This window comes from Metapseudomonas resinovorans (assembly GCF_002003485.1).
Lineage (GTDB): Bacteria > Pseudomonadota > Gammaproteobacteria > Pseudomonadales > Pseudomonadaceae > Metapseudomonas > Metapseudomonas resinovorans_D.
This window is the reverse complement of record NZ_BDMA01000034.1, coordinates 110353-167025: the sequence shown is the minus strand read 5'-3', so window position 1 is coordinate 167025 and position 56673 is coordinate 110353. Positions and strand designations below refer to the sequence as shown.

Here is a 56673-nt window from a genome sequence, read left to right as displayed (position 1 = left end):
ATGCCACGGCCGAGCTGCAGGACGTTGTCCTTGGCGCTGCGCTTGATCAGGTCGAGTACGTCATTCCACTGCGACACATCCACCGGCCGTTGCGGCGCCCGGCTCATCGCCGGCAGCGCGGGTGTCTGCCGACGCGGCGGCACGAAGTAGCCGGACTTCGGCCTGGGTTCGGCCAGGCCACCGTCCTCGAGAATCCGGTAGGCCTGCTGCACCGTGCTCAGACTCACGCCGTGCTCCAGGCTCAGGGCGCGTACCGACGGCAGGCGGTCGCCGGGGCGGTAATAGCCCTGTTCGATGCGTTCACCGAGGGTTTCGGCCAGCTTGATGTAGAGCTTCATGACAGTCTCCCGAATCGGCGTGAACACACAGCAGAACCATTACAGATGGATGCTGACCTGAGGATTCAGATAGGAAACCACGCAATCTGTATGAAGAAAATATACAGATCGTGAATCTGTATTGAGAATTTGCCGACGGCCATCATGTTCCCACCCCGATCCACCACAGGGCATGAGGAACGCAATGATGAACGGCCTGAGCGATGTACGACTGACTCTCCACGCACGGGAACTGGAACAGGAGCAGCGCACGCCTGTATCCCCCGCCCCCACGCAGTCGGGCAACTTCTGGGACCGTTTCTGGATGCGCCTGCAAACGCGCCGCAAGCTGCTGGAGCTGGATGACCACGCCCTGCGGGACATCGGACTGACCCGCGAACAAGCGCTGGAAGAGGCCCTCAAACCCTTCTGGAAAGTCTGAACGCCGGAGCGGACACGCGCTCGACCGAGTAAGTCCAAGCAACCGTCAGGGCCAGGGCTTCCAGTCGCGAGAAGGCTTGTTCAACGGTACTTGCAGGCCCTGGAAGCCGGGTTGTGCCTGGAGCTTGCGCAAACCTTCGGCGAGTCGCTTGTCCACGTACTTGCCACGGGGGTTGTCCGGCACCAGCCAGCGCACCGGATAGAGACCGAAGTCCTGGGCACGCAGTTGTTCACGCAGGCCCAGGCGATCGACTTCGTGTTCGGTCTCGTTCACAGCGAAGACGTAACCGTCGATGCGCCCGCGTACCAGCTTCTGCAGGCTGCCCTCGATGCTGTTGCCGGACAGCGCCGGAAAACCCAGCCAGGGCGCATGGGCACGATCTGTCTCGACCTGGTAAGGAAACGCCAGGCTGCGCAGGGCGGGGGTCACGACCGGCGCGGCGAGCTGTTCCTGCAGTTCATCGACGCGCCAGCTTTGCCCCAGCAGGGGCTGCAGCTGTGCCTGTTGCCCGGCATCGAGACCACTGGCGGCCAATCGCTCGGCGCTGAGCATATGGGCCGGGTCGAGCAGTTGGGCCACGTTCAGGCTGTTGGCACGCCGGGTGAACAGGCCGAAGCGCACCTCCCAGAGCAGACCAGAGCCGTAGCGCAATCCGGCCGGCAGGCGCGGCAAGTTACCGAGAAAGGGCACCTGGAATTCGCACTCACCGTTCTGCAGCAGGTGAAAGGTGCGGGCGAACGGGATGATCTGCAGGTCGAAGTCGATGTCCGGGAGTTGCTGGTCAATGGCGCGGACCAGGTCCAGCAGGGGGCCGGTGCCATCCGCCTCGGCCAATCCGGGCACTTCGGCCACCGCCACCCGCCATTGCTCGGCGGCCGCGACGGTGCTGGCCCAGCACAGGCACAAACTGAGGCACAGCAACGAGAGTCGGCGCATGGATCACCCCGGCGGAGCGGTACGCCTGAGTATAGGTGCGCCCTCTAGCGCAGCAGGCTGGCCATGCGCTGGATCGCATCCTGATGGGCGGACACCAGGGCCAGGCCGCCGCCGGCGTCCAGGGCATTCAGCGGAGGCGCCAGCTTGCGATAGGCGGCTAACTGTTCGATGGCTGGCAAGCGCGCCTGTCGGCCTTCATCGCGCAAGGCATGGAAGAGTCCCAGGTTGACCAGATCAACCAGCCCGAGCCGGTCGCCCGTGTCGACGTCCCACTGCCTGGCGCTGCGCACGACGTCGATGTAGCTCTGATCCACGGCCCATTTCTTCAGCACGATTACACTCAGGGACTGGCCGTATTCCTGGCAAAGACGCGTGTAGACCTCCGGACTCGGGACCTGGCTGGCGTCCTTGAAAGCGGAGAGCACCGCCAGGTCGCCGACATCGCAAAGCAGGCTGGCCAGCATTGCATGGTCCGGCGAGGTGAAGCCCAGGGGGCGGGCAAGTACCGCGCTGATCGCCGCATGGCGCGTGAGGCGTCCCCAGACGCCGATGAACAGCTGCTTGTGGGCGGCGCTGTGGAGGGTGAAGAGACTTTTCAGGCTGTGGATCAGGGTGATGCGGTCCACCTCCTGCAAGCCAAGCAGGCGGATCACGTCCTCCAGCGTCCGCGGTGGCGTGCTGGAACGGAACATGATGCTGGAGGCATGCTTCATCAGCAGTGCGCTGAGCGCCGGGTCCTTGCTGATGACCTGCTTCAACCGGGCGACGGAGACGTTCGGATCGGCCAGGGCGCGGCGGATGTCCAGGGTGATCATCGGCAGGCTGGGCAGTTGTTCTTCGCCATTCATCAGCTGCGTGACCACCTTGCGGTAGATCGAGTAATCCGACTCTGCTGCGTTCAACACGGTTCTCCCCTTTTTTTGTGGCCGCAGTGTAGCCACACGCCTTCCCGGCGCCCATGGGAAACCGCCTGCAATCGGACAGATTGTTCAGGGGAGCGGCACGCCGTAAGGCTTGGCGAGTTTCTTCAGCCGACCATCGGCGCGCATCTTCTTCAGCACGCGACCGATATCGTCACGCAGTTGCCGGTGGGAGTCGCCCCTCGGCAGGGCAAAGTAGCCGACCTGGGTATCGATCACCGGCGTGAGTTTGCGCACCTGAGCGTCGATACCCAGCTCGTCGATGCGCGGACGGGAATCCCGTTCGTTGCTGGCGACGAGATCGACCCGGCCCGCCATCAGCAGCCTGAACGCCAGTTCGACCGAGGGCGTTACGTGCTGGTCGAGCTGGCCGCGCATGGCCTCGAAGCGCTCACCATAGATCCAGCCGTGAATGATGGCGATGCGTTTTCCCTTCAGGCTTGTCAGGGTGCCGTCCCAGGTCACCGGCGAGTCACTGCGCGCGTAGAACACCACGCTGTCGCGATAGAAACCGGGTTCGGCGAACTGGAAGCGCAACTCCCGCGCGGCCGTGCGGTAAGGGCCGATCAGCACATCGGCGCGCCCCTCTTCCACGAGCTTCTGGGCGCGGGCCCAAGGGTAGCTTTCGAAGCGCACCTGATCGCCCAGGTCCTTGGCGATCGCGCGCATCACATCGATGCCCAAGCCGCTGGGGACTCCTTTGGCATCGAGAACATAGAGACCGGGGAATTCAGTACCGACCGCGAGCAATTCGCGGCCATTGGCGAAGGGGACCAGGCCCAGCACCCAGAGAATGACGCAGAGGGTGCGAAAACTCGGACGCATGTCCGCGGGCCTCGGTCTGCTGCTACTTCAGAGCCTAGCAGCCGGCGTTGCGCTCAGCCCGGCAGTTCACTCCAGGTGAGGTACACGCGCAGGTCGAACTCCAGCTGATGGTAGCCAGGCAGCATGTGCTCGCAGAGTTGGTAGAAGGCCTTCGTGTGATCGCGCTCTTTCAGGTGCGCCAGTTCGTGGACCAGGATCATCTGCAGGAACTCCGGGGCCGCTTCCTTGAACAGCGAGGCGACGCGGATTTCCTTCTTCGCCTTGAGCTTGCCGCCCTGCACCCGCGAAATCGCGGTGTTCAGGCCAAGGGCCTTGTGCACCACATCGAGCTTGTTGTCGTAGAGCACCTTGTCTGGCGCCGGGGCGTTGCGCAGGTGCTCCTGCTTCAGGGTCATGGCGTAGCTGTACAGCGCCTTGTCGCTCTGCACTTCGTGGCGGCCCGGATAGCGGCGCTCCAGGTACTCAGCGAGGCGGCCGGCGGCCATCATCTGCGCCACCTGTTCCTGGAGGTGCGCTGGGTAGCCACGGAGGTACTTGAGACTGGTCATGACAAGGCAGGTGGGAATGGAAGGCGCGACAGTCTACCCGAGCACAGCGTTCGGCGAGCGCCTTCCAGACAAGTCGACCGCACCTCGAAAAGTTCCCTGGCGCTTTGCGACGCAGTTCAATTTTCGAGCAAATTCCCTCTCGAGTGAGCCACGCGCATCGCTGATAGCACCGAGCCAGAGCCTTTCAAAAAACCGGCGCGGCTGATGGGAAAATTTCCTTATCCATCAAGGGCGGTCATTTCCGGCCGCTTTCGGCCACCCCCATAAAGGCAATATCGCAATACTGGCCAATCCCGATTTAGACATAATTTTGACGCCAATATGCCGACAATCGGTAACTGACAACCCGCCAGCGCCTTCGTATAAAGCGCTCGCGAGACGGCCAAACGCCTTCGGACGAAACGGCAGGCAACTGCCACCAGCAACCTTCACTTTTGGTTCGAGCGACTTTGGCCGGAACGCCGTCCTGCACCTGTGCGACGTGGATTCGCAGCGCCCGACCGGAAGTTCCTTTCGAGAACTCCGTCATGATCGACCTTTCCACCTGGAACCTGACCCTGCCCGTAGGTGTGCCCGCCGTCACCATCGATACGCCCCTGCTGGTGGGTGGCTACCGCGACTATTACTTCCAGAACGACAGCACCACCGTCCGCTTCTGGGTGCCGGTCAATGGCACCACCACCGCCAATGCGACCTACCCACGCAGCGAGTTGCGCGAAACCTATGCCGACGGCAAGCTGCGCAACTGGACCTACCCCAGCGCCGACAACCTGCTCAGCGCCAACCTCGCCGTCAGCCAGGTGCCCTCCACCGGCAAGCTGGTAATCGGCCAGATCCATGCCCATGGCAGCACCAGCCCACTGCTCAAGCTGGAGTATCAGTTCAAGACCAAGACGCAGACCGCGAACATCGTCGCGAAGGTGCGCAACTCGCCGACCGAGGAAACCAGCACGGTGATCCCGCTGCTCAGCGGCATCCCCCTGAACCAGCGCTTCAGCTATGTGATCGACCTGTCGCCGAATGGCCTGCTCAGCGTCATGGTGAATGGCAGCCTGTGGAGCCAGCAGCTCTCCACGGCGTGGGCGCCGAAGCCGCTGTATTTCAAGGCAGGGGTGTATGCGCAGGACAACGAGGGGTATGAGACGGAAGCGGGCGCGGCGACCTTTTACAGCTTGAAGATCGAGCATCGGGCGCCCTAAGCCCTCACCCCCGACCCCTCTTCCTGATGGAGAGGGGTGACTCGCGCCTGAAGCTTTGGCGCCTGCCGGCACGTTCGGAGTGGTTTCGGGGGAAGGCGCTCAATCGTGGCACGGTTGAGTTCCCCTCGCCCTTCAGGGAGAGGGGCTAGGGGAGAGGGTGGCGGACTCAAGGCACCGAGCCAGAACCTTCGCATCCGTCAAAACGCAGGGATCACCCGCCAGATAGCTGCGATACACCCTCAGCAGGTCCCCCTCGCTGATCCGGCAATTGCCCGCCGGGCACTGGCTGGCGAACTCGAAGCGCCCGGTGGGCGGGTCGGCCAGGCGGATTTTCAGCGACGGCCAGCCCGCCGGCTTGGCCGCCGAGGGCGTGAACAGCCAGGCACCCTTGCGCTGCACCAGGGCGTCGCCGGCTTCTGCGTAGTCGAAGACGAACATCAGGGTGCGCGAGGTCTTGGTGGTGCAGTCAGTGCGATCCAGGCACTGCTGCGGATCGCTGGATACCGGCTCGGGCGGCGGCACGGGGGCCACTGGTGGTTGGCCGGCACATCCTGCGAGCAGCAGGGTAAAGCCCATCATCAGGGGCAGTCTCATCGGAAACTCCTGTTGCCGGATACGAAAGAGCCCCGCAGTGCGGGGCTCCTCGTGAAACGCTAAGGGATCAGTTGACCTTGGCGGCCAGCTCGCCCTTGGCGTAGCGCGCGAACATGCCTTCCAGGGAGATCGGCTTGATCTTGGAGGCGTTGCCGGCGGTGCCGAAGGCTTCGTAACGGGCGATGCAGATGTCACGCATGGCTTCGACGGTCTTGGCGAAGTATTTGCGCGGGTCGAACTCGGCCGGGTTCTTGGCCAGGAAGCTGCGGATGGCACCGGTGGAAGCCAGGCGCAGGTCGGTGTCGATGTTCACCTTGCGCACGCCGTACTTGATGCCTTCGACAATTTCCTCGACCGGCACGCCGTAGGTTTCCTTAATGTCGCCGCCGAACTCGTTGATGATCGCCAGCCAGTCCTGCGGAACGGAGGAAGAACCGTGCATCACCAGGTGGGTGTTGGGGATGCGCTTGTGGATTTCCTTGATGCGATCGATGGCGAGGATGTCACCGGTCGGCGGCTTGGTGAACTTGTAGGCGCCGTGACTGGTGCCGATGGCGATGGCCAGGGCGTCCACCTGGGTCTTCTTGACGAAGTCGGCGGCTTCTTCCGGATCGGTCAGCATCTGGCTGTGGTCCAGGATGCCTTCGGCGCCAACGCCGTCTTCCTCACCGGCCTGGCCGGTTTCCAGGGAGCCCAGGCAGCCCAGCTCACCTTCCACGGACACGCCGCAGGCGTGGGCGAAGGCAACGGTCTGCTGGGTGACGCGGACGTTGTAGTCGTAATCGGACGGGGTCTTGCCGTCTTCGCGCAGGGAGCCGTCCATCATCACGGAGGAGAAGCCCAGCTGGATGGAGCGCTGGCAGACGTCGGGGCTGGTGCCGTGGTCCTGGTGCATGCACACCGGGATGTGCGGGAATTCTTCGATAGCAGCCAGGATCAGGTGGCGCAGGAAGGGCGCGCCAGCATATTTGCGAGCACCCGCGGAGGCCTGCACGATCACCGGGGAATCGGTCTTGTCGGCCGCTTCCATGATGGCGCGCATCTGTTCCAGGTTGTTGACGTTGAAAGCCGGTACGCCGTAGCCGAATTCGGCGGCGTGATCCAGCATCTGGCGCATGCTGATGAGTGCCATGGTGTTTCAGTCTCCCGATTGGGTGGGCTGTCAAATTACAAAGCCTGCCGCAGGGGCAGGCCGGGTTCAAGGTCCCGGGGAGGAGCGGTCATGCGCCCGCCCCCGGGGAAAATCAATCTTTTCCAGAGCCTGTTCACACTCTAGCGAGCTAGAGAAGAACAAGGCGAAAATGGCTGAGGAAGCGGAGTTTACGAGCTGTAAATGAGCATTCCGAAGCCATTTTCAACGCAGTTATTCCGACGCGCAGCAGAGCGTGAACCGGCTCTCAAGGCGCCTTGCAGCCACGACCAATCAGATCATCGGTCGCCGCCCAGTAAACCAGGCCTTCATCACCCTTGGTGTGGAAGGCGAGGTTGCCGTCGGTGTAGAGCGCGCCGGAGCCCGAGGGTTCCCGCTTGAGGCGGTGGACGATATCGCCGCCGCCCAGGCGCAAGTCGACGCTCTCCTGGCTCGCATCGCTGAAACGCCAGAGCACTTCGGTCTGGCTGTCGCACACCCAGCGGGTCCAGTCATCGCTGGGGACCTGCTGGCCGGCGCAACCGGCCAAGAGCGCGCAGCCGGCGAGGGCGAACCATCCTTTCATCCACGTCTCCTTGGGGGATGGCTCCGGCCATCCGCGCACCGCTCCGTCATGGGCAGTGCTGTTGTCCTTCGTTACTCGCAGTGGGGTCGCCACTGGCCTGAGCCTCCACCCGTTGGTCATCCTGATTGCTCGGGACTATCACCTGGGGCGGGCTCATCACTTCACAGGTGCTGGACGGTTTGCCACCGGCACAACCCCAGAGTCCAGCACACAGAATCAGCAGAATCGCAGCGTAGCGCATGGCAGGCACTCCTCTTTGCAATCCCCTATCAAGGGACCACGGGGGCCTGCCATGGTTTAGGCCTTTTACTTGGCGCGTTGCTCCAGCACCTCCACGGCCGGCAGCACTTTACCTTCGACGAACTCGAGGAAAGCACCACCACCGGTGGAGATGTAGGAGATCTGTTCGTTCACGCCGTACTTGTCGATTGCTGCCAGGGTGTCGCCACCACCAGCGATGGAGAAGGCAGGGCTTTCGGCGATGGCCTGGGCCAGGACCTTGGTGCCGTTGCCGAACTGGTCGAATTCGAACACGCCTACCGGACCGTTCCAGAGGATGGTCTTCGAGGACTTCAGCAGCTCGGCGAACTGGGCAGCGGTCTGCGGGCCAATGTCCAGGATCATGTCGTCGTCGGCCACGTCGGCGATTGCCTTGACGGTAGCAGCGGCGCTTTCAGCGAATTCCTTGGCGACGACCACGTCCACCGGCAGCGGCACGCTGACTTTGGCGGCGATGGCCTTGGCGGTGTCGACCAGGTCGGCTTCGTACAGGGATTTGCCCACCTTGTAGCCGGCAGCGGCGAGGAAGGTGTTGGCGATGCCGCCACCGACGATCAGCTGGTCGCAGATCTGCGACAGCGAGTTCAGCACGTCGAGCTTGGTGGAAACCTTGGAGCCGGCAACGATGGCGGCCATCGGGCGGGCCGGGTTGCCCAGGGCCTTGCCCAGGGCGTCCAGCTCGGCAGCCAGCAGTGGGCCAGCAGCAGCGACCTTGGCGAACTTGGCCACGCCGTGGGTCGAGCCCTCAGCGCGGTGGGCGGTACCGAAGGCGTCCATCACGAAGACGTCGCACAGGGCGGCGTACTGCTGGGCCAGCTCATCGGCGTTCTTTTTCTCGCCCTTGTTGAAACGCACGTTCTCGAACAGCACGACCTGGCCGGGGGCAACGTCGACGCCGCCCAGGTAGTCAGCCACCAGCGGCACTTCGCGGCCCAGGGCCTTGCTCAGGTAGTCGGCCACCGGCTTGAGGCTGTTCTCTTCGGAGAACTCGCCTTCGGTGGGACGGCCCAGGTGGGAGCAGACCATTACCGCCGCGCCTTTCTCCAGTGCCAGCTTGATGGTCGGCAGGGAAGCGAGGATGCGCGCATCGCTCTTCACGACGCCGTCCTTCACCGGCACGTTGAGATCCTCACGGATCAGCACGCGCTTACCCTGGAGGTCGAGGTCGATCATTTTCAACACGGTCATGGGGTCAGTCCTTCACGGGGGCTGGTTGTTAACGAGAGGCAGCGGAAACCCGCAGATAGTGGTCTGCGGTGTCGAGCATACGGTTGGCGAAGCCCCATTCGTTGTCGAACCAGGCCAGCAGGTTGACCAGGCGCGGGCCGGACACGCGGGTCTGGCTGCCGTCGACGATGGCTGAATGGGGATCGTGGTTGAAATCGCAGCTGGCGTGGGGCAGCTCGGTGTAGGCCAGAAGCCCCTTCAGCGGACCGCTTTCGGCGGCCTCGCGAAGCACGCGGTTGATCTCGTCGGCCGAGGTGTCACGGGCGGTCTGCAGGGTGATATCCAGGCAGGACACGTTCACCGTCGGCACGCGGATCGCCTTGGCCTGGATGCGCCCAGTCAGTTCTGGCAGCAGGCGCTCGATACCACGGGCGAGGCCGGTGGACACCGGGATCACCGACTGGAACGCAGAGCGGGTGCGGCGCAGGTCTTCGTGGTGGTAGGCATCGATCACGGGCTGGTCGTTCATCGCCGAGTGGATGGTGGTAATGGAGACGTACTCCAGACCCACGGACTCGTTGAGAAGTTTCAGCAGCGGCACACCGCAGTTGGTGGTGCAGGATGCGTTGGACACCAGTTTCTCGGTGCCGGTCAGGCTGTCCTGGTTGACGCCAAAGACGATGGTGGCGTCGATGTCCGATTCGGTCGACATCGGCTGGGACAGCAGCACACGTGGCGCGCCGGCAGCCAGGAAACGCTCGGCTTGCTGGCGGTGGGTGTACTGGCCAGAGCACTCCAGCACCAGGTCCACGCCCAGGGCGGCCCAGTCGATGCCCTCCGGCTCGGCGTGGCGCAGCACCTTCACGCAGTCGCCGTTGATGTGCAGGCAATCGCCATCCACCCGCACTTCGCCAGGGAAGCGGCCGTGGGTGGAGTCGAAGCGGGTCAGGTATTCGATGCTGGCCTGGTCGGCCAGGTCGTTCAGCGCGACGATCTCGAAGCTCGCCCCGCCACTGCGCTCATGGAGCGCGCGCAGCACGCAACGGCCAATGCGGCCGTAGCCGTTGAGGGCGACTTTGAAGGGGCGGTTGCTTGGCATGGTGCGCTCGCAGGGCCGGGAAGGAAGAAGAAAACCCGTTGGAGCGAGCTTGCTCGCGAAACAAACGCTTCGCGAGCAAGCTCGCTCCTACCAACGGATCAGACGTCCAGCAGTTCTTCGGCGGTGCCGACGATGTTGTCGACGGTGAAGCCGAAGTGCTCGAACAGAGCGGCGGCCGGCGCCGACTCACCGAAGGTGGTCATGCCGATCACGCGGCCTTCCAGGCCGACGTACTTGTACCAGAAGTCCGCGTGGGCAGCTTCGATGGCGATACGCGCGCCAACCTGCACCGGCAGCACGGCCTGCTTGTAGGCGGCTTCCTGCTGATCGAACAGGCTGGTGGACGGCATCGACACCACACGCACCTTGCGGCCGGCGGCGGTCAGCGCGTCGAAAGCCTGCACAGCCAGGCCCACTTCGGAACCGGTGGCAATCAGAATCAGCTCGGGCTCGCCGTCGCTGTCCTTCAGCACGTAGCCACCACGGGCGATGTTCGCCACCTGGACGGCATCACGAGCCTGGTGGGGCAGGTTCTGGCGGGAGAAGATCAGCGCGCTCGGGCCGTCGTTGCGCTCGACGGAAGCCTTCCAGGCCACGGCGGATTCCACCGCGTCGGCCGGACGCCAGGTGTTCAGGTTCGGGGTGCAGCGCAGGCTGGCCAGTTGCTCCACCGGCTGGTGGGTCGGGCCGTCTTCGCCCAGACCGATCGAGTCGTGGGTGTAGACGAAGAGCACGCGCTTCTTCATCAGCGCGGCCATGCGCACGGCGTTGCAGGCGTATTCCATGAACACCAGGAAGGTGGCGCCGTAGGGAATGAAGCCGCCGTGCAGGGCGATGCCGTTCATGATGGCGCTCATGCCGAACTCGCGCACGCCGTAGAACAGGTAGTTGCCGGAAGCGTCCTCGGCGGACACACCCTTGCAGCCCTTCCACAGGGTCAGGTTGGAGCCGGCCAGGTCAGCCGAGCCGCCGAGGAATTCCGGCAGCAGCGGGCCGAAGGCGTTCAGGGCGTTCTGGCTGGCCTTGCGGCTGGCGATGGTTTCGCCCTTGGCGGCGACTTCCGCGATGTAGGCATCGGCCTTGGCGGAGAAGTCAGTCGGCAGCTGGCCCTTGATGCGGCGCTGGAACTCAGCGGCCAGTTCCGGATGGGCGGCGGCGTAGGCGGCGAAACGCTCGTTCCACTCGGCCTCGCGGGAGGCGCCGGCGGCCTTGGCGTCCCACTCGGCGTAGATGTCGGCCGGGACTTCGAAGGGCGCGTGGTTCCAACCCAGGGCGGCGCGGGTCAGGGCGATCTCGTCGTTGCCCAGCGGGGCGCCGTGGCACTCTTCCTTGCCTTGCTTGTTCGGCGAACCGAAGCCGATCACGGTCTTGCAGCAGATCAGGGTCGGACGGTCGCTGGATTTGCGCGCGGTCTCGATGGCGGTCTTGATCTCGTCGGCGTCATGGCCGTCGACGTTGCGGATCACCTGCCAGCCGTAGGCTTCGAAGCGCTTCGGCGTGTCATCGGTGAACCAGCCGTGGACTTCGCCGTCGATGGAGATGCCGTTGTCATCGTAGAAGGCGACCAGCTTGCCCAGGCCGAGGGTGCCGGCCAGCGCGCAGACTTCGTGGGAAATGCCTTCCATCATGCAGCCATCACCGAGGAACACGTAGGTGTTGTGATCGACGATGTTGTGGCCTTCACGGTTGAACTGGGCCGCCAGGGTCTTTTCGGCGATGGCGAAGCCAACGGCGTTGGCGATGCCCTGGCCCAGCGGACCAGTGGTGGTCTCGATGCCGGCGGTGTAGCCGTATTCCGGGTGGCCCGGGGTGCGGCTGCCGAGCTGACGGAAGTTCTTCAGGTCTTCAATGTTGAGGTCGTAGCCGGTCAGGTGCAGCAGCGAGTAGTTCAGCATCGAGCCGTGGCCGTTGGACAGCACGAAGCGGTCGCGGTTGGGCCATTCGGGGTTGTTCGGGTTGTGCTGCAGGTAATCCCGCCAGAGCACTTCGGCGATATCGGCCATTCCCATGGGGGCGCCGGGGTGGCCGCTGTTGGCTTTCTGCACAGCATCCATGCTCAGGGCACGAATGGCATTGGCACGCTCACGACGGCTGGGCATCGCTTATCTCCTGCAGGTCTGAATAGACGGCTAATCGAAAAAAGGCCGCTATTTTCGCCCAGCCGGCAGGTCGCGGGCAATCACAGATGGTCGCAGTTTCACCGGTCGACCGCGCGAAGGGCCCGGCCAACCGCCGATCAGCCAATATCAAAACTTTTTGATATTGGCATTGCGACCCCGGGGGTCGGGGGCTAGACTGCCCTCCCTATGAGCCTGCGCGTACCCCAGATCCGCCATGACGACAGCGACGAACTGGCTGCCCTGTGCAAGGCCGGCGGCGATCCGCTGCGTCTGAACGTGCTGCGGGTGCTGGCCAACGACTCGTTCGGCGTGTTGGAACTGGCGCAGATCTTCGCCACCGGCCAATCAGGCATGAGTCACCACCTCAAGGTGCTGTCCCAGGCAGGCCTGGTGGCCACCCGGCGCGAAGGCAATGCGATCTTCTACCGCCGCGCCCTGGCGCAGAACGAGCGGTTCGGCGGCATGTTGCACACGGCCCTGCTGGCTGAAGTGGACGAGCTTGATCTGCCGGCCGATATCGCTGGGCGCATTGCCGAAGTGCATGCCCAGCGTGAAGCGGTCAGCCGCGATTACTTCGCCCGTGCGGCGGAAAAATTCCAGGAGCAGCAAGACCTCATCGCAGGATTGCCGCAATACCGTGACAGCGTGCTGGCACTGCTCGACGCGCTGAGCTTCGAGTCCGCGGCCACTGCATTGGAGGTCGGACCCGGCGATGGGGGCTTCCTGCCGGACCTGGCACGACGCTTCAGCCAGGTCACGGCGCTGGACAACAGTCCGGCCATGCTGGAACTGGCGCGCATGCGCTGTAACGAAGAAGGCCTCGGCAACGTCGACCTGCGACTGACCGATGCCCTGAATGACGAGCAGGCGGCCGCCGACTGCGTGGTGCTGAACATGGTCCTGCACCATTTCGCGGCGCCGGCCGATGCGATGAAACAATTGGCCCAGCGCGTACTGCCAGGCGGCGCGCTGCTGGTGACCGAGTTGTGCAGCCACAACCAGAGTTGGGCCAGGGAGGCCTGCGGCGATCTATGGTTGGGCTTCGAACAGGACGACCTGGCCCGTTGGGCCAATGCCGCGGGGCTCACGCCCGGCGAGAGCCTCTACATTGGCTTGCGAAACGGCTTTCAGATTCAGGTAAGGCACTTCGCCAAACCGGATTCACGAAGCGAACTCACCCACCGGTAACGAATAGGAAAACCGATAGATGAGCGAATACTCCCTGTTTACCTCCGAATCCGTGTCCGAAGGCCATCCGGACAAGATTGCCGACCAGATTTCCGATGCCGTCCTCGACGCCATCATCGCCCAGGACAAGCACGCCCGCGTTGCCTGCGAAACCCTGGTCAAGACCGGCGTAGCGATCATCGCCGGTGAAGTCACCACCTCCGCCTGGGTCGACCTGGAAGAGCTGGTGCGCAAGGTCATCATCGACATCGGCTACGACAGCTCCGACGTCGGCTTCGACGGCGCCACCTGCGGCATCCTGAACATCATTGGCAAGCAGTCCCCGGACATCAACCAGGGTGTTGACCGCTCCAAGCCGGAAGACCAGGGCGCCGGTGACCAGGGCCTGATGTTCGGCTACGCCAGCAACGAAACCGACGTGCTGATGCCGGCCCCGATCTGCTTCTCCCACCGTCTGGTGGAGCGCCAGGCCGAAGCCCGCAAGTCCGGCCTGCTGCCGTGGCTGCGCCCGGACGCCAAGAGCCAGGTCACCTGCCGCTACGAAGGCGGCAAGGTCGTCGGCATCGACGCCATCGTGCTGTCCACCCAGCACAACCCCGACGTGAAGTACTCCGACCTGCGCGAAGGCGTGATGGAGCTGATCGTCAAGCACGTGCTGCCGGCCGAGCTGCTGCACAAGGACACCCAGTTCCACATCAACCCGACCGGCAACTTCGTGATCGGCGGCCCGGTGGGCGACTGCGGCCTGACCGGTCGCAAGATCATCGTCGACTCCTACGGCGGCATGGCCCGTCACGGTGGCGGCGCGTTCTCCGGCAAGGACCCGTCCAAGGTTGACCGTTCCGCTGCCTACGCCGGCCGCTACGTTGCCAAGAACATCGTCGCCGCAGGCCTGGCCGAGCGTTGCGAGATCCAGGTGTCCTACGCCATCGGCGTGGCCCTGCCGACCTCCATCTCGATCAACACCTTCGGCACCGGCAAGATCAGCGACGACAAGATCGTCCAACTGGTCCGCGAGCACTTCGACCTGCGTCCGTACGCGATCACCAAGATGCTCGACCTGCTGCACCCGATGTACCAGCCGACTGCGGCCTATGGCCACTTCGGTCGCAACCCCTACGAGATGAGCTACGGCGAAGACACCTTCACCGCGTTCACCTGGGAAAAGACCGACAAGGCCGAAGCCCTGCGCATTGCCGCCGGCATCTAAGCCCTGACCGATCTGCAGAAAGCCCCGCCTCGTGCGGGGCTTTTTGTTGGGTCATCGCCACGATTCAGAATCCCCACAAGTTGCTACGCCCGAACGGACACGTGATTCAGCGCCCGCTGACAAGCGCCACTCCTAGACTGGCCGCCTCCCCTGTGAGCATGGAGGCTCGCCGTGAAAACCTGGACATCCCTTCTCGCCCTACTCCCCGGCCTCGCCCTGGCCGATGCCTGCCCTGATTGGCAAAGCGTCCGCGCCCAAGCCGAACTCGCATCCCTCGCAAGCCGGATCGCCGATTGGGATTTCGCCTACCACAGCGAGGGTCGCTCGCCGGTGGAGGATGAGCTCTACGACCAGGCCCGCGCCCGCCTTGCGCGCTTGAGCGAGTGCTTTCCCGGCGCGACCTCGCCGGTGAGTCATCCCCTCGCGGGTAGTTCCGGCAAGACTCGCCACCCGGTCGCCCAGACGGGCCTCGACAAGTTGCGAGACATCGACGACCTGCGCCGCTGGATGGGCCAACGACGCAATCTCTGGGTCCAGCCCAAGGTGGATGGAGTCGCCGTTACCTTGAGTTATCGCAAAGGGCGCCTGGTTCGGGCCATAAGCCGCGGCGATGGCAGCCAGGGACAGGACTGGACGCACCAGGCCCGGCGCATTGCCGCCATTCCCGAAAGGCTGACCGACACTGGCGACGCCGTGCTGCAGGGCGAGCTGTACTGGCGGCTGGACGGTCATGTGCAGGCGGAACGAGGCGGCCAGGGCGCACGCGGCAAAGTGGCCGGGCTGCTGAATCGACGCACGCTGACCGAGCACGATGCCGGCGGTATCGGTCTCTTCGTCTGGGACTGGCCGGATGGCCCGGCGCAGATGGAAATGCGCCTGCAAGGCCTCAAGGCCATGGGCTTCGCCGATGCCGAAGCGCTGACCCGCCCCGTCACACATGCAGAAGACATCGCCGCCTGGCGCGAACGCTGGTACCGCTCGCCACTGCCGTTCGCCAGCGACGGCATCGTCATTCGCCAGGGCACGCGGCCTGCGGCACAGCGCTGGAAGCCGGAACCGCCGAGCTGGGCCGTGGCTTGGAAATACCCGTTCGCCATGGCCCTGGCGGACGTGCGCTCAGTGGAATTCAAGGTAGGGCGGACCGGCCGGGTCACGCCACTGCTGAACCTGTCGCCGGTGGAACTGGATGGCCGGAGTATCCAGCGCGTCGGCCTCGGCTCGCTCAAGCGCTGGCGCGAACTGGACATCCGTCCCGGCGACCAGGTCGCCATCGCGCTGGCCGGGCTCACCATCCCACGGCTGGAATCCGTGGTACTGCGCGCCAGCGAACGTCCGCAGATGGAAGCGCCACAGCCGGGCCGTTATCACGCACTCAGCTGCTTTCGCCCGGAACCCGGTTGCCGCGAGCAATTCCTCTCGCGCCTGGAGTGGCTCGGCGGTCCCAAGGGCCTAGGGCTCGCCGGGCTAGGACGCGGCACCTGGGCGCGCCTGGAACTGGATGGACTGCTGGGCTGGCTTGATCTGGATGCTGCCGCCCTTGAGGCCCGGCCGGGCATCGGCACGATGCGCGCGGCCGCCTTGGTGGAGACCTTCGGGCAAGCGAGGGGGCGGCCTTTCAGGCAGTGGCTGAGCGCACTGGGGTTGCCGGCCATGGGCGCCTGGAAACCGGAAGGGGACTGGACGGCGCTGGCAGTCAGGACGCCTGCGCAATGGCAGGAACTGGCAGGCGTCGGGCCGGGCAAGGCCAGGCAACTGGCGGCCTTCTTCCAGGAAACCGAAGTGCTAGCGCTGGCGGAACGTCTTGGTGCGGCCGGGGTGGATGGGTTTTCCGCACCTCAATAGGCGCGGAATTCCTTGTGGCAGGCCTCGCAGCTGTCTTCCACCTTCTGTACCAGCGGCGCGACGCCTTGGGCGGTGACCGGACGAGCCTGGGCGGCGCTGGCGAGTTGGCCGGTGCTGGCCTCGAGTTCGCGTACCAGCTCCTTGAAGCGCTCCTGCCGCTGCCAGACTTCGTCACGGGCGGCGCTGTCGGCGTCACCTTCCTGAACTTGCGGGAAATGCTGCCAGGGCTCGCGGGACAGTTGGTCGAGCTTGGTCGCTCCCGTGGCGAAACGCTGCTCGTCGAAGCTGATGCGACCGCGCAACATGCCACCGAGGTCTTCGCTGGTACGCAGCATTTCCTTGAAGATCGCCTGGCGCTTGCCCAGCGGCGAATTGGGGTCCACACCGCCACAGGCAGCAAGACTCAGACAGGCGGCGGCAAGGATCAGAAGCTTCTTGGCATTCATCGACAGAATCACGGGTAAGGCTGAAGGCGGGCGACAGTATCCCCACCTGTCCGGCAAATACCAAGCCTGGCGACAGTTTGTCGCAGATCATGGAATTGCAGCTCCGCGCCGCACCAGCGCGCTTTTCCAGCCACAATCAGATCTTTCGCAATCAAGGAGAAAACCGATGAAGCGACGTCTTTCCCTTCCGTTCGTCCTGGTCGCCGGTGCCCTGCTGACCCAGCCCCTCCTCGCTGCCGAAACGGGTTGCGCGGCCAAGCGTCAGGCCATCGAACAACGTATCGAAGTCGCCAAGGCCCAGGGCAATGCCGCCCAGCAGGCCGGGCTGGAAAAGGCCCTGGCGGAGGTGAAGGCCAACTGCACCGAAGCCGGACTGCGCCAGGAGCGAGAGGCGAAGGTTGCCGGATACGAGGCCGAAGTCCGCCAGCGCGAAGCTGACCTGCGTGAAGCCCAGGCCAAGGGCGATTCGGAAAAGATCGCCAAACGCCAGGCCAAGCTGGAAGAGGCGCGGGCCGAATTGTCCGCAGCGCAGAAGGCGCTGGAAAACTGACCACCCCAATCAGACGAAACCATGTGAGGCCCCTGCCCCGCCCCGTCGCCTGTGCCCTGGCCGGGCCTGGCTCGGTGGCGCGGCCTACTCCTTGAACTGGTCCTTGATATAGGTGATTTCCCGTTTGCCATGGGGCGCCGGCAGGCCATCTTCGCCAATGTTGACGAAAACCATCTTGTCGATGGTCAGGATGCTCTTGCGGGTGATCTTGTTACGCACTTCGCAGCACATGGTGAGCGAGGTACGGCCGAACTCGGTGGCGGTGATGCCCAGTTCGATGATGTCGCTCTGGCGTGCCGAACTGACGAAATTGATCTCTGAAATGAATTTGGTGACCACGCGCTGGCTGCCGAGCTGGATGATGGCGTAGATGGCCGCTTCCTCATCGATCCACTTCAACAGGCTGCCGCCGAACAGCGTGCCGTTGGGGTTGAGGTCTTCGGGCTTGATCCATTTGCGCGTATGAAAGTTCATGCGGCGTCCTCCTTGTGTGAGATGCGATGAATCATGGACGCCCGGCTACGGCTTGTCGCGACAAGGCTTTCAATGGACACGATAGGTGCGCGGCCGGGCGACGGAAAACCTTGGGCTTGCCCATCGACGTCGCTATAATCCGCAAGTTTCAAACGGCCGGCACAGTCTGGTCGTTCCCGCCACCCATCCGAGGGGCGCTGCAGCAAGTGGTACCTGTTTCGACTCAGGTTCCGCCTGTCAGGCTCGGAAGGGGCGTTTTCAAAACGCATCAACGGCGCCCATTCGCACACTACGAATGGAGACTCACGCATGAGCGCTGTCATGACGCCTGCCGATTTCAACGACTACAAGGTCGCCGACATTTCCCTGGCCGCCTGGGGCCGCCGCGAGCTGATCATCGCCGAATCCGAAATGCCGGCCCTGATGGGCCTGCGTCGCAAGTACGCCGGCCAGCAACCGCTGAAAGGCGCGAAGATCCTCGGTTGCATCCACATGACCATCCAGACTGGCGTGCTGATCGAAACCCTGACTGCCCTGGGCGCCGAAGTGCGCTGGTCGTCCTGCAACATCTTCTCTACCCAGGACCAGGCCGCCGCCGCCATCGCCGCCGCCGGCATCCCGGTGTTCGCCTGGAAAGGCGAGACCGAGCAGGAGTACGAGTGGTGCATCGAGCAGACCATCCTCAAGGACGGCCAGCCGTGGGACGCCAACATGGTGCTGGACGACGGCGGTGACCTGACCGAGATCCTGCACAAGAAATACCCGCAGATGCTCGAGCGCATCCACGGCGTCACCGAAGAAACCACCACCGGTGTGCACCGTCTGCTCGACATGCTCAAGGCCGGCACCCTGAAAGTCCCGGCGATCAACGTCAACGACGCTGTGACCAAGAGCAAGAACGACAACAAGTACGGCTGCCGCCACAGCCTGAATGACGCCATCAAGCGCGGCACCGACCACCTGCTGTCGGGCAAGCAGGCCCTGGTGATCGGCTACGGCGACGTGGGCAAGGGCTCCGCCCAGTCCCTGCGCCAGGAAGGCATGATCGTGAAGGTCTCCGAAGTCGACCCGATCTGCGCCATGCAGGCCTGCATGGACGGCTTCGAGCTGGTCTCCCCCTACAAGAACGGCATCAACGACGGCACCGAAGCCAGCGTCGACGCCGCGCTACTGGGCAAGATCGACCTGATCGTCACCACCACCGGCAACGTCAACGTCTGCGACGCCGGCATGCTCAAGGCCCTGAAGAAGCGCGCCGTGGTCTGCAACATCGGCCACTTCGACAACGAGATCGACACCGCCTTCATGCGCAAGACCTGGGCCTGGGAAGAAGTGAAGCCGCAGGTGCACAAGATTCACCGCACCGGTGCTGGCGCCTTCGATCCGGCCAACGACGACTACCTGATCCTGCTGGCCGAAGGCCGCCTGGTGAACCTGGGCAACGCCACCGGCCACCCGAGCCGCATCATGGACGGCTCCTTCGCCAACCAGGTGCTGGCGCAGATCTTCCTGTTCGAGCAGAAGTTCGCTGACCTCTCCGCCGAGAAGAAAGCCGAGCGCCTGACCGTGGAAGTACTGCCGAAGAAACTGGACGAAGAAGTGGCCCTGGAAATGGTCAAGGGCTTCGGCGGCGTGGTCACCCAGCTGACCAAGCAGCAGGCCGACTACATCGGCGTGACCGTGGAAGGCCCGTTCAAGCCGGACACCTACCGCTACTGATGGTCCGGGTGGACGGGCGCGTCCCGTTCACCCCCGTTTTCAGCCTGGCGGAGGGCGCGCCCTCCGTCTCTTGCTCCCGAGCCTGGAAAGACCCATGTCCCAAGAACGCCGTTACAGCTTCGAGTTCTTCCCCGCCAAGACCGAAGCCGGGCACGAAAAACTGATGGCCACCGCCCGCACCCTGGCCAGCTACCAGCCGGATTTCTTCTCCTGCACCTATGGTGCCGGCGGCTCCACCCGAGACCGTACCCTGCAGACCGTGCTGCAGCTGGATGGCGAGGTGAAGGTGCCCACCGCGCCGCACCTGTCCTGCGTCGGTGACAGCAAGGCCGAACTGCGCGCCCTGCTGGCCCACTACAAGGACGCCGGCATCCAGCGCATCGTCGCCCTGCGCGGCGACCTGCCGTCGGGCATGGGCATGGCCAGCGGCGAGTTGCGTTTCGCCAACGAACTCGTCGAGTTCATCCGCGCGGAAACCGGTGACCACTTCCATGTCGAAGTCGCCGCCTACCCGGAAGTTCATCCCCAGGCCCGCAGCTACGAGGCCGACCTCGCCAACTTCGTGCGCAAGGTCAAGGCCGGCGCCAGCAGCGCGATCACCCAGTACTTCTTCAACGCCGACAGCTACTTCTACTTCGTCGAGCGCGCACGCAAGCTGGGTGTGGATATCCCGATCGTGCCGGGCATCATGCCGATCACCAACTACAGCAAGCTGGCGCGATTCTCCGACGCCTGCGGCGCAGAAATCCCGCGCTGGATCCGCAAGCAACTGGAGGCCTATGCCGATGACGTGCAGAGCATCCAGGCCTTCGGCGAGCAGGTGATCACCGAGATGTGCGAACAGCTCCTCCAGGGCGGCGCCCCCGGCCTGCACTTCTACACCCTGAACCAGGCCGAACCGAGCCTGGCAATCTGGAAGAACCTCAACCTTCCGCGTTGAGTTCGCCGTAGAAGACGAAAAGGCCGGGCATTGTCCCGGCCTTTTTCTTTTCCGCATCCGGATGGCCGCGTAGGAAGTGCAAGTGCCGGCAGAGGCGACGGCGGTCACACCTTCGGTGCTTTGACCTTCGGCTTACTACCCATTGCGCGTGCGGCCACGTAATCTGGCCACATGCCACTATTCAACATTGTTCTCTTCGCCCTGCTCGCGTGCCTGAGTTCAGTCGTCCAGGCCGAGCCCCTGCGCATCGTCAGCGAGCCCTGGGCCCCCTACATTTACGAAGAGAACGGCCAGTTGCGTGGCCTGGACTACGAAGCCAGCTCCATCGTTTTCCAACGGATGGGCATCGAGGTCCAGTGGAGTCTGATGCCCTGGAAGCGCTGCCTGGTGGAGCTGGAAAGCGGGCAGGCCGACGCGGTGCTGGACATTTTCCACAAGCAGGAGCGCGAGTCGCAGATGGCCTTCCCCGCGGAGCCGCTGTCGGAAGTGGAATTCGTACTCTTCTATGCGCGGCAACGGCCCTATCCATTCCAGCGCCTGGCCGATCTGCGGGGCTTGAAGATCGGCGTCTCGCCCGGCTATTGGTACGCCGACCAGGCCTTTCGCACCTCGCCACTGTTCATCCGCGAGCCAGCGCCCACCCACGAGGCCAACCTCGGCAAGCTGGTGCGTGACCGCGTCGACCTCGTGGTCAACGATCGCCGCGCCGGCCAGTTCCTGGTTCGCCAGATGGGACTGCAGGCGCAGATCGCCAACCATCAACGCGTGATCGGCCGCGACCGCCTGTACCTCGCTTTTCGCCGTCAAGCACAGCTGGAAAGCCTCGCTGCGCCTTTCGGCGAAGCGCTCAAGCGCTTCAAGCAGGAGCCGGCATACGCGCAACTGGTGGCCCGTTATCGCGAACCGGATCGTGAAATCTCCAGCAACCGTTGAGCGCCGTGAGGGCTGTACATTCGCGAGGAGCTGTTATACTCGGCGCTCCGTCAGGCATACGCCCGGATGCTGAGCCACCCTCAAGCCAGCAGGACCGGTCGGGATCGCGAGCCATCGCTGCGATTCGAGCCAGACAAGATCGCCCTTTCGGGCCAGCCCCTAGAACTACACAGGATTTCCCATGTCCTTTGCTTCCCTCGGTCTCTCCGAGGCATTGGTCGGCGCTGTCGAAGCCGCCGGCTACGCCCAGCCCACTCCCGTGCAACAGCGGGCGATTCCCGCCGTGTTGCAAGGCCGCGACCTGATGGTTGCTGCTCAGACTGGCACAGGCAAGACTGCCGGTTTCGCGCTGCCGATCCTCGAGCGCCTGTTCCCCAACGGACACCCTGACAAGTCCCAGCGACATGGCCCGCGCCAAACGCGCGTGCTGGTCCTGACCCCGACCCGCGAACTCGCGGCCCAGGTGCATGACAGCTTCAAGCTCTACGCCCGTGACCTCCACCTGGTGAGCACCTGCATCTTCGGCGGCGTCGGCATGAACCCGCAGATCCAGGCCGTTTCCAAAGGCGTGGACCTCCTGGTGGCCTGCCCCGGACGCCTGCTCGACCTGGTTGGCCAGGGCGCCATCGACCTCTCCCATGTAGAGATCCTGGTGCTCGACGAAGCCGACCGGATGCTCGACATGGGCTTCATCCACGATGTGAAGAAGGTCCTCGCCAAGCTCCCCCCCAAGCGCCAGAACCTGTTGTTCTCGGCGACCTTCTCGAAAGACATCGTCGACCTCGCCAACAAGCTGCTGCACGATCCCGAACGCATTGAAGTGACCCCGCCGAACACCACGGTGGAGCGCATCGAGCAGCGCGTGTTCCACCTGCCGGCGAGCCACAAGCGTGCCCTGCTGGCGCACCTGATCACCGTCGGTGCCTGGGAACAGGTGCTGGTCTTCACCCGCACCAAGCACGGCGCCAACCGCCTGGCCGAGTACCTGGCCAAGCACGGCCTGCCCGCTGCAGCGATCCACGGCAACAAGAGCCAGAACGCGCGCACCAAGGCCCTGGCCGACTTCAAGGCCAACGACGTGCGCATCCTGGTGGCGACCGACATCGCCGCCCGTGGCCTGGACATCGACCAGTTGCCCCATGTGGTCAACTTCGAATTGCCCAACGTCGAGGAAGACTACGTACACCGCATCGGCCGTACCGGCCGCGCCGGTCGTAGTGGTGAAGCCATCTCCCTGGTCGCCCCGGATGAAGAGAAACTGCTGAAGGCCATCGAGCGCCTGACCAAGCAGAAGATCCCGGCCGGCGATACCCAGGGCTTCGATCCGGCCACCGTCGAAGCCGAGCGTCCCGAAGCCCGTCCGCCGCGCCCCGAGCGCCAGCCGCGCGCTGACAAGCCAAAACGCGAAGGCAAGCCCCAGCAGCAAGCGCCCCAGGGCCCAGTTGAAGCCAAGGAAGCCGGCGAAGGCGACGAAGCCAAACCGCGCAAGAGCCGCAACCGCCGTCGTGGCAAAGGCAAGGGCCAGGAGCAGGGCGCGGACCAGAAGGTCGCAGGCGCCCAGCAGCAGCAACCCAAGCAGGCACGCCCGCAGCGCTCGACGCAGCCGGCAGCTGATCGTGATCCGGAAGAATTCCTCGATGACGACGTGGACAACTTCGGCAATCGCGCCGACTACGTCAGCCCCTACCCGCCCAAAGGCCAGAACCAGGGTCGCAACCAGCGCCGTGGCGGTCAGGGCCAGGGGCAGGCTCCAGGTCAGCGCCAGGGTCAGGGCCAACCCCAGGGCCGCAGTGGCCAGGGGCGTGGGCAGGGCCAGGGTGAGAACCAGGGCCGACGCCAAGGTAGCGGTGGCCAGGGTAGTGGCAGTGGCAGTGGCAGCAGCCCGAAGCAGGGCCAGAAACAAGGCCAGCAGCGCCAGGGCAAGCCCGCCAACAAGACTCGTGGCAGCGGCCAGCGCCGTGGTGAAGATCAACTGGTATCCCGCGGTCGCGACGAGCCGGCCGTTCAGGATCCTCGTGCCAACAAACCGGCACCGAAGATCATCATGAAAGAGTCCCGCGCCGACCGTTTCCCGACGCCGGAGCAGTTGGACGAACTGCAACAGACCAACCGCCCACGCGGCGAGAAACCAGCCTTGCTGACCCGCAATCGCTGAGTTTCACCTGCTCATGAAAACGCCGGCCCAGTGCCGGCGTTTTCGTTTTCGGATCATGCAGTCCCTGCGCGATGCAGCGACTACGAGCCGATGAAAACACCAGCTCGGCGTCGACATTTTCATTTCCGGGGGTGATGCAGGTCCGAACAGCAAAACGCCGGCACTGGGCCGGCGTTCTGGTACTGCGGGAAACGCGCTTAGGAACGCACGCCCTCGAAGGAAATGATCAGCTCGGCTTCCTGGGAGGCCGGACCGAGGTCCTTCTGGATGGCGAAGTCTTTCAGCTTGATGGTGGTGGCGCCTTCGAAGCCAGCGCGGTAGCCGCCCCACGGGTCGTCGCCCTGGCCAACGAACTTCGCCTTGATCACGACGGGCTTGGTCACGCCGTTGAGGGTCAGGTTGCCGGCCACGTCGGCAGTCCCCTGGCCAGTGGACTTGACCGAGGTGGACTCGAAGGTGGCGGTGGGGTTCTTGCTGACGTTCAGGAAGTCGCCGCTCTTGATGTGCTTGTCACGCTCGGCGTGGTTGGTATCAACGCTGGCGGTCTTCAGGGTGACCTTGATCTTGCTGGCCTCGGGGTTCTTTTCGTCGAAGCTGAAGCTGCCGTCGAAATCCTTGAAGGTCCCGTAGATGTAGCTGTAGCCCAGGTGGCCGATCTTGAAGTTGACGAAGGCGTGCTGGCCTTCCTTGTCGATCACGTAGTCGGCGGCCATGGCCTGGCCGGCGAACAGTGCGGCACCGAGGGTCAGGGCAGCGAAGGTTTTCTTCAGCATCGGGGAATCTCCTTGTTGAGTTGCAGCTTATTTGGCGGCGCGGCCGAGCATGCGGGTCAGGGTCGCGTCGCGGTCGATGAAATGGTGCTTGAAGGCGGCAAGTGCATGGATGCCGGCGAAAATCAGCAGGCCCCAGGCGAGGTATTCGTGGATGGCACCGGCGACATCTTCCTGGTCGGGGATGGCGGTCAGGGTGGCCGGCACCTCGAACAGGCCGAACACGGCAATGCCGCGACCTTCGGCGGTGGAGATCAGGTAGCCGGAAATCATCAGGGCGAAGAGGCCGAGATACAGGACCAGGTGACCGAGCTTGGAACCCAGGCGGGTCATCGGTCCATGGTTGGGAAGCGCCGGCGGCGGCGGGCTGATGAAGCGCCAGACCAAGCGCGCGACCATCACCAGGAACAGCAGGATGCCGATGCTCTTGTGGAGGTCCGGAGCGGTCTTGTACCAGCTGCTGTAGTAGTTCAGACCGACCATCCACAGGCCCAGGGCGAACAGGCCGACGAAGACGATGGCCACCCCCCAATGCAGAAGAATACTCACCAGGCCGAAGCGGGACGGAGAATTACGCCATTGCATGAAATGAATCCTTGGAAACACAGGCTGGGTAAACGCGAGTGATTTAGCCTAGCGACAAATCTATCGAATTAAAGCGGAAAATTTCGCTTTGAAATATCGAGTAATACGATCTTTATAACGAACGGATCTTTGCGGAATTTTGTCGAAGGAACTGGCTGAAAGTTCGTCAGCCGCAGCCGAACGGCGCGGCGGAGGGGATCGGCGGCAGGAAAACCCGCCGCCGACGAGGCAACTCAGTTGAACAGCCGAGAGAAGAAGCCCTTCTTCTCTTCCGTGGTGCTCGCCTTGGGCTTCGCTGCCGGCTTGGCTTCGGCCACCACTTCGACGGGGCCCACGGCCTTGCCTGCCTTGAGGTCGGCCACCTGGCCGGCGGCGCGCTGGCCACTGCGCAGAGCGCCTTCGAGGGTGCCCGGATACAGCGCATCGGTGTGCTCGCCGGCGAATACCACGCGGCCCAGGGGCTGCTCCCACATGCGCCAGTAGAGGCTGATTTCGCCCGGGCCATAGGCCAGGTAAGCACCGCCGGCCAACGCGTCCTTGCCGTAGCGACGCAGCTCGAAGCCCTTGAACTGTTCGCGGGCGCCCGGGAAATGCTTGTCGAAGCGGATCAGCACCTGGTCGACCATCTGCCGGTCGCCGAAGGCCTGCATGAGGCGGGCGTTGTCGCCGGACAGGTTGATCAACAGGTTGGCGCCGCCCTTGAGGGCCGGCTCGACCCAGAGCATGCCCAGCCCCTGATCGCTATAGACTTCGCCGGAAAGGCGGCTCTTGCCCCAGACCGGTTTCTTGAACTGCAGCAGCATCTGGTCGCGCCAGCCGTAGTTGATGTCCTTCAGGGCGCGCAGCTGCAGCGCCGAGAGAGACGGCGTCATGCTGATCTTGCCCAGGGCCGGCAGCGGCACGGCGAGTACGACGTAATCGGCCTGGTAGCCGGCGCCGCCGACCTTCACGGTGACGCCCTCCTTCTCCTGCACGATCGCGGAAACGCGGGCATTGGTCTTGATGGTCTTGATCTGCTTGGCCATGGCCTGCGCCAGGCCCTGGCTGCCACCAGGCAAGCGCGCGGCACGCATCTCGGTATCCGGCAGGCCACGGTAGACGCGGGCTTGCTGGGCGAGGTAGAGCAGCGACAGGCGCGACGGTTCGTCATAGCGCGAGCGGATGCGCTGATCCACCAGGGCCTTGGCGGTCGGCGCCAGGTTCAGCTTTTCCAGCCAGCGCGCCACGCTGATGGAGTCGAGGGTCTGCAGCGTGTGGTTGGCCAGCGGCTTCATCGGGTCGTCAATGGAAGCCGCCAGGTCATCCAGGCTCTTGTCGAAGCGCTTCAGTCCTTCGACGGTGCTGGGCGCCTCCTTGAGCAGGTCGGCTTCGGAGAAGTAGCGACCGTTCACCAGATAGCCCGGAGCGCGCACGTAATCCGGTGCAGGTACGGCCTTCAGCTTGAACTGGTCGAGGTAGCGATACAGGCTCGGTTGCAGCTTCGCGCTACCGACCCACTCACTGGCGGCAAGGCCGGAACGCCCACCGATGCTCGGTTTGGCCTCCAGCACGGTGACCTGCCAGCCCTTCTGCTGCAGCTCGTAGGCCGAGGTCAGGCCCGCCATGCCGCCACCGATGACGATGGCCGTCGGCTGCTTGTCCTTGGCCAGCGCCGTCGCGCTCAGCCCTCCCAATACGATCAGCGCCAATGCGCGCCAGGCTGCAGGCATGAAAATCTCCCCCGGTAAAACAGTGTCGTTCTGAATTGGCGCGCAGGATACGCCAGCCCTGCCGGCCGGAACAGACGTGCCTTGAGGCCGGCAGGCAGCGTCCTGCTTGTCCAGGGCGGAGGCATTGCATAGGCTTCGCCGATCGCTACAGGAGAACGACTCATGGGCCTCAATGCCGACTGGATGCAACGCGACCTCGCTGTGCTCTGGCACCCCTGCACCCAGATGAAAGATCACGAACGCCTGCCGGTGGTACCGATCCGTCGTGGCGAAGGCGTCTGGCTGGAAGACTTCGAGGGCAAGCGCTACCTGGATGCCGTCAGCTCCTGGTGGGTGAACGTCTTCGGCCACGCCAACCCGCGCATCAACCAGCGCATCAAGGATCAGGTGGACCAGCTGGAACACGTGATCCTCGCGGGCTTCAGCCACCAGCCGGTGATCGAACTGTCCGAGCGCCTGGTGAAGATCACCCCCAAGGGCCTCGATCGCGTGTTCTATGCCGACAACGGCTCCTCCGGCATCGAAGTGGCGCTGAAGATGAGCTACCACTTCTGGCGCAACCAGGGGCTGGAGCGCAAGAAACGCTTCGTCACCCTGACCAACAGCTACCACGGCGAAACCGTGGCGGCGATGTCGGTGGGCGACGTCGCCCTCTTCACCGAAACCTACAAGTCGCTGCTGCTGGACACCCTCAAGGTGCCCAGCCCGGATTGCTACCTGCGCCCCGAGGGCATGTGCTGGGAAGAACATTCCCGCGCCATGTTCGCCCACATGGAACGCACCCTGGCCGAGCACCATGAGGAGGTCGCCGCTGTCATCGTCGAGCCGCTGATCCAGGGCGCCGGCGGCATGCGCATGTATCACCCGGTCTACCTCAAACTGCTGCGCGAGGCTTGCGACCGCTATGGCGTGCACCTGATCCACGACGAGATCGCCGTTGGCTTCGGCCGCACCGGCACCATGTTCGCCTGCGAGCAGGCCGGCATCGCCCCGGACTTCCTGGTGCTTTCCAAGGCCCTCACCGGCGGCTACCTGCCCATGGCCGCCGTGCTTACCTCCGAGGCCGTCTACCAGGGCTTCTACGACGACTACCAGACCCTGCGCGCGTTCCTCCACTCGCACACCTACACCGGCAACCCGCTGGCCTGCGCCGCCGCCCTGGCGACCCTGGACATCTTCGAGCAGGACAAGGTGATCGAGGCCAACCGCAAGCTGGCCATGCGCATGGCGACCGCAACCGCGCACCTGGCGGATCATCCCCATGTGGCCGAAGTGCGCCAGACCGGCATGGTGCTGGCCATCGAGATGGTCCAGGACAAGGCCAGCAAGGCGCCCTACCCCTGGCAGGAACGCCGCGGCCTGAAGGTCTTCCAGCACGCACTGGAGCGTGGCGCCCTACTGCGCCCGCTGGGCAACGTGGTGTATTTCCTGCCGCCCTACGTGATCACCGAAGAGCAGATCGACTTCCTGGCTGAAGTGGCCAGCGAGGGTATCGACATCGCCACTCGCGACTCGGTGAGCGTGTCGGCAGCAGCCGATCTGCACCCGAACCATCGCGATCCGGGCTGACGGGTAACACGGACGGCGCGCCAGGCCTTAAACTGCGCGCCTGTCCCACCTCTGCCCGAACGCCCATGCGCCTTTCCCGTTTCTTCATCGATGCCCCGCTCTCCCTTGGCCAGCACGAACTGCCCGAGGCCCAGGCCCACTACATCGGTCGCGTCCTGCGCCATGCCGCGGGCGATGCCGTGCAACTGTTCGACGGCTCCGGCCAGGAATACCTCGGCGAACTGATCGAAGTGGGTAAGAAGGCAGTGCGGGTCGAGCTGCGCGAGTCCTTCACCGGCATGGCCGAATCGCCCCTGCGGATTCACCTGGGCCAGGGCCTGTCACGTGGCGAGCGCATGGACTGGGCGATTCAGAAGGCCACCGAACTGGGCGTAGCCGAGATCAGCCCCATCGTCAGCGAACGTTGTGAAGTGCGTCTGAAGGACGAGCGCGCCGACAAGCGCCTCGCGCACTGGCGGCAGATTGCGATCAGCGCCTGCGAGCAATGTGGACGTTCGGTGCTGCCGGTGATCCACGCGCCGGTCACGCTGGCCGATTGGCAGCGCGAGGTGCAGGCGGATCTCAAGCTGGTCCTGCATCCGGTGGCCGAGCCGCTGGCCAGCCATGCCAGGCCGATGACGCTGGCCTTCCTGATCGGCCCCGAGGGCGGCCTGGCCGAAGCCGAGGTCGAATCCGCGAAAGCGGCGGGCTTCCACGCAGCGCGGCTGGGACCACGGGTGCTGCGCACCGAAACAGCGCCGGTGGTGGCGCTCAGCGTGGCTCAGCAACTATGGGGTGATTTCTAGCGCGATGCGCTGACGTAGGTTGGTCTGAGCTACGCGAAGCCCAACACGCGGGCTTACCAGAGAAACGTTGGGCCTCGCTGCGCTCGGACCAACCTACGGCAATCAGATCAGTCCAGCATCAGCGCCAGCACTGCCCAAGGCGCTGACGTAGGTTGGTCTGAGCTACGCGAAGCCCAACACGCGGGCTTACCAGAGAAGCGTTGGGCCTCGCTGCGCTCGGACCAACCTACGGGAATCAGATCAGGCCAGCATCAGCGCCAGCACTGCCCAAAGCGCTGCCTACGGTGCTCAGATCAAACCGGCATCTGCCAGCATCTGTTCCAGGGCCACAAGGTCGGGGATCTTCGCCACGTCGGTGCCGAGTTGCACCGAGTCCAGCTCCAGGGCCGCCAGCGGCGCGTTGGCGCGGCGGAGGTCTGTTTCGAGCTTCAGCGAGCGGGGAATGCCTTGCAGCAGCAAGGCGATGAACTTCACGTGCGGGCGACCGCCGAGGGCGTTGAGCACCGCGACCCGGGCACCTGAACCCACCTTGGCCTCACCGCCGGCGGCCGCCTCGAAGGACAGCAACGGCAGGCGCAGGTCACGCCACGCCACCTGGCCCAGCAGCCAGGCCGGCAGGCCCGGCGTCGCCTGAGGCGCGCGATAGGGAATGAGTTCGGCCAGCGCCACGTTGGGCACCAGCAGGGTACGGTCGGACAGCGGGAGCAGAAGCCCGGTAAGGCTGGCGGAGCTGTTCTGGGTGGTAACGGCTTGGCTCATGGAAATTCCTGGGTTAGCTGCACTGTGCGGCCAGATGTTCGACCAGCTTCGCCGCCAGCTCTCGCGGTTCGCCGCTGAAGCTGCTGTAACCGCCTTCGCGCAGGCTGTCGGGCATGCTCGAACAAGCGCAGCTTTCGGCGCTCTGGGTCCAGATCAGTCCACCTTGCCGGCGCAGGTAGGCAGCGGCGGCGCTGCCATCGCTCCCCATGCCACTGAAGGCGATGACACCGCACTGGGCACCGTAGTGCTGGGCCAGGTTGAGCATGGCCTGGTCGATGGACGGGCTATAGGGCTCCGGCCAGGGGCGCTCGCTCACCTGCATCTGGCCGTCTTCGCTGAAGTTCAGCTCACGACTGATGGGCACCACGACGACCTCACCGCAGCGCACGGCGTCGGCATGGCGGACCTGGTTGACGTGCCACTGGCTGTGGCGACCCACCGCCTGGGGCAACGCGCCCTCGAAGCTGGGGTCGATGTGCTGGGCATAGATGAAGCCGATGGGCAGGCCACCGGGCAGAGCGTCGAGGAACGCCTTGACCGCCGCCGGACCGCCCAGGGAAGCGGCCAGCAGCCAGACCTGGCGCGCAGGCTCGCCCGCCACCAGTGGCGTATCGGCCAGCGCCCTGGGCAGTTCCAGGCGCGCCGGACGCTGCGCATCCGCCAACAGGGTCTCCAGGCTCGGCCCCACGGCCACGGCGGGATCGCCGACGAGTTTTTTCAGCTTGCCGAACAGGCGCCGCTCCCAACGCGGGTAATGCTCGGAATGGCGCTCCGGGGCATGGCCTTCGCCGAACAGGACGGGCGCGCTGGCATGCTCCAACAGGCTGTCCACCAGCGGCGAGTCCTCGGACAGGGCGAGATCCACCAGCCACAGGTCCGCCTCGCAGGCGCCGAGGGCTTCATCATCGAGGCGGGCAGGATCGCTGTTGAGTACGACCTGGTAGCCGTTGCCGGTCAGCGCCTGCTGCAGCACATGGCGCTGCAGCGAGGTGTCGGCGAGCACGGCGATCCGTGCGGAAGTCTTCTCTGTCATGTCCGTTTGACCAGATGCTGGATGGATTCGAGCAGCAGCGATTCCTGGTAGGGCTTGCCGAGGTAGTCATTGACGCCGATGGCCATGGCACGCTCGCGGTGCTTCTCGCCGGTACGCGAGGTGATCATGATGATCGGCAGGTCCTTCAGGCGTTCGTCGTGGCGGATCAGGGTCGCCACTTCGAAGCCGTCCATGCGCGGCATCTCGATGTCCAGCAGCATGATGTCCGGGCGCTGCTCCTGCAGCAGGGCGATGGCGTCCACCCCGTCCTTGGCGGTGAGCACGTTCATGCCGTTGCGCTCCAGCAGGCGGCTGGTGACCTTGCGTACGGTCACCGAGTCGTCCACCACCATCACCAGCGGCGGACGTTCCAGGTCGACTTCCGCCGGCAGCAGGTTGGCGCTGGCCGAACGCAGCTGCGGCTGCACCAGGTGCGCGTGGCGCGTACGGATGGTCGCCAGCAGGTCCAGGATCACCACCACGCGGCCGTCACCGAGGATGGTGGCGCCGGAGATACCGTGGACGCCGGCGAACTGCGGACCGAGGCTCTTCACCACGATCTCGCGGGAGCCCACCAGGGCGTCCACCTGCACCGCCACGGCGTGCTCGGAAGAGCGCACCAGGATCACCGGTAGCGGCAGGCTCTGGCCCACCAGCTTGGGTTGCTGACCGTTGGCCAGCAGGTCGCCCAGATACTTCAGTTCGTAGTTCTGCCCGGCATATTCGAAACGCGGCGCGTCGGGCTGGTAGTAGGTTTCCAGCTCGTAAGGGGAAACCCGCACGATACCTTCGATGGTGTTCAGCGGGATGGCATAGAGGTCTTCGCCGGAAAGCACCATCAGCGCGCGGTTCACCGACACGGTGAACGGCAGGCGGATGAGGAAGCGGCTGCCCTCGCCCGGTGTCGAGTCGATGCTCATGGTGCCGCCGAGTTGCTTCACCTCGGAATGCACCACGTCCATGCCGACGCCACGGCCGGAAATCTGGGTGACCTTGTCGGCGGTGGAGAAGCCCGGCTCAAGAATGAACTGCAGCACCTCGTGGTCCGACAGGTCGGACTCGGCGTCCATCATGCCGCGCTCGATCGCCTTGCGGCGCACGGCCTCCAGCTTGATGCCGGCACCGTCGTCAGCCAGGGTCAGGACGATATCGCCACCTTCGCGGCCGAGGTTCAGGCGGATAGTGCCGTTCTCCGGCTTGCCAGCGGCACGGCGCGCTTCGGCCTTCTCGACGCCATGGTCAACCGCGTTGCGCAGCATGTGCTCCAGCGGCGCCACCATGCGTTCCAGCACGGTGCGATCCATCTCGCCTTCAGCGTTGCCGACGACGAACTCCACTTGTTTGTCGAGCTCGCTGGCCACCTGCCGGACAATACGGCGCAGGCGCGGTACGAGGCGGTCGAAGGGCACCATGCGCGTACGCATCAGGCCTTCCTGCAGCTCGGTGTTCACGCGCGCTTGTTGCAGCAGCAGGGTTTCCGCGTCGCGGTTCTTCGCCGCCAGGGTTTCCTTGAGGTCGAGCAAGTCGGACGCGGACTCGAACAGCGCTCGCGACAGCTGTTGCAACTGCGAGTGACGGTCCATTTCCAGCGGGTCGAAATCTTCGTAGCCGGCGCGTTCAGCTTCGGCCTGGTAGCGGCTGAGGATCTGCGCCTGGGTCTCGGTATCGAGACGGCGCAACTGGTCGCGCACCCGTTCGATGGTGGATTCCATCTCGCTCAGGGTGAAGCTGAAGTCGCTGACCTGCTGTTCCACACGGCCGCGGAAGATGGAGGTCTCACCGGCAAGGTTGACCAGGCCTTCGAGCAACTCCGCAGGCACCTTCACCAGCTCCTGCGGCGCGCGGCGGGCGGCGGCCTCCTGGGCGGCTTCGCGGGCGCGGTGCACGAAGGGCAACACACGTTCTTCACCGACCACCAGTGGCTGGACGCTGGCCGCGACGATAGGCGCGGCGAGCTGCGGCGCTTCCGCTTGGCTCGGTGCAGGCGCCGGGGCCAGGTCTTCTGCGTTGCGCTTGTCGAGTTGCTGGCGCAGTTCTTCCAGTTCGGCCTGCAGGCCTTCGTAACCGGACTGCACGTCGAGGAACAGGCTTTCCGGCCAGGGCGCGCCTTGCTGCTGGGCCTCGACCAGATGCTGTTCGAGATCGTGGGTGAGGTCGCCGAGGCGCTTCTGTCCGGCCAGTCGCGCGCCACCTTTGAGGGTGTGCAGCACGCGCAGCAGTTCTTCCACATGGGTGCCGTCTTCGCGCGCCTCTTCCCAGCGGCCAAGAGCGGTTTCCATGGCCTCCAGCAGGTCGTCGGCCTCTTCCAGGAAGATGTCGAGGATATCCGCCTCGGCCACGGCCTCCAGGTCATCCGCGGCGGCAGGCTGGAGGTGCACGGCGCTGGGCATGCTCAGCTGTTCGCTGGGATTGGCGCGCCAGCGCTGGATGGCGTCGATCAGGGCCTGGCCGTCCGGCAATGGGCGGCGGGCGCGTACCGCGTCGAGCATTTCGCTGAGGCGATCCTGACAGGCCTGCAACAGACTGAACAGGGCCGGGCTGGCGCGCAGACGACCGCCGCAAAGGCCTTCGTAAAGGAATTCCAGTTCATGGGCGAGGTCGCCGATGGGGCCGATCTCGGCCATCCGCGCACCGCCCTTGAGGGTGTGCAGGTCCCGTTGCAGGGACTCGATTTCAAGGCTGTTGTCCGGGTCTTCGGTCCAGCGCTGCAGGGCGGCGCCAGCACTGTCGAGGATGTCGAAACCTTCTTCGAGGAAGATTTCCACCAGTTCCGGGTCCTGGTCGCTGTCGAAAGGCTGCGACACGCTATAGGTGGCCGGCTCTTCAGCTACGCGCATCTCCAGCAGCTCGGCCAGGGACGTTTCGCCCTGGACCTCTGTGGCGACGTCCAGGTCCGACTCTTCCAGCTCCTCGTTGGCGGCCGCCAAGGGTTCGCTTGGATTCGCGACGTCTTCGTCGTCGAAGGTCAATTCATCGAAGGCTTCGGGTTCGGGCAGCGGTTGCACCACGGCCGCGGACAGGCTCTGTGCACCGCCCTGGCGGAAGCCGCGAATGTCCTGGATCAACTGCAACGGATCGGTCAGGACTCGGCGCGCCTGGAGCTGTTCCAGCAGCGAGGCGAGGCAGTCGTGACTCTTCTGCAACAGGCCGGCGAGGCGCGGCGAATAGTTATAGCGGCGATCCACCAGGCCTTCGTAGAGGGATTCCAGCTCATGGGCGAGATCGCCGATGGGGCGAATCTCGGCCATGCGCGCACCGCCCTTGAGGGTGTGCAGGTCACGTTGCAGGGCCAGCAGAGCCGGGTTGTTGCCTGGCTCGACGAGCCAGCGCTCCAGCGCCTTGCCAGCGCTATCGAGGATGTCCACCGCCTCTTCGAGGAAGATCGACACCATCTCTTCGTCCAGGGCGGCCGGGACTTCATCCAGCGGCTCTGCCTCGGGCGCCTGTTCGGGATCGAAGGACGCCAGCTCGGGCAATGCTACTTCCTGCAGAGCGAGTGGCTGCTCCACCAGCTCAGGCAGCGGCGGGATGTCGTCGGCACGCGCCCAATCGATGGCGTCCGCGTCGAGCTCTTCAATTTCCAGATCGGGAATGCCGGGTTCCAGCAGCGCCAGGGCCGTCGGGTCGACCACCTCCTGCAGCAGGTTGCGCAGGGCCTCGGCGCGCTCCGGCTGTGGCGTGACCTCCAGTGCGGCGGCGACCTGGTCCATCATACCGATCAGGACCTCATGGGCTGCGTCGGCTTCGCTGAAGAAGCGCTCGCTGACCGGCAGGCTGCCTTCGTCGACCGCGCCGTAGACGTCCAGCAGGGCTTCGCAGAGTTCTTCGATCTGCGGCAGCTCGGCCATCTCGGCACCACGGCCGAGCGTACTCAGTTCTTCCAGTAGCGCGCCCAGTTCCTGGCGCTCGGCCGGGTGCTCGCGCCAACGCCGCAGCAGGTCCTCGGCGTCGAGCAGGATGTCCATGCCTTCCGCGAGGAACAGGGAGATCATCTGCGGGTCGCGAGTCTCGCCCTTGTCGTCGCGGCGCGCGGCACTGGCGGCGTCCAGGCGATGCTGATGCAGCTTCTGGATGCGTTCCAGCAGCTCATCGGTGCCGGTAATCGCCGCCAACGGTGTGCTGTCGAGCTGGGCCACGCCCTGATGCAACAGGTTCAGTGCCTCGCGCAGCAGTTCGGCCTCGGAGAGGTCGATGCTGAGCAGGTTGGTCTTGTATTCCTTGGCCAGTTTTTCCAGCGGCGTGGCGATTTCCGCGATCGGCAGGATGCCCGCCATGTGCGCGCTGCCCTTGAGGGTGTGCAGGGCGCGCTGGAGGTCGTCGTTGACGGTCTGCGGCAGCTCGTGGTCGCAGGCCTTGATGAAACCGGCGAGGGTTTCCAGGTGCAGTTCCGCCTCGTTGCGGAAGATTTCCAGCAGTTGCGGGTCCAGCGCCTCGCCAGACTCGGTGATGACCGGAGCATGCAGCTCGCCCACGGGCTCGATGGCCTGCTCTGAACCCGGGGCTTCAGATTTTGGGAGCAGTTGCCCCTTGGCCAGGGCGTGGGCCGTGGCGGCCAACTGGTCAACGTCATCGCGCTGGCGCTGGGCCTTGCCGGCGTAGTCGTCGACCAGGGCGGGCAGCAGGTCGACCACATCCTGGATCACCTGGTAGACCGGTTCGCTGGTCTCGATGCTGCGATCCAGCACGCGGTTGAGCAAGTTCTCCACCGACCAGGACAGTTCGCCGATGACCAGGGCGCGCACCATGCGACCACTGCCCTTGAGGGTGTGGAAGGCACGACGCACTTCACCGAGAGCGTCGCGATCATTGCTGTCGGCACGCCAGCGCGGCAGGTACTCGGCCAGGGTTTCCAGAACTTCGCCGGCTTCTTCGATAAAGACTTCCTGCAGCTCGTCGTCCACCGGTTCTTCATCGGCGGGTGGCGGCAACAGGCTCGGCGGCACCTCGCGGGCCGGCGGATTGAAGGCGGGCACGGGCGCTGCCATGACTTCCGCCAGCGACAGCGGCCGCTCAACGGCGGGCGCTTGCACCGGCGCTTCCAGCGGTGCGCTGGGTAGTTCCACCTCCGGCAGGCCAAGCTCGGCGAGGGCGGCTTCGTCCCACTCCAGCGGTGCCGGCAGGTCTTCCAGGTTCATCGCTTCCAGCTCGGCCACCGGTTCGGCGCCGGGCAGGGCGTCAAGCTCGTCGAAGTCCAGGCTCGGCAGCGCATCGAGGCCGGCTTGGGGCATGTCCAGCGCCGGCTGATCGCCCGGCAGGGCCGGCGGCAGTTCTTCCAGGTCGGCGAGGTCGAAGCTTGGCAACGGCTGGTTCTCGTCGAACTCCAGCGGCGTGTCGAGACTGAGGTCAAGCAGTTCGCCCTCCACCGCCAGCGGCTCTTCAGCCAAGGCGGGCAGGCTGTCAAGCTCGGCCAGATCGAGGCTGGGCAGGGCTCCGTCGTCCTGCAGCAACGACGGTTCCAGCTCCAGGTTCGCAGCGGCCTCGGGCTCCAGGCTGAGTTCGATGGTTTCAACCGACTGCTCGGCTTCCAGCTCATCCAGGTTCCAATCGCTCTCAGCCAGCAGCGGTTCGCTTTCGGCGGCCGGGACCCCGGCAATGGACTCAAGCTCCAGGGGAGCATCCAGGCTCAGATCGATGACTTCGGCAGCGGGTTCGACTTCCAGCTCACCCAGGCTCCAGTTGTCATCGGAGACCAGCAGCTCGCTCTCGGCGGCCGGAACCTCAGCAGCAGCCGCAGGCTCCAGCGGTTTGTCCAGGCCGAAGTCGATACCTTCGGCGAGCGGCTCGAATTCCAGGTCGTCCAGGCTCCAGCTGTCTTCGGCGACAGCCAGTTCGCTCGCAGCGGCTGGAACTTCGCCAGCAGCCAGCTCCAGCGGGGCATCCAGACTGAAATCGATGCTTTCGGCGGCCGGTTCGGCTTCCAGCTCACCCAGGCTCCAGTTGTCATCGGAAACCAGAAGCTCGCTCGCAGCGGCTGGCGTTGCGGCATCGCCAAGCGCTTCGCGGGCAACATCCTGTTCGAGGTTGGCGCCATCGATGGCCGGCTCGAAGAAGAATGCCTCAGGCATCACCGCTTCCGGCTCGTCTTCCGGATCGAGGTGCTGATGCAGTTCCGATTCTTCGGCCGCCAGTACTTCGATTTCCTGAAGCGGATTGGCCAGGGGCGCAGGGGCCTCGTCCTCATCCACCCGATCGAGGATGGAGGGTTTTTCCTTCAGCGGATAACCCAGGGACTCCAGGCTTTCCTCGGCCACATCGAGGATCAGGTCGCCCTGGGCGGCATGGTCTTCCGAGAGGCGTTCGAGGTAGTACTCAACGCTGGTGATGGCGTCGGCCAGGGTGTCCAGGCTCTGCCAGTTGGGCACGGCCTTGCGGGCCAGCAGCTGTTCCTGGATGTAGCGGTTGCAGGCTTCCAGCAGGGAAGCGGCGCGCGGCAGGGGGATCATCGCCAGGCCGCCTCGGGCCTGGGTCAGGAGCTCCGGCACGCGGGCCAGGTGCTCGTGGTTCCACTGCGACGCGATGAACTCGATGATGGCGTCCTTGGCCTGTTCCAGGCCGTTGCGCGCCTCCTTGATCACCAACTGGTGAATCTGCGCCACGTCGGTGGTGGGCAGGTGGCTTTCTTCCGCCGCGCCATCGTCCGCCGGGCCGACCATGCCGGCCAGGGTGGCTTCGACGTAGAGCAATGCGCCGGCGACATCCATCAGCACCGCGTCGCTGGGTTCGCGCTGGCCAAGCGACAGGCCGTGGATGACGTCGATCTGGTCGAGGATGACCTTGCGTGGCTGGCCGAAGCCGAGCACCGCCAGGGTGTCGGCGATCTGCTTGAGCGGCGGCAGCAGGGAGTCCAGTTCGGCGACCCCGCTACGGTCGCTGCGGACGAAGAGGTCGAGGCTGTCCTTGACCCGCACCAGTTCCTCACAGAGGGCGGTGACCACCGAGCGCATGGCATCGCGGTCAGGGCCGGCAAGACGGGCACGTTCCTCGTCTACCACGGCGGTGTCGGGCAGCGCCTCGTCGAGGCGATAGCGTTCCTTCAGGGCACGGATACGCGGCGACTGGGCCGGTGCCTTGGCGACGTAGAACAGCAGGTTCTTCACCAGGTCTTCCGGGGCGGCCTGGTTGAAGCCGTCAGCGCCCTCTTCGAGCAGGCGCTTGAGCTCCTTGTCCACCTGGCGCAGCAGGTTGCGCACCGAGGAACCGTTGACCACGGAGCCATTGGCCAGGCCTTCCACCAGGCCCGAGGCGATCTGCCAGAGCGGGCCGAGCGGCGCGTCCTGGCAGAGGGATTCGAGGCGCGCGAACACCCGCGCCATGTAGCCGAGGTTGGCGGCCAGGTCCTGGTTACGGATCACGCCGACCAGGGCGGTCTGCAGCATCTGCCGCAGCTTGCGCAGCAGCACCGGCAGTTCGGCGGTGCGCATGCGCGCCAGGGTGTCCATCGACAGCGCCGGGAGCACGCTGGACAGGTCAGGCGCGAACAGGCTGGTTTCCGACAACAGGTTGTCGCCACGGGCGGCACGCAGGTCGTTGAGCAGCGGCAGCAGGACCATCGGCAGGTCACGACGGGCACTCTGGATTCGGTCCAGGTACGGCGGCAGCTGCAGGATGGCCTGCATCAGCACTTCCAGGGCCTCGCCCCGGTTGGCCGCGCGGCCTTCCATCAGGGCCTGGGCAAGACGCTCCATTTCTTCGGCGAGCAGGGCCGCGCCGTAGAACTCGACCATCTGCAGCGTGCCCTGGACCTGATGGATATAGGTCAGGCAGAAACGCATGCGCGTCGGGTCCTGGGGATTTTCGACGAAATCCTCCAGGGCCTGCCGCGCCTGCTTCAGGGTTTCCGCGATCTCGCCCTTTACCCACTCGAGGGCAACGTAGTCGTGCCGATCAGTCATAGCCGTCTGCTATCCCTTCCGGGTGAATGCCAGAACCTGTTCATTGGCCACCGGCTCTAGGTCCGGATGTTGCCAACCCACTACTTCGCCCACGCCCAGCACCATCAGGCCTCCCGGCGCCAGGCGCTCGGCCAGGCGATTGAGGATTTCCCGGCGGCGCCAGCGGCGGAAGTAGATCAACAGGTTCTGACAGAAAATTACGTCCATGCCGGACATTGGCGCCTTGGCCAGCTCCAGCACATTGAGCCGTGCGCAGCACACCCGTGCGGCCAGGCTCGGCACTATCTTGTAGCGGCCATCGTCCTGGGCCTGGAAATAACGCTCGGTGAGCGCCTGTTCCAGTTGCTCCAGGCGCCGGGCGCCATACAGCCCTTCACGGGCCTTGGCCAGGGCGTTGAGGCTGATGTCGGTGCCGGTGACGCCGAAGTAATCCGGCTGTTCCGTCCCGCCCAGCGCCTCGGCCGCCACCATGGCCAGGGAATAAGGTTCCTCGCCGCTGGAGCAACCCACGCTCCAGATTTCCAGGGGCCTGGTCAGACCGCCTTCGATGCGCCCGCGCAGGTAATCCGCAAGCAGTTCGAAGGACGCCGGATGACGGAAGAAGCGGGTCTCCTGCACGGTCAGGCGATCCAGCAAAGTCGACCACTCCACCGCGCCACGCGGCCCGTCGGTGACCTGGCGGTAGTAGCTGGCGTAGTCCTGGACCCCCAGTTCGCGCATGCGCGCACTGAGATTGGTCTGGAGGAAGGACCGGCGCTGGTCGCTGACCACCACGCCGGTGCGTTCCTCGAGTAGCTTCTGCCAGTCGTGGAATTCCGCTGTCGTCATGTCGGCCAGGGGTTTCAAGGCCCAGACGCCGCCTGGCTGCATGCTGTCGTGCCCTTGATTCATGGCCGTCGTGCCGCGACCTCAGGCCGCGGCGCCTCCCCTGGTCAGGCTATGTCCTGAGCTTCCGGCAGTTTGAAACCGGAAACCGACTTGCGCATCTCGCTCGCCATCTTCGCCAGGTTGCCGATGCTCTTCGCAGTGGCGGTGGTACCGGCGGAGGTCTGCGAGGTGATCTCCTGAATCACGTTCATGGTGTTGGAGATATGGCCAGCGGAGGACGCTTGCTGACGAGCGGCGTTGGAGATGTTCTGGATGAGCGCGGCGAGGGTCTTGGATACCTTCTCGATCTCTTCCAGGGCCACACCGGCGTCCTGTGCCAGGCGGGCACCACGGACCACTTCGGAGGTGGTCTGCTCCATGGAGATAACCGCTTCGTTGGTGTCGGTCTGAATGGTCTTCACCAGCGCCTCGATCTGCTTGGTCGCGGCCGAGGAACGTTCTGCGAGTCGCTGTACCTCGTCCGCGACCACGGCGAAGCCACGGCCCGCATCGCCCGCCATGGACGCCTGGATCGCGGCGTTAAGGGCGAGGATGTTGGTCTGGTCGGCGATGTCGTTAATCAGGCTCACGATGTCACCGATCTCCTGGGACGATTCACCGAGGCGTTTGATCCGCTTCGAGGTGTCCTGGATCTGCTCACGGATGTTGTCCATGCCGGTGATGGTGTTGTGCACCACTTCGTTGCCCTTGTTGGCGATGGCTACGGAACGTTCCGCTACCGCCGAGGACTCGGAGGCGTTCGCCGATACCTGGTCAATGGACACGGCCATTTCGTTGATCGCGGCGGAGGCACCGGCGATTTCCTGGGCCTGGTGCTCGGAAGCCTCGGCCAGGTGCATGGCAGTGGCCTGGGTTTCCTGGGCGGCGGCGGCCACCTGCACAGCGGTCAGGTTGATGGTTTCAACCAGTTCGCGGAGCTGGTCGATGGAGTAGTTGATGGAGTCCGCGATCGCACCGGTGAAGTCTTCGGTCACGGTCGCGGCCACGGTCAGGTCACCGTCGGCGAGGTCGGCGATTTCGTCGAGCAGACGCAGAATCGCGGCCTGGTTACGTTCGTTCTTCGCGGCGGTTTCAGCCAGTCGGCTGCGGGTGCTCTGAACCATTACCAGGCCGATGAGGATGATCGCGCCCAGGGCGAGGGCACCCAGCACGTAGCCGGCCAGGGTGTTCAGGCCACGGCCGTTGGCCAGGTTCTCGAAGCCGGTGGTCAGGGCGGATGCCTTGTCCAGCAGGGTCTGGGAGCCGGTGAAGATGGTGTTGGCGGATTCGCGGACCTGGAACAGTTCCGGAGAGGTTTCGAGGATCTCGTCCACCGAACCGGAAACGAACTCGAAGAGCTCGGAAATCTCCTGCAGGCGCTCCAGCGCCTCGGTGTTGGTCACCTTGGAGATATCCATCGCCGCGTTGCCTTCGAGCATGGCGTTCAGCACGCGGCCGAACAGGCTGGCGTCGCGGCCGAACATGTCGGCGGCCTGTACCGAGTCTTCGTCACCGGCCAGTACCTTGTTCACCGAGCCCAGGATACGTTCTGCCAGCAGCGACTGGCGCTGGGCCACGGAAACCTGGCTGGCGGGCGCACCGCTTTCGAGGAGGATGTCCACGACTTCCTCGTACTCGACCTGCAGCTGCGGAATGGTCTCGGCGAGGGTGGCGGCTACCTGGTGCAGGGAAAGTACAGTCTGCTCGCTAGCCAGGATGGCGTCGGCGTTCTTGCGCAGGCTGTCCCAGTCCTTCTGCACCGTATCCACTTCGCCCTTCACGGCGACGGGAGCGGCAGGCAGGCCGGTAGAGGCGTCGCCCTTGACCAGGAAGTTCCAGCGCGTCTCGAAGTCGTTACGCGCGTCCATCAACAGGGCGAAGGCTTCAGCCTTGCCCGCCGCGGCTTCGGTGGAGTTCTTGGCGATACGCTGGGACAGCACGCGCAGTTCACCGGCGTGGCTGATGTATTCCTTGTCGTAGTTCGCCTGGGTGTTGAGGTACGCGAAGTTCGCGAACAGCAGCACGATGGCGATGATCAGGACCACGAAGAGTCCGGCGATCAGCGACGTACTGCGCACCCCTGAAAACAGATTGCCTGCGTTTAGTCTTTTCATTATCGGGCCCCCGCCTGGACCAACCACTTTATTCCCATGTAACGCCAAAGGGCCGGCAAAGCCGGCCCAACCTTGAAGTCACGGCCCCCGGGGTCTGCCTCGGGGACCGATACAGGACGCCAGGCGCCCTGCGTAGAACCTAGCCAGCCACCTCGAGGAACTCCTGGTGCTGCGCGAGTGCGTGCGGGCTGAACACCAGCCAGGGCTGCTCGCGATGGAAAACACCATGAATGAAGGGCTGGATACTGGCCTCCAGGGGAGGCAACTCCTCGCTGAAGGAGTCCACCAGGAAATGCTGCATACCGAAGACTTCGTCGACGATCAGCCCGGCGAAGATCTCCTGGTGGTCCACCACCAGAACCCGGCGCTGCTTGCGCAAGGGCGACAGATCGCTGCCGAAGAAGCCGCACAGGTCCATGACCGGCAGCAGGCGTCCGCGCACGTTGGAAACGCCCTTGACCCAGGTCTTCACACCGGGAAGCGAGGTGTGGCGAGGCTCGTGCAGCACTTCGCTGACCTCACCCATGGGCGCGACGAACAGGCGCTCGCCCATGCGGAAACCGATGCCGCTCCAGCTCTGCACCACCTGCTGTTGCGCAGGCAGGCCCGCCGCCAGCGCGCGACAGCGCTGGTCGATCTCGAACAGGAGCTGGAAAGGAGACTGCGAATCCGACATGGCGACCGGCCTTGGCCTGTTTCTAATAATTATGTTGCAGGGACCGCCGCGGCATTCAGCCGGCCAGTACTGCGCTCAGGGTCTTGATCAGGGTGTCTTCTTCAATCGGTTTGGTCAGGTAATCCTTGGCGCCCTGACGCTTGCCCCAGACCTTGTCGGTCTCCTGGTCCTTGGTGGTGACGATGATCACCGGGATGTGGCTGGTTTCGGCGTCCTTGGTCAACTGACGGGTCGCCTGGAAGCCATTGAGGCCGGGCATCACGATGTCCATCAGGACGGCATCCGGCTTCTCCTGGCGGGCCAGGGCCACGCCATCGGCGCCATTCTCGGCCTTGAGTACCTGGTGACCGTGCTTCTCGAGCATGGCGGTCAGCTTGTACATCTCGGTAGGCGAGTCATCAACAATCAGAATACGAGCCATTGTGTTCCCCATACGGAAAGGCTTCACCGGCCATCAGGCCGGACTTCAGGAGGCTTGCTCCACCGGGGTGAAATCGGGGACGTGAGTCTTGATCGCGCCGAGCAGCTCTTCCTTGCTGAAAGGCTTGGTGAGGTACTGATCGGAACCGACGATGCGACCCTTGGCCTTGTCGAACAGGCCGTCCTTGGAGGACAGCATGATCACCGGGGTGGATTTGAAAGCACTGTTGTTCTTGATCAGGGCGCAGGTCTGATAACCGTCCAGGCGCGGCATCATGATGTCGACGAAGATGATGTTCGGGTGGGAATCGGCGATCTTGGCCAGGGCATCGAAACCATCAACTGCGGTGATGACCTCACACCCTACTTTCTTGAGCAGAGTCTCGGCTGTACGACGAATCGTTTTCGAATCGTCGATCACCATGACCTTCAAACCGTCGGAATGCTGTTCCATGTTCGCCCTACCATCGCCTCGGTGAGTCGTTATTCTGCTTTATATATGTGCCTGAGGCCCTACAACCGACGGGCTGCGACCCAATCGTCGGGCATTTTTAGCACAGTCTCCAGACGCAAGCTACACGGCGTCCGCATCTGCCTCACCTCCCCCCTGGAGGAAGGTTTTTCCCTTGACCGCAATCAATGCTGGCGCCACCCTGAGCGCCTTATCCAAACCGGCCCGCCAGCCCTGGCGCGCCCCTTGAAACCTGTTGCGGAGACCCCCCATGAGCGTTCGCCTCGGGATCGTCATGGACCCCATTGCGCAAATCTCCTTCAAGAAGGACAGCTCCCTGGCCATGCTGCTGGCCGCCCAGGAGCGCGGCTGGTCACTGTTCTATATGGAGCAGCAGGACCTATACCAGAAAAACGGTGAAGCTCGCGCGCGCATGCGCCCGCTGAAAGTCTTCCTCGACCCTGCACACTGGTTCGAGCTGGAGGCCGAGGCCGATACCCCGCTGGCCGAGCTGGACGTGATCCTGATGCGCAAGGACCCGCCCTTCGACAACGAGTTCGTCTACTCCACCTACCTGCTGGAACAAGCCGAACGTGCCGGCGTGCTGGTGGTGAACCGTCCGCAGAGCCTTCGCGACTGCAACGAGAAGTTCTTCGCCACCCTGTTCCCCGATTACACGCCGCCAACCGTGGTCAGCCGACGAGCGGACATTCTGCGCGAGTTTGCCGAAGAACAGCGTGACATCATTCTCAAACCCCTGGATGGCATGGGCGGTTCCTCGATTTTCCGCCACCGCGCCGGCGACCCGAATCTCTCGGTGATCCTGGAGACCCTGACCGCCCACGGCAGCCAGCAGATCATGGCGCAGGGCTACCTGCCGGCGATCAAGGACGGCGACAAGCGCATCCTGATGATCGACGGCGATCCGGTGCCTTACTGCCTGGCGCGCATCCCGGCTGCCGGCGAGACCCGTGGCAACCTGGCCGCAGGTGGTCGGGGCGAGGCGCGCCCACTGACCGACCGCGACCGTGAAATCGCCGCCGCCGTCGGCCCGACCCTGCGGGAGAAAGGCCTGCTGTTCGTCGGTCTGGACGTGATCGGCGAGCACCTCACGGAGATCAACGTCACCAGCCCCACCTGCATTCGCGAGATCGACAATGCCTACGGCACACGCATCGGCGAACGATTGATGGATGCGATCGCCGACAAGCTCGAGGCGCGGAGTGCTTCATAGACTTTTATGCGGACGCTCGGCAGACTGCGCCGCTATCTGAAGCAAGCTGACTGTCGATGAACGCAGCCTTGAATACCGCCACCGAACTGTCCGCCGGCGTCCGCCCGGCGGATCGGCTGGGCTTTACCCTGTTCCTCGCCGCCGTGTTGCACGTCGCGCTGATCCTCGGCGTCGGCTTTACCGTTGCCGACCCGGAGCAGATCAGCAAGACCCTGGAAATCACCCTCGCCACCTTCAAGAGCGAGGAGAAGCCGAAGAAAGCCGACTTCCTCGCCCAGGCCAACCAGCAAGGCAGCGGGACGCTGGAGCACAAGGCCAAGCCCAAGACCACTGAGAAGGCACCCTTCCAGGACAAGGAAATCCGCAAGGCGACCCCACCGGCCGCGCCGCCCAAGGCCCCGAAGAAAGAAGCGCCGAAGGCAGCGGTGGCAACCAAGAGCCCGCAGCAGCAGAAAACCACGGTCAAGCGCGAGCAGACCAAGCCGCAGCCCGACAGCACGCCGGCGCCGACCTTCGACAGCTCACAGCTCTCCGCTGAAATCGCCAGCCTCGAAGCGGAGCTGGACAAGGAGCGCCAGCTCTATGCCAAACGCCCGCGCATCCACCGTCTGAGCGCGGCCTCGACCATGCGCGACAAGGGCGCCTGGTACAAGGAGGAGTGGCGCAAGAAGATCGAGCGCGTCGGCAACCTCAACTATCCGGAAGAAGCCCGCCGCCAGCGCATCTACGGCAACCTGCGACTGCTGGTGTCGATCAATCGCGACGGAACCCTCTACGAAGTACAGGTGCTCGAATCGTCCGGCCAGCAGGTGCTGGACCAGGGCGCCATGCGCATCGTGCGCCTCGCCGCCCCCTTCGCGCCCTTCACCGGCGATCTGGCGGACATCGACCGCCTGGAAATCATTCGCACCTGGCGCTTCGAGCGCGGCGACCGCCTGTCGAGCAATTGAGAGCGGCAACTCGGTCTAGGCTCTAGGCTTCTATTCAGCGCCCCGCGACACAGGCGCTCATGCCTCAGCCTTGCCGCTTGAAGCCTGCCGTCTTAAGCCTGAAACTAGCCGACATGAAAAGCGCACCGAGCTACCTCAAGCACCACCTCCTGATCGCCATGCCGCACATGGCCGATCCGAACTTCGCCCAGACGGTCACCTACCTGGTGGAACACAACGAGCAGGGCGCCATGGGCCTGGTGATCAACCGCCCCAATGGCCTCAGCCTGAGCGATGTGCTCGAACAACTGCGCCCGGATTACATGCCACCCGCGCGCTGCCAGGGTCTGCCGATTTACGCCGGCGGCCCGGTACAAACTGACCGCGGCTTCGTCCTGCACCCGACTGGCCACAGCTTCCAGGCCACCCTGGAGCTCGGCGAGCTGGCCCTTTCCACCTCCCAGGACGTGCTTTTCGCCATCGCCGACGGCAGTGGCCCGCAGAAGAGCCTGGTTGCCCTCGGCTATGCCGGGTGGGACGCCGGGCAGCTGGAAACCGAACTCAGCGACAACGCCTGGCTGACTTGCCCAGCAGACCTCGCCATCCTCTTCGACACGCCGTCTGAACAACGCCTATCGGCCGCCGCCGCGCGGCTGGGCGTGAACCTCAGCCTGCTCACTGCCCAGGCCGGGCACGCCTGATGGCCGAATCCAAGCCCCTGCGCCTGCTACTCGGTTTCGATTACGGCACCAGACAGATCGGCGTCGCCGTGGGCCAGGCGGTAACCGGCCAGGCCCGCGAGCTGAAAGTCCTGAAAGCCCAGAACGGCGTGCCGGACTGGCTGCAGGTCGAAGCGCTGATCCGCGAATGGCAGCCCGATGCCATCGTCGTCGGCCTGCCGCTGAACATGGATGGCACGCCCAGCGAGATGAGCGCCCGCGCAGAAAAATTCGCCCGGCGCCTGAACGGCCGCTTCAATCTGCCGGTGTTCACCCACGACGAGCGCCTGACCACCTTCGAGGCCAAGGGCCAGCGACTGGCACAGGGTCAGCGCGACGGCTACCGCGAGCGCCCAGTGGACGCCCTGGCCGCCGCCCTGCTGCTGGAAGGCTGGCTGGCCGAAAACTCCGCAACTTCCTGATTCCAGAACGCGAGGACCGCCGATGACCCTGCCCAACCCCGCCGAGCTGCTGCCGAGGATGGCCAGCGACCTGAAAGCCCACCTGAAGTCCCGCAACATTGCCGAACCGCGCTACATCGGTATCCGCACTGGCGGCGTGTGGGTCGCCCAGGCGTTGTTGGAACAGCTGGGCGAGTCCGGCCCGATGGGCACCCTCGACGTGTCCTTCTATCGCGATGACTTCACCCAGAGCGGTCTGCACCCGCAGGTGCGCCCCTCCGAGCTGCCCTTCGAAGTCGAAGGCCAGCACCTGGTGTTGATCGATGACGTACTCATGAGCGGCCGTACCGTACGCGCCGCCCTCAATGAACTCTTCGACTACGGCCGCCCCGCCAGCGTGACGCTGGTGTGCCTGCTCGACCTCAATGCCCGCGAGCTGCCGATCCGTCCGGACGTGGTCGGCGCGACCCTGTCCCTGGGCGCCACGGAACGGGTAAAATTGCTCGGCCCCGCGCCGCTCACCCTCGAGCGTCAGGACCTCGCTTCACCCGCCTGACCTCCCGATTTCCCGTAACCTTTCAGGGCCCGCCCCATGCCGACAGACGCCAAGCGCCCGCTGCAGCTCAACGACCAGGGCCAGCTGCGCCACTTCCTCTCGCTCGACGGTCTGCCCCGCGAGCTGCTGACGGAAATCCTCGACACCGCCGACTCCTTCCTCGAAGTCGGCGCCCGCGCCGTGAAGAAAGTCCCGCTGCTGCGCGGCAAGACGGTGTGCAACGTGTTCTTCGAGAACTCCACCCGCACCCGTACCACCTTCGAGCTGGCGGCCCAGCGCTTGTCCGCCGACGTCATCACCCTCAACGTATCCACCTCCTCCACCAGCAAGGGCGAGACGCTGTTCGACACCCTGCGCAACCTGGAGGCGATGGCCGCCGACATGTTCGTGGTGCGCCATGCCGATTCCGGCGCCGCCCACTTCATCGCCGAGCACGTATGCCCGGACGTGGCCATCATCAACGGCGGTGACGGCCGCCACGCCCACCCGACCCAGGGCATGCTCGACATGCTCACCATTCGCCGCCACAAAGGCAGCTTCGAGAACCTCTCGGTAGCCATCGTCGGCGACATTCTGCACTCGCGCGTGGCCCGCTCGAACATGCTCGCCCTGCGCACCCTGGGCTGCCCGGACATTCGTGTGATCGGGCCGAAGACCCTGATCCCGGTGGGCGTCGAGCAGTACGGCGTCAAGGTCTACACCGACCTCGCCGAAGGCCTCAAGGATGTGGACGTGGTGATCATGCTGCGCCTGCAACGTGAACGCATGCAGGGTGGCCTGCTGCCCAGCGAGGGCGAGTTCTACAAGCTCTACGGCCTGAGTTCCCAGCGCCTGACCCTGGCCAAGCCGGATGCCATCGTCATGCACCCCGGTCCGATCAACCGCGGCGTGGAAATCGAATCCGCAGTCGCCGATGGCGCGCAGTCGGTGATCCTCAACCAGGTCACCTACGGCATCGCCGTTCGCATGGCGGTGCTCTCCATGGCCATGAGCGGCCAGACCGCGCAACGCCAATTGAACCAGGAAGCCGAGGAGCTGAACTGATGCGTACCCACATCCTCGGTGCCCGCCTGATCGACCCGGCCAGCGGCCAGGATCAGATCACCGATCTCTTCTTTGAAAGCGGCAAGGTCGCCGCCATCGGCAAAGCGCCGGCAGGCTTCGAAGCGGACAAGACCGTCGACGCCAAGGGACTGGTGGCCGCGCCCGGCCTGGTGGACCTCTCCGTTGCCCTGCGCGAGCCCGGCTACAGCCGCAAGGGCAGTATCGCCAGCGAGACCCTGGCAGCCGTGAGCGGCGGCGTCACCAGCCTCTGCTGCCCGCCCCTGACCCGCCCGATCCTGGATACCCCGGCCGTGGCCGAATTGATCCTCGACCGCGCCCAGGAAGCTGGCCATGCCAAGGTGTTTCCCATCGGCGCCCTGACCAAGGGCCTGGCCGGCGAGCAGCTGTCCGAGCTGGTTGCCCTGCGCGACGTGGGCTGCGTGGCCTTCGGCAACGGCCTGGCCAGCTTCGTCAGCAACCGCGTGCAGCGTCGCGCCCTGGAATATGCCGCCACGTTCGATCTGACGGTCGTCTTCCACTCCCAGGACGCATCCCTGGCAGAAGGCGGACTGGCTCACGAAGGCCCTACCGCCAGCTTCCTCGGGCTGGCCGGCATTCCGGAGTCGGCCGAAACCGTGGCGCTCGCCCGTGACCTGCTGCTGGTGGAGCAGAGCGGCGTGCGCGCCCACTTCAGCCAGATCACCAGCGCCCGTGGCGCCGAGCTGATCGCCCAGGCGCAGGCTCGTGGCTTGCCGGTGACCGCTGACGTGGCCATGTACCAGTTGATCCTCACTGATGAGGCGCTGATCGACTTCTCCAGCCTCTACCATGTACAGCCGCCGCTGCGCACCCGCGCCGACCGCGACGGCCTGCGCGAAGCAGTTAAAAGCGGCGTGATCTCGGCCATTTCCAGTCACCACCAACCCCACGAGCCCGACGCCAAGCTCGCGCCCTTCGGCGCCACCGAGCCCGGCATCAGCAGCGTGGAATTGCTGCTTCCGCTGGCCATGACCCTGGTCCAGGACGGCCTGCTCGACCTGCCCACCCTGCTCGCCCGCCTTACCGCCGGCCCAGCTCGCGCCCTGCGCCTGCCCGCTGGCCGCCTGGCCGTCGGCGCACCAGCGGATCTGGTGCTGTTCGACCCGCAGGCATCCACCCTGGCCGGGGAAACCTGGAAGTCCAAAGGCGACAACTGCCCCTTCATCGGTCACTGCCTGCCAGGCAAGGTCCGCTACACGCTGGTGGACGGCAGGATCATTTTCCAGGCCTGAAGCCGCTACACGAAAAAGCCCGCCATTCGGCGGGCTTTTTCATTTCAGGGGACGCGGCGATCAACAGGCCTCGATGCAGTTGCGTCGCTGTTTGGCACGATAGAGACCGTCGTCCAGGCGCTTTAGTAGCGACTCGACTCCTTCGCCAGCCTGCATTCCCGCTACCGAGAAACTGGCCGTCAACCCCAGCGGCAAGCTGGGATCGGCCTGGGGGACCACCAGGCGCAGACGCTCTGCCAGCTGCAAGGCGGCGTCCTGGCCGGTCTCCGGCAGCAGGGCAATGAACTCCTCGCCGCCCCAACGAGCGAAACAATCCTCGTCCCTGAGCGCCGCACGAACGGTGCGGCTGACAGCCACCAGGGCTCGATCACCGATCTGGTGGCCGTGACTGTCATTGATGCGCTTGAAATGATCGAGGTCGAACATCAACAGCGACGTCACATGTCCATGACGCTGGAAGCGCTGCCACTCGCCGTGCAGATTGCGCTCGAAATGCCGGCGGTTGGAAACCTGGGTCAGCGGGTCGGTCTCGCTGAGGCGCATCGCGCTTGCAACCTGCTGGGCCAGCGCCTCATTGGCCTGGCGCAGGGCCTCGGTGCGAGCGTCTACCAGCGCTTCCAGCTTGCGATTGAGGGCCAGGAGTTCCTCGTTCTTTCGCTGCAATTCGAGGCTGGCCATCTTGCGCTGGTGGATATTGCGGTGCGCGCCAATCATCCGCGTCGGCTTGCCGGCCTCGTCGAATTCGACGAAACGGCCATGGTCGCTGATCCATAGGTAACTGCCGTCGCGGCAGCGGCAGCGATAGTCCTCGGCGTAGATCAGGCTCTCGCCGTCCAGGTATGCCTGGAAGTTGCGCATCACACGTTCTATATCGCCGGGATGGATCACCGATTTCCAGGTCTCCACGTCCTCCGGCAGGCTATCCAGCGCGTAGCCGAGCATGGAGTACCAGCCGGGGCTGCGTTTGACGTGATTGGTGCGGATGTTCCAGTCCCAGATGCCGTCGCTGACGATGTCCAGGGCGAAGCGCAGGGTGCGCTCGACTTCTTCGAGGGTGGTGCCGTAGCAATGGTCGAGGGGCTCAAGCTTTTCCATAAGCTTCCTGCGGGCCGAAACCCGATTGAGACCGCTACGCCCAGGCACCTACCCGAGCGTTACAAAGCTTGCTTCCGGCCTCAGGCCTGGATGGTCGCCGCCGGGTTGATCACCCGGCCGAGGCCCAGGTTGCGCAGGGCGAGATGCAGCGAGCTGTGGATAACCTGCGGATTGTCGATGGCCAGCAGCTGATCAAGAAGCTCCTTGGCTTTCGTCATGGTGACCTGGCGCAGCAACCACTTCACCTTGGGCAGGTTGGTGGCGTTCATCGACAGGCTGTCGAAGCCCATGGCCAGCAGCAACACGGCAGCCGCGGGATCACCCGCCATCTCGCCGCAAATGCTGACCGGCTTGCCTTCGGCGTGGGCGTCGTCCACCACCTTCTTCAGCGCCTGCAGCACCGCCGGGTGCAGGTAGTCGTAGAGGTCCGCCACGCGCGGGTTGTTACGGTCCACCGCCAGCAGATACTGGGTGAGGTCGTTGGACCCCACCGAGAGGAAGTCCACCTGGCGCGACAGCTCCTTGGTCTGGTAGACGGCAGCGGGGATCTCGATCATCACCCCTACCGGTGGCATGGGGATGTCCACGCCCTCGTCACGCACCTCGCCCCAGGCGCGATGGATCAGGTGCAGCGCCTCCTCCAGCTCGTGGGTGCCGGAGATCATCGGCAGCAGGATGCGCAGGTTGTCCAGGCCCTCACTGGCCTTGAGCATGGCGCGCACCTGGACCAGGAAGATCTCCGGGTGGTCGAGGGTGACGCGGATGCCGCGCCAGCCGAGGAAGGGGTTGCTTTCCTTGATCGGGAAATACGACAGCGCCTTGTCGCCACCGATATCCAGCGTGCGCATGGTCACCGGCAGCGGATGGAAGGCGGCGAGCTGCTCGCGGTAGATGGCGAGCTGTTCCTTTTCGCTGGGGAAGCGCTCGTTGATCATGAACGGCACTTCGGTGCGATACAGGCCGACACCCTCGGCGCCGCGCTCCTGGGCACGGGTCACGTCGGCAAGCAGGCCGGTGTTCACCCAGAGCGGCATGCGCTGGCCGTCCAGGGTCTCGCAGGGCAGGCTGCGCAGGGCGTCCAGACCCTTGACCAGCTGGCGTTCCTCTTCCACCACTTCGCTGTACTGCTTGCGCAGTTGCGCCGAGGGGTTGGTGAAGACTTCGCCGTGGTAGCCGTCGACGATCAGCTCGATACCGTCGACCTTGGAATACGGCAGGTCGACCACGCCCATCACCGTCGGGATGCCCATGGCACGCGCGAGGATGGCGACGTGGGAGTTGCCCGAGCCGAGTACCGAAACCAGGCCAACGAGCTTGCCTTCAGGCACTTCGCCGAGCATTGCCGGGGACAGCTCCTCGCTGACGAGGATGGTGTTTTCCTGGTAGACGAGGTTCTGCTTGCGCTCTTCCTGCAGGTAGGCGAGCAGGCGGCGACCGAGATCCTTCACGTCGGAGGCGCGTTCGCGCAGGTAGGCGTCGTCCATCAGTTCGAAGCGGGTGACGTGCTCCAGCACGACCTGGCGCAGCGCACCCTGGGCCCACTGGCCGGTGCGGATCACGCGCTTGACCTCCATACCGATGGAGGCGTCGTCGAGCATCATCAGGTAAACGTCGAAGAGGGCACGCTCTTCGGGGCGCAGTTGGGTTTCCAGCTTGCTGGAGAGCCGGCGCATGTCTTCGCGGACCGCTTCCAGGGCCTGCTTGAAGCGTTCTACTTCGGCCTCGATGTCATCGACCGTGCGATCGGGCACCACATCCAGATCGGCCGGCGGCAGCACCACCACAGCAGTACCCACAGCGGCACCGGGGGCGCCCGGCACACCGACGAACTTGGTTTCCTGGATTCCCTTGCCCTGGCGACCCAGGCCGCGAATCGAACCGGTCGCCTCGGCATGGGCGATTACGCCCGCGAGCTGCGCGCTCATGGTGACGAGGAAGGCTTCCTCGCCCTCGTCGAACTGACGGCGCTCCTTTTGCTGCACCACCAGTACGCCCATCACCCGACGGTGGTGGATGATCGGGGCGCCCAGGAAGGAGGCGAAGCGCTCTTCACCGGTCTCGGCGAAGTAGCGGTAACGGGGGTGATCGGCGGCGTGCTCGAGGTTCAGCGGTTCCTCGCGGGTGCCCACGAGGCCCACGAGGCCTTCGTTGGGGGCCATGCTGACCTTGCCGATGGAGCGCTTGTTCAGGCCTTCGGTGGCCATGAGCACGAACCGGTTGGACTCCGGGTCCAGCAGGTAGACCGAGCAGACCTGGCTGCCCATGGCCTCCTTGACCCGCTGCACGATGATCGCCAACGCCGCCTTCAGATCCTTGGCGGCGTTCACTTCCTGGACGATCTTGCGCAGCGTGTTGAGCATGGCTAGTCAGCCTTTCTCCGGGTCAGTCTTGCGCCAGGAGGCGCGGTGCTAGTTCCTTGAGGGCACGGCGATAAACTTCACGCTTGAAGGTCACCACCTGGCCCAACGGGTACCAGTAACTGACCCAGCGCCAGCCGTCGAATTCGGGCTTGCCGGTCAGATCCATCCGTACCTTGTTCTCGTCCGACTGCAAACGCAGCAGGAACCACTTCTGCTTCTGTCCAATGCACAGCGGCTGGCTATTGGTACGCACCAGGCGCTGCGGCAGACGATAGCGCAACCAGCCGCGAGTGCAGGCAAGAATCTTCACATCCCGCTCTTCCAGGCCGACTTCTTCGTTCAACTCCCGGAAAAGTGCCTCTTCGGGCGTCTCGCGTGGGTTGATACCACCCTGCGGGAACTGCCAGGCATCCTGATTGATACGCCGGGCCCAAAGTACCTGCCCGACATCATTGGCGAGAATGATGCCGACATTCGGGCGAAAACCATCGGAATCGATCACGGCACTCAACCTCGCAAACGCATGTTTCGGCATTGTTCCATAAAGGCCTTAAACGCAGCAATGCGAGCCTTTCTCGCGATGGGCAGCTCCGCTCAAAGCGGCTATTCTGGCCGCCCTTCGAAGCCTCGATGCAAGGAAATACGACGTGCGTTTGGCTCTTTTCGACCTCGACAACACCCTGCTGGCCGGCGATAGCGATCACGCCTGGGGCGACTACCTGTGCGAACGCGGCATCCTCGACGGGATCGCCTACAAGGCGCGCAACGACGAGTTCTATCAGGACTACCTGGCCGGTCGACTGAACATCCAGGACTACCTGAACTTCAGCCTGGAAATCCTCGGCCGCACCGAAATGGTGCAGCTCGACCAGTGGCACCGCGAGTTCATGCGCGACTGCGTCGAACCGATCATCCTGCCGAAGGCCGAAGCCCTGCTGGCCGAGCACCGCGCCGCCGGCGACAAGCTGCTGATTATCACCGCCACCAACCGCTTCGTCACCGCGCCGATCGCGAAACGTCTGGGCGTCGAAACGCTGCTGGCCACCGAATGCGAAATGGCCGATGGCCGCTACACCGGCCGCACCACCGATGTGCCCTGCTTCCGCGAAGGCAAGGTAACGCGCCTGGCGCGCTGGCTGGAGGAAACCGGCTCCAGCCTCGAGGGCAGCAGCTTCTATAGCGATTCGCTGAACGATCTGCCGCTGCTCGAACAGGTGAGCCATCCGGTGGCAGTGGACCCCGACCCGAAGCTGCGGGCCGAAGCGCTGCAACGCGGCTGGCCAGTAATCTCGCTGCGCTAGGGCCAGACGGTAGCGTGCACCATGCGCACCGATGACCTCGCACCGGGAATTCGGTGCGCGCAGCGCACCCGACGAACAAAGCCAGCGCGGGCCTGTCAGAGCGGCTTGATCACCATGAGCGCGTACACCACCGCCAGCAATACCAGTGCGAGAACCGCCAGCCAGGTGCGTACAGCCACATGGCTGGCCACCTGCGGCGCTAGCGCCGTGCCATCCCGAAACGCCTGGCGCGCCAGATTGCGAATGCGCACCTGCAGCCAGAGCAGAGGCAGCCAGCAGAGCGCCGCCAGCAGGTAGATTCCTACACTCCACAACAACCAGCGCTGACCCAACGGCCAGCCGCCGACCTTCGCCAGCGCCAGGCCACTCAAGGGCAGCAGCACGGCAGAACTGGCAATCAACCAGCATTCCAGCCTCACCAAAGAGGCGAAGGTGGCCGCCATCTGCTGGGGATCAGCCTCTTTCCAGGCCCGGCGGGCAAAGAACAGCCCGGCCAGCGCCGCGCCGAAAAGCACGGCGGCCAGCAGGCCATGGACGGTCTTGAACAGAAAATAGAGGGTCATGCCTGGTGCAAACGCCGCATCAGAGCGGTTTGGCCAGCATCAGCGCCAGCACGGACATGAACAGCAGCAGGCCGACGAGACCGTAGGCGGCACCGAACTTGAGGCTGCGTCGAACAGGTGCGGAAGCCGGTCCGCCGTCGACCAGTGCCTGCTCCCGCAGTCGCCCGACACGGCGGAACAGCAGCAGCCAGGCAATGCAACCGAACAGATAGAGAATGGCTCCGCCGAGAATCCAGGTCTGGCCCAGCGGCAGGCCAGCGAGGTTCACCATCCACCAGCCGCTGATCGGCAGCGACACGGCGACGAGGATCAGTAGCGGCACGCCGATCAGCAGAATGCGCCGCAGGCTGGGGCCGATTAGCGCGGCATCGCCGGAACGGAAATTGCGCCAGCCGTACCACGCCAGTCCTGCCAGTCCGCCGAAGAACAGCAGGGTGGCCAGGCCGTGGAGGATGCGGAATGCGAGGTAGTTTTCCATGAAGCAGGTCCTTGTCTGCGTGGGCGGCTGAGTCAAAGCCTAGCAGCCGCCCGATCCAGCGCCCCCGGCCTGCGTCAGCCCAGGAAGAGCTGGTAGGCCGGGTTGTCGCTTTCGTCCCAGTGGGGGTAGCCGATCTCGTCGAGGGCAACATGCACCAGCGCGCGTTCCTCGGCCGGCACCTGCAGGCCGGCGACCACGCGGCCATCGGCGGCGCCGTGGTTGCGGTAGTGGAACATGGTGATGTTCCAGCGGCCGCCGAGCTTGTTGAGGAAGTTGAACAGCGCCCCCGGACGCTCGGGGAATTCGAAACGGAACACCATTTCATCGCTGATGCGCACTGCGTGGCCGCCGACCATGTGGCGGATATGCAGCTTGGCCAGTTCGTTGTCGGTGAGGTCCAGCACCGGGAAGCCCTGGCTGCGCAGGTTCTCCACCAGGGCCGCACGCGGATCGGTTTCCGGGTGGGTCTGCACGCCGACGAAGATGTGCGCTTCGGCATCGGTGTTGTAGCGGTAGTTGAACTCGGTGATCTGGCGCTTGCCGATGGCTTCGCAGAAGGCCTTGAAGCTGCCCGGGCGTTCCGGGATGGTCACCGCGATGATTGCCTCGCGCTTCTCCCCCAGCTCGGCACGCTCGGCCACGTGGCGCAGGCGGTCGAAATTGATGTTGGCGCCGGAGTCGATGGCCACCAGGGTATGGTCGCGCACGCCTTCGCGTTCGACGTACTTCTTGATCCCGGCTACGGCGAGGGCGCCGGCGGGTTCGGTGATGGAGCGGGTGTCGTCGTAGATATCCTTGATCGCCGCGCAGATTTCGTCGGTGCTGACGGTGATTACCTCATCCACATGCTGCTTGCAGATATCGAAAGTGTGCTGGCCGATCTGCGCCACGGCAACGCCATCGGCGAACAGTCCAACCTGCCCCAGCACCACGCGTTCGCCAGCGGCCATGGCGGCCTGCAGGCAGTTGGAATCGTCCGGCTCGACGCCGATCACCTTCACCTCGGGGCGCAGGTATTTGACGAAGGCGGCGATGCCCGCAACCAGGCCGCCACCGCCCACCGGCACGAAGATGGCGTCCAGGCGACCAGGGTGCTGACGCAGGATCTCCATCGCCACGGTGCCCTGGCCGGCGATCACTTCCGGATCATCGTAGGGGTGGATGTAGACGTAGCCCTTCTCTTCCACCAGCTTCAGCGAGTGGGCCAGCGCCTCGGGGAAGGCGTCGCCATGCAGCACCACCTTGCCGCCGCGGGCACGCACGCCCTGCACTTTCAGCTCCGGCGTGGTGCGCGGCATCACGATGGTCGCTTTAACGCCCAGCTCGCGGGCCGCCAGGGCGACGCCCTGGGCATGATTGCCGGCCGATGCGGTGACCACGCCGCGATTCAGTTCCTCGCGAGAGAGCTGGGCGATCTTGTTGTAGGCGCCGCGAATCTTGAAGGAATAGACCGGTTGCAGGTCCTCGCGCTTGA

50 protein-coding genes, 1 pseudogene and 1 riboswitch (2 of these 52 cut by a window edge) are annotated in these 56673 nt (G+C 64.6%); of the genes and pseudogenes, 20 read left to right on the top strand and 31 right to left on the bottom strand.

What is annotated here, in order from left to right; genetic code table 11:
• Window positions 1-338 carry the start of an aminotransferase-like domain-containing protein gene (locus MnOB_RS10840; protein ID WP_077524227.1) on the bottom strand. Its footprint begins 1081 nt before the window's first position, so the window shows 338 of its 1419 coding nt (coding positions 1-338); it begins with the start codon at window positions 336-338; its stop codon lies beyond the left edge, outside the window.
• 187 nt (window positions 339-525) lie between these two features.
• Between MnOB_RS10840 and MnOB_RS10835 the strand changes: the two genes are divergently transcribed.
• Complete coding sequence (locus MnOB_RS10835) at window positions 526-759, top strand: DUF1127 domain-containing protein (RefSeq protein ID WP_077524226.1); 234 nt, start codon at window positions 526-528, stop codon at window positions 757-759.
• 45 nt (window positions 760-804) lie between these two features.
• Here the strand turns inward: MnOB_RS10835 and MnOB_RS10830 are convergent, their stop codons facing one another.
• The 4 genes from MnOB_RS10830 to MnOB_RS10815 form a co-directional block, all read right to left on the bottom strand.
• Window positions 805-1695 (bottom strand): hypothetical protein, encoded by an 891-nt coding sequence (locus MnOB_RS10830; RefSeq protein WP_077524225.1) that lies wholly within the window; start codon window positions 1693-1695, stop codon window positions 805-807.
• Window positions 1696-1739: 44 nt separating this feature from the next.
• Window positions 1740-2600, bottom strand: coding sequence for an HDOD domain-containing protein (locus tag MnOB_RS10825; RefSeq protein ID WP_234358232.1), 861 nt, complete (start codon window positions 2598-2600; stop codon window positions 1740-1742).
• An 84-nt stretch (window positions 2601-2684) separates the two neighbouring features.
• Window positions 2685-3440: a substrate-binding periplasmic protein gene (locus tag MnOB_RS10820; RefSeq protein ID WP_077524223.1), complete on the bottom strand. Its 756-nt coding sequence runs from the start codon at window positions 3438-3440 to the stop codon at window positions 2685-2687.
• A gap of 53 nt (window positions 3441-3493) precedes the next feature.
• A complete protein-coding gene (locus tag MnOB_RS10815) occupies window positions 3494-3988 on the bottom strand; it encodes a YgjP-like metallopeptidase domain-containing protein (RefSeq protein ID WP_077524222.1) in 495 nt (164 codons plus the stop codon).
• 527 nt (window positions 3989-4515) lie between these two features.
• On the opposite strand from MnOB_RS10815, the gene MnOB_RS10810 reads away from it, so the two are divergent.
• A complete protein-coding gene (locus MnOB_RS10810) occupies window positions 4516-5187 on the top strand; it encodes a polysaccharide lyase family 7 protein (protein WP_077524221.1) in 672 nt (223 codons plus the stop codon).
• A gap of 132 nt (window positions 5188-5319) precedes the next feature.
• Here MnOB_RS10810 and MnOB_RS10805 read toward each other — a convergent pair whose 3' ends face one another.
• The 7 genes from MnOB_RS10805 to tkt all read right to left on the bottom strand — a co-directional run bounded on the left by MnOB_RS10805 (window position 5320) and on the right by tkt (window position 12140).
• Window positions 5320-5781 carry a hypothetical protein gene (locus MnOB_RS10805; protein ID WP_077524220.1) on the bottom strand — a complete coding sequence of 154 codons (462 nt, stop codon included), beginning with the start codon at window positions 5779-5781 and terminating at the stop codon, window positions 5320-5322.
• Window positions 5782-5848: 67 nt separating this feature from the next.
• Window positions 5849-6913 (bottom strand): class II fructose-bisphosphate aldolase, encoded by a 1065-nt coding sequence (gene fba, locus MnOB_RS10800; protein ID WP_077524219.1) that lies wholly within the window; start codon window positions 6911-6913, stop codon window positions 5849-5851.
• A 265-nt stretch (window positions 6914-7178) separates the two neighbouring features.
• Entirely contained in the window at window positions 7179-7496 is a 318-nt protein-coding gene (locus MnOB_RS10795; RefSeq protein ID WP_077524218.1) for an MliC family protein, read from the bottom strand.
• A 46-nt stretch (window positions 7497-7542) separates the two neighbouring features.
• Window positions 7543-7737, bottom strand: a complete 195-nt coding sequence (locus MnOB_RS10790; protein ID WP_077524217.1) for a hypothetical protein — start codon at window positions 7735-7737, stop codon at window positions 7543-7545.
• A 65-nt stretch (window positions 7738-7802) separates the two neighbouring features.
• Complete coding sequence (locus tag MnOB_RS10785; protein ID WP_077524216.1) at window positions 7803-8963, bottom strand: phosphoglycerate kinase; 1161 nt, start codon at window positions 8961-8963, stop codon at window positions 7803-7805.
• 28 nt (window positions 8964-8991) lie between these two features.
• Complete coding sequence (gene epd, locus MnOB_RS10780; RefSeq protein ID WP_077524215.1) at window positions 8992-10041, bottom strand: erythrose-4-phosphate dehydrogenase; 1050 nt, start codon at window positions 10039-10041, stop codon at window positions 8992-8994.
• A gap of 98 nt (window positions 10042-10139) precedes the next feature.
• Window positions 10140-12140 (bottom strand): transketolase, encoded by a 2001-nt coding sequence (gene tkt, locus MnOB_RS10775; protein WP_077524214.1) that lies wholly within the window; start codon window positions 12138-12140, stop codon window positions 10140-10142.
• 207 nt (window positions 12141-12347) lie between these two features.
• Between tkt and MnOB_RS10770 the strand changes: the two genes are divergently transcribed.
• The 3 genes from MnOB_RS10770 to ligB all read left to right on the top strand — a co-directional run bounded on the left by MnOB_RS10770 (window position 12348) and on the right by ligB (window position 16401).
• Window positions 12348-13349 carry an ArsR/SmtB family transcription factor gene (locus MnOB_RS10770; protein ID WP_077524213.1) on the top strand — a complete coding sequence of 334 codons (1002 nt, stop codon included), beginning with the start codon at window positions 12348-12350 and terminating at the stop codon, window positions 13347-13349.
• A gap of 19 nt (window positions 13350-13368) precedes the next feature.
• On the top strand, window positions 13369-14559 hold the full coding sequence (gene metK, locus MnOB_RS10765) for a methionine adenosyltransferase (protein ID WP_077524212.1): 1191 nt from the start codon (window positions 13369-13371) through the stop codon (window positions 14557-14559).
• Between the two features lie 171 nt (window positions 14560-14730).
• Window positions 14731-16401 (top strand): NAD-dependent DNA ligase LigB, encoded by a 1671-nt coding sequence (gene ligB, locus MnOB_RS10760; protein ID WP_077524211.1) that lies wholly within the window; start codon window positions 14731-14733, stop codon window positions 16399-16401.
• Here ligB and MnOB_RS10755 read toward each other — a convergent pair.
• Window positions 16395-16847 carry a c-type cytochrome gene (locus MnOB_RS10755; RefSeq protein ID WP_077524210.1) on the bottom strand — a complete coding sequence of 151 codons (453 nt, stop codon included), beginning with the start codon at window positions 16845-16847 and terminating at the stop codon, window positions 16395-16397. The genes ligB and MnOB_RS10755 overlap by 7 nt on opposite strands.
• A gap of 166 nt (window positions 16848-17013) precedes the next feature.
• On the opposite strand from MnOB_RS10755, the gene MnOB_RS10750 reads away from it, so the two are divergent.
• Complete coding sequence (locus MnOB_RS10750; RefSeq protein ID WP_077524209.1) at window positions 17014-17397, top strand: DUF1090 domain-containing protein; 384 nt, start codon at window positions 17014-17016, stop codon at window positions 17395-17397.
• An 84-nt stretch (window positions 17398-17481) separates the two neighbouring features.
• Here MnOB_RS10750 and MnOB_RS10745 read toward each other — a convergent pair whose 3' ends face one another.
• Window positions 17482-17871 carry an acyl-CoA thioesterase gene (locus tag MnOB_RS10745; RefSeq protein ID WP_077524208.1) on the bottom strand — a complete coding sequence of 130 codons (390 nt, stop codon included), beginning with the start codon at window positions 17869-17871 and terminating at the stop codon, window positions 17482-17484.
• 183 nt (window positions 17872-18054) lie between these two features.
• Window positions 18055-18158: riboswitch (S-adenosyl-L-homocysteine riboswitch) on the top strand.
• A 22-nt stretch (window positions 18159-18180) separates the two neighbouring features.
• On the opposite strand from MnOB_RS10745, the gene ahcY reads away from it, so the two are divergent.
• The 4 genes from ahcY (at window position 18181) to MnOB_RS10725 (ending at window position 23618) form a co-directional block, all read left to right on the top strand.
• Window positions 18181-19590 carry an adenosylhomocysteinase gene (gene ahcY, locus MnOB_RS10740; RefSeq protein WP_077524207.1) on the top strand — a complete coding sequence of 470 codons (1410 nt, stop codon included), beginning with the start codon at window positions 18181-18183 and terminating at the stop codon, window positions 19588-19590.
• A 94-nt stretch (window positions 19591-19684) separates the two neighbouring features.
• On the top strand, window positions 19685-20530 hold the full coding sequence (metF, locus tag MnOB_RS10735) for a methylenetetrahydrofolate reductase [NAD(P)H] (protein ID WP_077524206.1): 846 nt from the start codon (window positions 19685-19687) through the stop codon (window positions 20528-20530).
• A 171-nt stretch (window positions 20531-20701) separates the two neighbouring features.
• Window positions 20702-21463 (top strand): substrate-binding periplasmic protein, encoded by a 762-nt coding sequence (locus MnOB_RS10730; protein WP_077524205.1) that lies wholly within the window; start codon window positions 20702-20704, stop codon window positions 21461-21463.
• Between the two features lie 181 nt (window positions 21464-21644).
• The gene (locus tag MnOB_RS10725) at window positions 21645-23618 is read left to right on the top strand and encodes an RNA helicase RhlE2 (RefSeq protein WP_199824520.1); all 1974 of its coding nucleotides are present in this window, start codon (window positions 21645-21647) and stop codon (window positions 23616-23618) included.
• Between the two features lie 197 nt (window positions 23619-23815).
• On the opposite strand, the gene MnOB_RS10720 is transcribed toward MnOB_RS10725, so the two are convergent.
• The 3 genes from MnOB_RS10720 to MnOB_RS10710 form a co-directional block, all read right to left on the bottom strand.
• A complete protein-coding gene (locus tag MnOB_RS10720; protein ID WP_077524204.1) occupies window positions 23816-24391 on the bottom strand; it encodes a YceI family protein in 576 nt (191 codons plus the stop codon).
• Window positions 24392-24418: 27 nt separating this feature from the next.
• On the bottom strand, window positions 24419-24973 hold the full coding sequence (locus MnOB_RS10715; protein ID WP_077524203.1) for a cytochrome b: 555 nt from the start codon (window positions 24971-24973) through the stop codon (window positions 24419-24421).
• Window positions 24974-25206: 233 nt separating this feature from the next.
• Entirely contained in the window at window positions 25207-26682 is a 1476-nt protein-coding gene (locus tag MnOB_RS10710) for a flavin monoamine oxidase family protein (protein WP_077524202.1), read from the bottom strand.
• 162 nt (window positions 26683-26844) lie between these two features.
• Between MnOB_RS10710 and MnOB_RS10705 the strand changes: the two genes are divergently transcribed.
• Entirely contained in the window at window positions 26845-28251 is a 1407-nt protein-coding gene (locus MnOB_RS10705) for an adenosylmethionine--8-amino-7-oxononanoate transaminase (RefSeq protein WP_077524201.1), read from the top strand.
• Between the two features lie 65 nt (window positions 28252-28316).
• Window positions 28317-29036 (top strand): 16S rRNA (uracil(1498)-N(3))-methyltransferase, encoded by a 720-nt coding sequence (locus MnOB_RS10700; RefSeq protein ID WP_077524200.1) that lies wholly within the window; start codon window positions 28317-28319, stop codon window positions 29034-29036.
• 288 nt (window positions 29037-29324) lie between these two features.
• Here MnOB_RS10700 and MnOB_RS10695 read toward each other — a convergent pair whose 3' ends face one another.
• The 8 genes from MnOB_RS10695 to pilG form a co-directional block, all read right to left on the bottom strand.
• Window positions 29325-29795, bottom strand: a complete 471-nt coding sequence (locus MnOB_RS10695; protein WP_077524199.1) for a chemotaxis protein CheW — start codon at window positions 29793-29795, stop codon at window positions 29325-29327.
• A 13-nt stretch (window positions 29796-29808) separates the two neighbouring features.
• A complete protein-coding gene (locus MnOB_RS10690) occupies window positions 29809-30828 on the bottom strand; it encodes a chemotaxis protein CheB (RefSeq protein ID WP_077524198.1) in 1020 nt (339 codons plus the stop codon).
• The gene (locus MnOB_RS10685) at window positions 30825-38720 is read right to left on the bottom strand and encodes an Hpt domain-containing protein (RefSeq protein ID WP_077524197.1); all 7896 of its coding nucleotides are present in this window, start codon (window positions 38718-38720) and stop codon (window positions 30825-30827) included. Before MnOB_RS10685 ends, MnOB_RS10690 begins: the two co-directional genes overlap by 4 nt.
• A 9-nt stretch (window positions 38721-38729) precedes the next feature.
• Window positions 38730-39590 carry a protein-glutamate O-methyltransferase gene (locus MnOB_RS10680; RefSeq protein ID WP_077524244.1) on the bottom strand — a complete coding sequence of 287 codons (861 nt, stop codon included), beginning with the start codon at window positions 39588-39590 and terminating at the stop codon, window positions 38730-38732.
• Between the two features lie 62 nt (window positions 39591-39652).
• Window positions 39653-41701, bottom strand: coding sequence for a methyl-accepting chemotaxis protein (locus tag MnOB_RS10675; protein ID WP_077524196.1), 2049 nt, complete (start codon window positions 41699-41701; stop codon window positions 39653-39655).
• 139 nt (window positions 41702-41840) lie between these two features.
• Window positions 41841-42377 carry a chemotaxis protein CheW gene (locus tag MnOB_RS10670; RefSeq protein ID WP_077524195.1) on the bottom strand — a complete coding sequence of 179 codons (537 nt, stop codon included), beginning with the start codon at window positions 42375-42377 and terminating at the stop codon, window positions 41841-41843.
• Between the two features lie 55 nt (window positions 42378-42432).
• Entirely contained in the window at window positions 42433-42798 is a 366-nt protein-coding gene (gene pilH, locus MnOB_RS10665; protein WP_077524194.1) for a twitching motility response regulator PilH, read from the bottom strand.
• Between the two features lie 45 nt (window positions 42799-42843).
• The gene (pilG, locus tag MnOB_RS10660) at window positions 42844-43251 is read right to left on the bottom strand and encodes a twitching motility response regulator PilG (protein WP_077524193.1); all 408 of its coding nucleotides are present in this window, start codon (window positions 43249-43251) and stop codon (window positions 42844-42846) included.
• A gap of 268 nt (window positions 43252-43519) precedes the next feature.
• Here pilG and gshB point away from each other — a divergent pair, with 268 nt between their 5' ends.
• From gshB to MnOB_RS10625, 7 genes are all read left to right on the top strand, one after another.
• Window positions 43520-44482: a glutathione synthase gene (gene gshB, locus MnOB_RS10655; protein WP_077524192.1), complete on the top strand. Its 963-nt coding sequence runs from the start codon at window positions 43520-43522 to the stop codon at window positions 44480-44482.
• A gap of 56 nt (window positions 44483-44538) precedes the next feature.
• Window positions 44539-45432: an energy transducer TonB gene (locus MnOB_RS10650; protein WP_077524191.1), complete on the top strand. Its 894-nt coding sequence runs from the start codon at window positions 44539-44541 to the stop codon at window positions 45430-45432.
• A gap of 113 nt (window positions 45433-45545) precedes the next feature.
• Window positions 45546-46112: a YqgE/AlgH family protein gene (locus MnOB_RS10645; protein WP_077524190.1), complete on the top strand. Its 567-nt coding sequence runs from the start codon at window positions 45546-45548 to the stop codon at window positions 46110-46112.
• Window positions 46112-46552, top strand: coding sequence for a Holliday junction resolvase RuvX (gene ruvX / locus MnOB_RS10640; RefSeq protein WP_077524189.1), 441 nt, complete (start codon window positions 46112-46114; stop codon window positions 46550-46552). The genes MnOB_RS10645 and ruvX overlap by 1 nt, the downstream gene beginning before the upstream one ends.
• A gap of 22 nt (window positions 46553-46574) precedes the next feature.
• A complete protein-coding gene (gene pyrR / locus MnOB_RS10635) occupies window positions 46575-47087 on the top strand; it encodes a bifunctional pyr operon transcriptional regulator/uracil phosphoribosyltransferase PyrR (RefSeq protein WP_077524188.1) in 513 nt (170 codons plus the stop codon).
• Between the two features lie 36 nt (window positions 47088-47123).
• On the top strand, window positions 47124-48131 hold the full coding sequence (locus MnOB_RS10630) for an aspartate carbamoyltransferase catalytic subunit (RefSeq protein WP_077524187.1): 1008 nt from the start codon (window positions 47124-47126) through the stop codon (window positions 48129-48131).
• Complete coding sequence (locus MnOB_RS10625) at window positions 48131-49402, top strand: dihydroorotase (RefSeq protein WP_077524186.1); 1272 nt, start codon at window positions 48131-48133, stop codon at window positions 49400-49402. Before MnOB_RS10630 ends, MnOB_RS10625 begins: the two co-directional genes overlap by 1 nt.
• Window positions 49403-49462: 60 nt before the next feature.
• Here MnOB_RS10625 and MnOB_RS10620 read toward each other — a convergent pair whose 3' ends face one another.
• From MnOB_RS10620 to MnOB_RS10610, 3 genes are all read right to left on the bottom strand, one after another.
• Window positions 49463-50497, bottom strand: coding sequence for a sensor domain-containing diguanylate cyclase (locus MnOB_RS10620; RefSeq protein ID WP_077524185.1), 1035 nt, complete (start codon window positions 50495-50497; stop codon window positions 49463-49465).
• 80 nt (window positions 50498-50577) lie between these two features.
• A complete protein-coding gene (gene ptsP / locus MnOB_RS10615) occupies window positions 50578-52857 on the bottom strand; it encodes a phosphoenolpyruvate--protein phosphotransferase (RefSeq protein WP_077524184.1) in 2280 nt (759 codons plus the stop codon).
• Window positions 52858-52879: 22 nt separating this feature from the next.
• Complete coding sequence (locus tag MnOB_RS10610; RefSeq protein ID WP_077524243.1) at window positions 52880-53359, bottom strand: RNA pyrophosphohydrolase; 480 nt, start codon at window positions 53357-53359, stop codon at window positions 52880-52882.
• 145 nt (window positions 53360-53504) lie between these two features.
• Here MnOB_RS10610 and MnOB_RS10605 point away from each other — a divergent pair, with 145 nt between their 5' ends.
• Window positions 53505-54158, top strand: a complete 654-nt coding sequence (locus tag MnOB_RS10605; RefSeq protein ID WP_077524183.1) for a histidinol-phosphatase — start codon at window positions 53505-53507, stop codon at window positions 54156-54158.
• A 95-nt stretch (window positions 54159-54253) separates the two neighbouring features.
• On the opposite strand, the gene MnOB_RS10600 is transcribed toward MnOB_RS10605, so the two are convergent.
• The 3 genes and pseudogenes from MnOB_RS10600 to ilvA form a co-directional block, all read right to left on the bottom strand.
• A complete protein-coding gene (locus MnOB_RS10600; RefSeq protein WP_077524182.1) occupies window positions 54254-54721 on the bottom strand; it encodes a DUF2269 domain-containing protein in 468 nt (155 codons plus the stop codon).
• Window positions 54722-54740: 19 nt separating this feature from the next.
• Window positions 54741-55199 (bottom strand): DUF2269 domain-containing protein, encoded by a 459-nt coding sequence (locus tag MnOB_RS10595; RefSeq protein WP_077524181.1) that lies wholly within the window; start codon window positions 55197-55199, stop codon window positions 54741-54743.
• A gap of 74 nt (window positions 55200-55273) precedes the next feature.
• Window positions 55274-56673 (bottom strand): annotated as a pseudogene (gene ilvA, locus MnOB_RS10590) (threonine ammonia-lyase, biosynthetic); its annotated part runs 118 nt beyond the window's last position; the annotation flags it as partial.

What these genes read in the sequence shown, in the direction of transcription:
- MnOB_RS10770 (WP_077524213.1), top strand. Translation starts at nt 12,348, where the DNA reads ATGAGCCTGCGCGTACCCCAGATCCGCCATGACGACAGCGACGAACTG.
- MnOB_RS10835 (WP_077524226.1), top strand. Translation starts at nt 526, where the DNA reads ATGAACGGCCTGAGCGATGTACGACTGACTCTCCACGCACGGGAACTG.
- MnOB_RS10650 (WP_077524191.1), top strand. Translation starts at nt 44,539, where the DNA reads ATGAACGCAGCCTTGAATACCGCCACCGAACTGTCCGCCGGCGTCCGC.
- MnOB_RS10715 (WP_077524203.1), bottom strand. Translation starts at nt 24,973, where the DNA reads ATGCAATGGCGTAATTCTCCGTCCCGCTTCGGCCTGGTGAGTATTCTT.
- MnOB_RS10600 (WP_077524182.1), bottom strand. Translation starts at nt 54,721, where the DNA reads ATGACCCTCTATTTTCTGTTCAAGACCGTCCATGGCCTGCTGGCCGCC.
- MnOB_RS10645 (WP_077524190.1), top strand. Translation starts at nt 45,546, where the DNA reads ATGAAAAGCGCACCGAGCTACCTCAAGCACCACCTCCTGATCGCCATG.
- gshB (WP_077524192.1), top strand. Translation starts at nt 43,520, where the DNA reads ATGAGCGTTCGCCTCGGGATCGTCATGGACCCCATTGCGCAAATCTCC.
- MnOB_RS10695 (WP_077524199.1), bottom strand. Translation starts at nt 29,795, where the DNA reads ATGAGCCAAGCCGTTACCACCCAGAACAGCTCCGCCAGCCTTACCGGG.
- pilH (WP_077524194.1), bottom strand. Translation starts at nt 42,798, where the DNA reads ATGGCTCGTATTCTGATTGTTGATGACTCGCCTACCGAGATGTACAAG.
- ruvX (WP_077524189.1), top strand. Translation starts at nt 46,112, where the DNA reads ATGGCCGAATCCAAGCCCCTGCGCCTGCTACTCGGTTTCGATTACGGC.
- MnOB_RS10815 (WP_077524222.1), bottom strand. Translation starts at nt 3,988, where the DNA reads ATGACCAGTCTCAAGTACCTCCGTGGCTACCCAGCGCACCTCCAGGAA.
- pyrR (WP_077524188.1), top strand. Translation starts at nt 46,575, where the DNA reads ATGACCCTGCCCAACCCCGCCGAGCTGCTGCCGAGGATGGCCAGCGAC.
- MnOB_RS10820 (WP_077524223.1), bottom strand. Translation starts at nt 3,440, where the DNA reads ATGCGTCCGAGTTTTCGCACCCTCTGCGTCATTCTCTGGGTGCTGGGC.
- MnOB_RS10700 (WP_077524200.1), top strand. Translation starts at nt 28,317, where the DNA reads ATGCGCCTTTCCCGTTTCTTCATCGATGCCCCGCTCTCCCTTGGCCAG.
- tkt (WP_077524214.1), bottom strand. Translation starts at nt 12,140, where the DNA reads ATGCCCAGCCGTCGTGAGCGTGCCAATGCCATTCGTGCCCTGAGCATG.
- MnOB_RS10675 (WP_077524196.1), bottom strand. Translation starts at nt 41,701, where the DNA reads ATGAAAAGACTAAACGCAGGCAATCTGTTTTCAGGGGTGCGCAGTACG.
- MnOB_RS10685 (WP_077524197.1), bottom strand. Translation starts at nt 38,720, where the DNA reads ATGACTGATCGGCACGACTACGTTGCCCTCGAGTGGGTAAAGGGCGAG.
- MnOB_RS10710 (WP_077524202.1), bottom strand. Translation starts at nt 26,682, where the DNA reads ATGCCTGCAGCCTGGCGCGCATTGGCGCTGATCGTATTGGGAGGGCTG.
- pilG (WP_077524193.1), bottom strand. Translation starts at nt 43,251, where the DNA reads ATGGAACAGCATTCCGACGGTTTGAAGGTCATGGTGATCGACGATTCG.
- MnOB_RS10680 (WP_077524244.1), bottom strand. Translation starts at nt 39,590, where the DNA reads ATGCAGCCAGGCGGCGTCTGGGCCTTGAAACCCCTGGCCGACATGACG.
- epd (WP_077524215.1), bottom strand. Translation starts at nt 10,041, where the DNA reads ATGCCAAGCAACCGCCCCTTCAAAGTCGCCCTCAACGGCTACGGCCGC.
- MnOB_RS10795 (WP_077524218.1), bottom strand. Translation starts at nt 7,496, where the DNA reads ATGAAAGGATGGTTCGCCCTCGCCGGCTGCGCGCTCTTGGCCGGTTGC.
- MnOB_RS10785 (WP_077524216.1), bottom strand. Translation starts at nt 8,963, where the DNA reads ATGACCGTGTTGAAAATGATCGACCTCGACCTCCAGGGTAAGCGCGTG.
- MnOB_RS10625 (WP_077524186.1), top strand. Translation starts at nt 48,131, where the DNA reads ATGCGTACCCACATCCTCGGTGCCCGCCTGATCGACCCGGCCAGCGGC.
- metK (WP_077524212.1), top strand. Translation starts at nt 13,369, where the DNA reads ATGAGCGAATACTCCCTGTTTACCTCCGAATCCGTGTCCGAAGGCCAT.
- fba (WP_077524219.1), bottom strand. Translation starts at nt 6,913, where the DNA reads ATGGCACTCATCAGCATGCGCCAGATGCTGGATCACGCCGCCGAATTC.
- ptsP (WP_077524184.1), bottom strand. Translation starts at nt 52,857, where the DNA reads ATGCTCAACACGCTGCGCAAGATCGTCCAGGAAGTGAACGCCGCCAAG.
- ahcY (WP_077524207.1), top strand. Translation starts at nt 18,181, where the DNA reads ATGAGCGCTGTCATGACGCCTGCCGATTTCAACGACTACAAGGTCGCC.
- MnOB_RS10670 (WP_077524195.1), bottom strand. Translation starts at nt 42,377, where the DNA reads ATGTCGGATTCGCAGTCTCCTTTCCAGCTCCTGTTCGAGATCGACCAG.
- MnOB_RS10745 (WP_077524208.1), bottom strand. Translation starts at nt 17,871, where the DNA reads ATGAACTTTCATACGCGCAAATGGATCAAGCCCGAAGACCTCAACCCC.
- MnOB_RS10830 (WP_077524225.1), bottom strand. Translation starts at nt 1,695, where the DNA reads ATGCGCCGACTCTCGTTGCTGTGCCTCAGTTTGTGCCTGTGCTGGGCC.
- MnOB_RS10705 (WP_077524201.1), top strand. Translation starts at nt 26,845, where the DNA reads ATGGGCCTCAATGCCGACTGGATGCAACGCGACCTCGCTGTGCTCTGG.
- MnOB_RS10725 (WP_199824520.1), top strand. Translation starts at nt 21,645, where the DNA reads ATGTCCTTTGCTTCCCTCGGTCTCTCCGAGGCATTGGTCGGCGCTGTC.
- MnOB_RS10755 (WP_077524210.1), bottom strand. Translation starts at nt 16,847, where the DNA reads ATGAATGCCAAGAAGCTTCTGATCCTTGCCGCCGCCTGTCTGAGTCTT.
- MnOB_RS10690 (WP_077524198.1), bottom strand. Translation starts at nt 30,828, where the DNA reads ATGACAGAGAAGACTTCCGCACGGATCGCCGTGCTCGCCGACACCTCG.
- MnOB_RS10730 (WP_077524205.1), top strand. Translation starts at nt 20,702, where the DNA reads ATGCCACTATTCAACATTGTTCTCTTCGCCCTGCTCGCGTGCCTGAGT.
- MnOB_RS10630 (WP_077524187.1), top strand. Translation starts at nt 47,124, where the DNA reads ATGCCGACAGACGCCAAGCGCCCGCTGCAGCTCAACGACCAGGGCCAG.
- MnOB_RS10790 (WP_077524217.1), bottom strand. Translation starts at nt 7,737, where the DNA reads ATGCGCTACGCTGCGATTCTGCTGATTCTGTGTGCTGGACTCTGGGGT.
- MnOB_RS10805 (WP_077524220.1), bottom strand. Translation starts at nt 5,781, where the DNA reads ATGAGACTGCCCCTGATGATGGGCTTTACCCTGCTGCTCGCAGGATGT.
- MnOB_RS10620 (WP_077524185.1), bottom strand. Translation starts at nt 50,497, where the DNA reads ATGGAAAAGCTTGAGCCCCTCGACCATTGCTACGGCACCACCCTCGAA.
- MnOB_RS10810 (WP_077524221.1), top strand. Translation starts at nt 4,516, where the DNA reads ATGATCGACCTTTCCACCTGGAACCTGACCCTGCCCGTAGGTGTGCCC.
- MnOB_RS10595 (WP_077524181.1), bottom strand. Translation starts at nt 55,199, where the DNA reads ATGGAAAACTACCTCGCATTCCGCATCCTCCACGGCCTGGCCACCCTG.
- MnOB_RS10720 (WP_077524204.1), bottom strand. Translation starts at nt 24,391, where the DNA reads ATGCTGAAGAAAACCTTCGCTGCCCTGACCCTCGGTGCCGCACTGTTC.
- MnOB_RS10750 (WP_077524209.1), top strand. Translation starts at nt 17,014, where the DNA reads ATGAAGCGACGTCTTTCCCTTCCGTTCGTCCTGGTCGCCGGTGCCCTG.
- metF (WP_077524206.1), top strand. Translation starts at nt 19,685, where the DNA reads ATGTCCCAAGAACGCCGTTACAGCTTCGAGTTCTTCCCCGCCAAGACC.